Source organism: Paraburkholderia piptadeniae (assembly GCF_900007165.1).
GTDB lineage: Bacteria > Pseudomonadota > Gammaproteobacteria > Burkholderiales > Burkholderiaceae > Paraburkholderia > Paraburkholderia piptadeniae.
In genome coordinates this window covers 7,097-59,461 of the sequence record NZ_CYGY02000101.1, presented here as the reverse complement: position 1 = coordinate 59,461, position 52,365 = coordinate 7,097, and the positions used below count along the sequence as shown (strand labels likewise).

Sequence of the window (52,365 nt, the reverse complement as noted above, 5' to 3'; positions counted from 1 at the left end):
TGTGGCTCAAACCGGAGATTACCGTGCGTAAAGACGTTACAAACAACGTTGCGAAAATAAGTTCTGAAATTGCCGACGAAGCAAAAACGCAGATTGCATATGTGCCCTACTGGAGGCTGTGCCCGTCGCCGCTGAATGTGCGCAAAAGGCGGCCGACGGGCATCGAGTCTCTTGCCGAAACAATTGACGCCAAGGGCGTCATGCAGAACCTGGTCGCACATGAGCTAAAAGGCCGGACGAAGGTGCCGAAGCTCGGGGTATGTGCGGGTCAGCGCCGTCTGGCGGCGCTTGATCTGCTGTGTGAGCAGGGGCGCATCACAAGGGATTACCTGGTGCCGGTGCTGACCGTGAGCGAAGGCGAAGCGCTGGCCGCGTCGCTGATCGAGAATCGCGAACGCGAGGCGATGCATATCGCGGACGAATGCGTGGCGTTCCGGCTGTTGACGGAGGAGGGAAAGAGCGTGGCGCACATCGCGGCACTGTTCAAGGTGCCGGACATTGCGGTGCGTCGCGCGTTGAAAATCGCGAACCTGTCGCCGGTACTGCTTGACCTGCTGCGTGACGACAGGCTCGACTATGAACAGGCGAAGGTGCTTGTCCTGGCCGACGATCACGCCACACAGGAGCGTGTATGGAACGACGCGCACAACGCATGGCAACAACGCCCTTCGGAGTTGCGTGCGGCGATCACGACCGCCGAAATCGACGCGCGCGCCAATGCGCTAGCGAAATTTGTCGGCCTGGAGGCCTATGAGGCGGCAGGCGGGTACATCCGACGCGATCTGTTCAGTGACGACCAGAACGCCGGATACATCGAAGATGCGGACCTGCTGCACCGGCTCGCGACGGATCGCCTGATCGAACTGTCCCAAGCCGTCTGCGCCGAAGGCTGGGCCTGGGTCGAGACGAGGACGCGATACGAAGCCCTGGAGATCATGCGCCATGATCGCATCCCCTCCACGACACGGCAGCCGACGCGGGCAGAAGCGGATGAGCTTGCGGCGTTGGTAGCAAAACGGGATGCCGCGTATATGGAACTCAACGCGTACTACGACGAGGACGGCGAGCCCGATGAAGCCAGGCAGGACCGGCTCGATGCTGCTGTTACCGCTGCGACGTATGCCGTTGACCAGTATGCGGAAAGGTTCGAATCGTTCGATGCTGACGACATGAAAGGGGCGGGGGTCTTCGTCTATCTCGATGATGACGGACAGGTGTGCATCGAGCGGGGACTGGTCCGGCGCGACAGCGCATCGGGTCAACCGGCGAGTGCGCATGCCGTCCATCAGACGGCGACGCGAGAGCGGACACCGAAGGAGCGACCCCTGCACGGCGAAAAACTTTGCAAGCGGCTGACTGCACACCGGACTGCAGCCGTACAGATCGAGCTTGCACGGCAGCCTGGTGTTGCGCTGGCCGCGCTGATTTTCCGCATGATTCCCGTTGTGTTCGATGAGGTGTATGGCCATGCCTATATCGATCAGGCGGTAAGAATCGATGTGCATACGACGCGCGATGCACTGGTGTCCAATGCCGACGACATGGCCGAGAGCGTTGCGTGGAATGCGCTTGAAGGCGAGCGTTCGAAGTGGGCGCGGATGCTGCCAAAGCGGACCGAAGAACTGCTGACGTGGCTGCTGCGACAGGACTCGGACGTGATGTCGAACCTTTTTGCGTTCTGTGTGGCGGCGACGGTGGACGGCATCAGCCCTGCGGATCGCGCGCACCCGGTCAACGAACTGGCGAACACGCTTGAAGTGGATCTCACGCGCTACTGGAAGGCGACACGCGCGGGATACTTCGAGCACGTACCGAAGGACCGCATCGTGACCGTTGTTGGCGAGACCGTTTCGGCTCAGGCTGCGGGTGAACTGCGCGGCATGAAGAAGGGTGATGCAGCCGCGGCTTCCGAGCGTCGCATGACGGACTCGGGCTGGTTGCCGGAAGTGCTGCGTAACCGCGATGTACCTGAGCGGATCGCATACGGACGCTGGGACGATGACGGCGAAACCAGCGACGAAGCTGAAACAGAAACAGCGTCGGTCGAGACGGGCGATTCGCCGTCAGACGGGGAGGCCGAGGAAACCGAAGCCGCCTGACCCGACATCCGGTAAGCGTTGATTGTCACATAGCCGTCCAGGCGAAAGCCTGGGCGGCTTTTCCTTTCGCCGAAAAAAAGAGCCGGGACCGCTCCCGCAGTCCGGCTCGTCAACACACGCCGGACTAATCGGGTGACCAGCCGGGTAACCCGGTTTACGGCGCGGCAGGTGATTTGCTGAAGCCGCCCTTTTTCTGAAAGCAGTCTTCTACGGTTGTGGACCGTTGAGCAAATGCGCGCGCCGCGCGCCAGTTCCGGGGCCATGGAGTACCGCGCTGGAAGCATAGGGGGAGCGGACTGACCCGGTGCAGTGCGCCGGGGCGATGCGCTCAGGCCTTCGGCCTGGGCGGGTATTTCCGTTTCAGTTCTTCAATGTCTGCGCTCGTGAACGCGGGCTGATCGTACTGTTGCGCGTACAGCTTTGTTAGCTGGAACTGGGGCATCGTGGGGTGTTCGGCGCGTAGTTGTTCAATCGTCTTGATACGGTCCGTTGTACCTGTCATCGAAATGGCGGACGGTGCTTCGCCAGTGGATCGGGCGTATGCATCTCCCGCGTTCGTTGCAGGACGCGGGGCGTGCGGGGTTGGCGGGCGGGCGGTTTTGCGGAGACGGTAGAGCGTGCCATGAAACGTGCGGGGCGTGAACGCCAGGCCGTTTTCTGCCAGCGTCGTGATGATTTCGGCTGACGGGACGCCAGCGGAGAGAGCCGCTTCGACATCGGGCAATACTGCGCGAAGGCGGGCGGCCTTGCTGCGGTTGGGGCTGTTGAGGGCGAGACTGCGCAGACTCGCAGCGGTTTTTTCCCGGTCCATGGTCAGATGTGACATGAATGTAGGATGGAAGTAGTGTACCAGTCGATCGATCGTGATAAAACGTTTGGTATGCGATTTATCCTGGTGGCATAAAGTAGTGTGGATGACGTACGGAAGTGGGTTATCTGCACTATGCTTGTGATGTCGGTCGCGCAGCGAGGCACGTCGGATATGTTTACGCATCGCTACGCGCTTCGTAAAATGTCGCGTGCCAAAGGGGCGAGGCCCCTTTGCAACCCCAACGCGGGCCACTGCACCGCGTCCATCGCGCCGACAGGTCCGTCGGCGGCACTAAGCACTGCCTGGTATGCAATACGGATAGGAGGCGCTTGCGATGATTCCGCACAGCGAATGGGTGATCCAGCTCGTGATGTGGCCGCGCGCGAATGAGCGCAACAGCCGGCCGCGCTATCTGCCGTGGGCGGGCTATACGCATCCGATGACGGGCGATCAGGCGATGTGGGTTCTCAGTGAATGCGAAGCGCATTGGCCGGCCTATGAATTCCGCGCGCATACGATCAATGGCGATGAAACGCGCTTCGCTTTGCCAGGTCTGTCAGCAGACTGGACGCATCCAGCGGAGCTATAGACGATGCCCCGCAGGAAGAGCAACGATGGGGCAGGACTCGCCAAACCGATCGCATTCCGTCTGTCAGATGCGGACCGTGCGGCCTATCTTGAAAAGGTGGCCCGAAGCGGGCTCACACAATCGGAATTTTTCCGGCAGGCGGTGCTGACGAACCGGACGCAGGTGATCGCTCGGCCGGTCGCCAGCGCGGACCGCAAGCGGTTGCTGTATATCTTCAACAAGACCAGCAACAACCTGAACCAGATCGCCCGTCGGGCGAATTCGGAACATGTAAGCGGTCAGCTGTCGGAGGCGACCTATGAGGAACTGCTCACGCAGCTGCAACTGATCTCGCGGTATCTGAGATGTTCACTGGAAAAGGTGGACTGACTGGAGACCGTATCAATGGGCATCGATGACAAACACCCTGTCATTCTCAAGGTCCTCGCCCTCGAGAAAAAGCTGCAGGCGGCGAAAGACAAGGGAGGGGAGGCCGCGCGAGCGCTGCGCGCGACTGACTGCGCGGAAGCGAGGCAGGCCGTGGAGGCGGCCCGGCACACGTTGCCCACCATCGTGTACTCAACGTTGCTTCGTCGCGTCGAGCAGTGCGAGCAGTTGCTCGCACAGCGGGGACGGTGAGCCATGCTGATCCGGGTGCGCGGTTATCACGATGGCATCAAGGCCTATCTGGAGGACGGCCAGAAACAGGACCGTGAGTTCGAGCGCGACGAGATGGACGAGCGGGTGATTCTGGCGGGCGATCTGGCGTTGACCAACGACATCATCCAGTCGATGGACACAGAGGCAGAACGCTATATCAACGTCACGCTGTCGTTCAAGGAGGACGAGGTCTCGCGCGAAACACTCGTGGACATCGTGCGGGAGTTCGAGGCATTCGCGTTTGTGGCCTACCGGCCCGACGAGTACAACTTCTATGCAGAAGCACATGTGCCACGCCTGAAGAGCTATGCCGACCGGCGCAGTGGCGAACTCATCGAGCGCAAGGTTCATCTACACGTCGTCATACCGGAAGTGAACCTGCTCACGGGACGACGGCTGGAACCGTTCGGCAAGGTTGACCGGCATCACCGGTTCCTCGAAGCATTCCAGGAGCATATCAACGCGAAATACGGACTGGCGAGTCCGAAGGACAACCGGCGGGTGCACTTCACCGACGCGTCGGAGATGATCAGCCGGTACAAGGGCGACGTATTCGAGCCGATGAACCGCGAACTGAAGGCCGCGATTCTCGAGGCGCTGATTGCGCGCGATGTCACGCGTTACGAGGACTTCAAGGCGCTGCTCACGGAATTCGGCGTGACACGCACACGTAACGCAGGCCGCGATGGCGAATACGAAAACGTCAAACCGCCCGGCGCCGCGAAGGGTGTGAACCTGAAGGAATTCGTGTTCTCGCGCGAATTCATCGAGCTCGATGCCGACGGCAAGCGCGAAGCGCTCGATCACAATGCCCATGCGGAGTACATCGAACCGGGTGTGCCGCGCGCGACGCCCCAATACTTTCGCGATGCCCTTTTCGAATGGAACGATATGCGGGCCCGCGAGATCAAGTATCTGAACAGTGGAAGCAGCTTCTACAAGGCGTATCAGGCCGCGTCGCCGGCAGAACAGCGGCGCATTCTCGAACATCGCGAACAGCGGTTCTATGACGCAGCAGGAGGGCTCGATGAGCGAACACGACGCAGCAGTGGTGGACCAGGAGACTGGCGAGATTGGCGAGAGTGGCAACGACAGCAGCCAGGGCACGAGCCGTGGCTCGCGCAACACGAACGCCGGGGCCGGTGGCGGCGAGGCGCGGATCACGACCTTGACGCTCGCTTCGATCGACCCCGCCCGCCGACCGGATCCGCACACGGTGTGCGAGGTGTGCCCGGCCGCAGTGTGGATGGCGACACCGCGCGACGTCAAATGCTTCTGCCGGCTGATGCACTACTGGAGCTGGGAGACCACCAAGCCGACCGAATTGACTCACTGCGATGGACTGGCGATCGCGAGCGAACGGGAAGAGAACAGCTAGATCCACGAAGCAGCGGCAGCAATCCGCTGCTTGACGAGATCGCGGCGCGCATGTACGGCGCGTGGGACAAGGCGGACGCTGCAGCGCGGGTGCGCCTTGCGGCGACAGCGGCCGACAAGTTCATGCATCACGACGGACCGCCTGGCGATCAGCAGTACGCGGGCCGTTTGTTCGGTCCGAAGCCACGACTTGGCGGTGGCCGGTTGCCGGCAGCGTTGGGCCCGCGTAACGAGATTCGCAGCCTTGCAGATGTCCAGTCGCTCGATGCAGTCGAGTCGCTTCCCTTTGCGTCGTCCGCTGCTGACAGCGAGACGCCGGCAGCACCTTTCAATGCGCGCGCGGGAGCGGCAACCGGCCGGGAAGCGGATACGGTTCGGGACCAGTTGGCGCGCGACCTTATGGAGTCACGCAGTGTCCGTCGCTCGCGCGAGCGGGCGGAGTTTGCCGAGATCCGCGCGACACTCGATGCCGGCCGGCTGCTGGCTGCACTCGCCCACTCGCACGGGCTGATTATCGACAAGTACGAAATTGGCAAGGGCGCGGACGGCGGCGACCGGATTCGGGCTGGCTCACGCAATCTGAACGTGTCGGACTTTCTGACGAAGGAAATGAACCTGTCGTGGGACGAGGCTGCGCAACTGCTCCGCGACACGTATCGGGCGCAGACCGGACCCAGCCTCGGTCATGCGCCGCGCCACACTCCCGAGCGTGATCTGTGGGGCGAATTCCAGCAGTGGCGTGCGGCGTATCGCGACGAACTGCGTCGTGCGTGGGATGCACAGGCGCAGCACGATAAAGCGCGACGTATCGATATCAAGGCGGCCTTCTACCGCGCCCGTAACGACCTCGCGGACCGCAACGATCTGCCAGTCACCGAGCGGCGCGAGAAGCTGTCGGCGGCACGTGTCGTTCGCCTCAAGACTGAGGCCGCGCTGCGCGAACGGATCGCGAAGGAGCGTCATGCACTCAAGGCTGCCGCTCGCCGGCCGATCGTGGACCAGTACCGGGACTTCCTGCGGGAGCGCGCGCAGGCCGGTGACGTACGCGCGCTGCGCGAACTGCGACGCATGCAGCAAATCCGCCTGCAGGCGAGGAGTGCCGATGACGAGTGCGATGTCATTTTCAGTGGTCCGTCACATGGCGTGTCGCGTTCGTCCGCGTCCGATCGCAACGAGATCATCTATCACGGGCCGACGATTACCTACGAGGTACGGGCGAGCGGCGAGGTCGACTATCGCAAGGACGGTGCGGCGTTCCTCGTTGACGAGGGCAGCTCGCTGCGGCTATTGGATAGCGAGCGCGACGCGATCGAGATTGCGCTGCGCTTCGCGCAGCAGAAGTTCGGCGCCATGCTGTCACTGTCCGGTCCTGAAGCATTCCAGGCCGCAGCCGCGCGCATTGCGGCCGACACACGCATGCGGATCGAGTTCGAGCAGCCAGAGCTCGAGAGCATCCGGCGGCAACGGCTCGCCGGGCTCGATGACGAGGCGCAGGATCGTCGAATGGCACAGCGCGAGCGCGACGCATGGGAACGCGACGAACTGCGCGACGCCGTGCGCAATACGCAACTACCCGTCCGCGACCAGACCTCCCGAACGCGGGACGCCGAATCGCCCGCTGATCCCGACGGGCCCGGCAGCGGTCCGGATATTGAACGATGAGCCACCAGCCTGAGACGCGTTGAATGCGCCGGCCTGCAACCACCATCAAACGTGACGGCGCTGTGGCAGTCGCCCCGTTATCTTCTTCGGCACGCCGTCCCTGGTCGAATCGGGTTTCCCTGACTACGTTCCGTGTATGGGAATACGGGTCAGCCGGCGCGCATCGTGCCACCGGCGCCCGGGCTTCGCAGTAGCGGACTCAGCCTTGCTGCGCGAAGATCTTCCAGGTTTTTTTCTGCGTCGCTGCATCGGCCGTTTCATGCACTGGGCAATCCAGGCGCAAGTCCGTATCCGCCATCGATAGATTGAGCAGCGCGCAATGGTGCGCCGTCTTCTTCGGATTTCTGCCCGGTTCAAAGTGTACGCATGTCACGCACATCCTGTGCGGCGGCATGTGACCCTGCACTTCGAGCTGACGGACTGTCTTCAGCAGCGTGCGATAGAACAGCGACTGCTCTTCGTCGCGCAGCGTGCCGACTGCCTTCGCGAGGAAGTCCGGCCATTGCGCGGCGCGCCTGGCCGCCGTGCGGCCGCGAGCCGTCAGGCGCAACGCGAGCGCACGGCCGTCGTCGAGCGCGCGCCGCTTTTCGACGAGCCCCTTGCTCTCGAGTGTGCTGACGGCATCGCTCGTCGTGGCCGCCGTTAGCGCGGTTTCGCGTGCGATCTCACCCAGACGCATCGGACCCTTGCGCTGCATCAGCAGCACGAGGATTTCGCCCTGCGTAGGCGTCAAACTCGCGCCTTCCGCCCATTCCCATGCCTGGCTTCGCATCGCGGTGCTGAGTCGCAGCAGGCTGTGGGTCACCCGCCCGGTTGCCTGCTCTCCGTATACGCTTTCGCTCATGGTCTTCCGTTGGTTGTTGACTGCAATGCCGTTGCCGTCGACATCCGATGTTCGACGCCGGCGCGCCGACAGTCTGTTGAGGCGGCGTAGTCGGGACATCCGGCACGCCGATTCTTACCATCTCAAAAATATTTCGTGGTTCAGGCCCGTTCCGCCGGACTCTCAACTCTCCGGGTTCTGCTGCGAGCGTTTGCGCGCAGTGGCTTGCAGCAGCCGCCGCAGCGAAAAACGACATTCTATGCGAGAACGGAGAATCGTATAACTAATTATCGTGCAATCCGTCGAGATCCGTGGGATACGACCGCTCTAACGCGTGGGCGCCGCATCTCGCGAGCAGACACGCAGGCGTCAATGTCGGCGAGATCGACAGGAAAGGACAATCATTGTTAAATACTACTACGTTTATATACATAGGAAGGATCTTTCACGGCCGACCTCGGCGGATGTGGACGCTCCGCTCGCATCGTCGTCGCATGGAACGACCGTTTGCAGCTAACGCACGAGGTCCGGTTATGGGGGCACAGACGAGCGATTGTGACCTACACTGGAAAGACGCCTTTGGCGTGCCCGGAGGCCGCTTTGACGCAATCCGGAAACGATGCGGCCGGTTGAAACGGGCGAATGGGATACCAGGGACAACCTGCCGCCATCTGCTGCCTGAATTCATCTGGGACTGGTGTTCCAGAAGGGGGCATCATGTTGCAAACCAGTGATTTCAAAGATCGTTTTACTCACCTGTGGGACTTTTTGTTGCATGCCAGTGAAACCAAAAAGCGCTTTACTCACCTGCAGCAAACTGTCAGCGATATATCGCGGACCTGTCACGCCGACAAGACGATTCCAGCAGACCTGATGAACTCGATGGACGAACTGGACAGGGAATGCAAGTCGGCAAAGAAGGTCATGTCGTCCAGGGACCAGGATCGTATCCGGCTGTGGGTCGACGATCTCGAACAGATCGGTGATCGCGCAGAGCGAGCTTGCCAACAGGCCGGCGGTCTGGATGACAGGATCAGGGATGCAGTCAGCTCGATGCATTCGGAGCTCTCCGACCTGAAGCGACAGCTGCACTGACCTGTCCGGCGGCCCTGGTCTAACCGACCGGGGCTGTTTGCACTTCGGCGCTCCATGGCGCGACGGCTCCGCTCGTGCTGCATGTGCTCCTCTGCTCTATTGCCAGCAGTCAAAAGACCCGGCATCTACCTGCACGTCGAGGAGGAACGGTGTCACGCCCATACCGTCGGATCGCAAACCGGGCCGCAACCCAGGCAGTCTCTGATAATCATATAGCCGGCCCGGCTCCGTTCCGATAGAACGGCTGGCGTAGAGTCAGGGTGCAAGCCCACCGACTTGCACAGGAGGCCGGCATGAACAAGTTTAGTGGAATCGACCTGCACTCGAACAACAGTGTGGTTGTGGTTAGCGACGAAGCTGACCGGATCGTATACCAGCGACGGTTGCCGAACGATCCACTACAGAGCCGTGCAGCACTCGCGCCGCATCGCGAGGACCTGGTGGGGGTGGTCATTGAAGCAACGTACAACTGGTACTGGCTTGTCGATGAGCTCATGAACGATGGTTACCGTGTGCATCTCGCGAATCCCGCGGCGATCAGGCAGTACGAGGGCCTGAAATACAGCGGTGATTTCACCGATGCCGCCTACCTCGCGCAATTACTGCGTCTGGGACTCTTGGCCGAGGGATATATCTATCCGGCCGACGAGCGGCCGGTGCGGGACCTCTCGCGCAAGCGGATGCAACTGGTGCAGTGCCGGACGGCCCAGATTCTCGCAATCGAGAACCTGTTCTCACGCCACACAGGTGAACAGATGTCGAGCGAACGCGTCAAGCGTCTGGATGAGGCGCAGGTAAACGGATTCGGCTTTGTGCCCGATCTGACGCTTGCGATACAAGCCAATCTGGCGGTCATGCAGACGTTGCAGGAAGAGATCGGGATTCTCGAGACGCGGCTCATGCAGCGGGTCAAACCGAACCCGGACTATGCCTTACTGAACTCGGTGCCCGGTATCGGTCCAGTGCTTGCAACCACGATCATGCAGGAAACCGGGACCATTTCGCGTTTTACCAAGGTCGGCAATTTCAGTTCGTACTGCCGCTGCGTGGACAGCCGGCGGGAAAGCAACAGCAGGAAGAAAGGCGAAGGTAACGCAAAGAACGGCAACAAGTATCTGGCGTGGGCGTTTGTCGAGGCAGCCAACTTCGCCATCCGCTCCTGCCCGGAAGCCCGGCGCTTTTACGAGCGCAAGAAACACGCGCGGAACAGGATTGTCGCCATCAAGGCGCTGGCGCACAAGCTGGCGCGCGCTTCTTATCACATACTTCGGGAGCACAAGCCATTTGAGGTAACCCGCTGCTTTCGCTAAACGTGGCGCAAGGGGACCGAGCCCGGTATTGTGACTGGTGAAAGCCATGCTTCTGATTGGGCCATTCCCTTGCCCCACCCGCTGTTTGTAGATGACCGGGTCGCCCAGGCAATGAGCCATCCTTGACTGGCGTTGCGCCGGCAACAGCCACGGTTCTGCGAAATCCATTGGACCTTGTCTGGCACCAACGTTTCTCTGGGGCGGCACCGCCGCCAGGGCGATCGACAATTCATCGCAGATCGCTTGATCCCGATGGGTGTCTGGTGCGATCCGGTTCGCAACCAGCCGTGAGAAAACGGATGCGATACTACCTCCTGCAGGCAGCCGCGACACAGGATAACGCAACGAATTTCGCCGGATTGCCATGACGNNCGTCATGGCAATCCGGCGATGGGGAAGAATTCGCACCTTGACTTCGGCCGACTAATGGGTGTCACAATAGCGGCATCCGTTCTGTCGGCTTCGACAGGGTCAATGCGAGTTGATGTGTTGTGTAGCACAGGGCTGCCAACGTGTGAAGAACAGCTCCGAAGACGGCAACCTGATTCCATCCTCCCTGCGATCGCAGGAAGAACCGCTACAGCAAGCACGACATGGCACACGAGCGTTGCGAACAATGTGGAAACCTGACGCCGCCCTGGGACACGATACACAGAGGCTCCGATGATGGCCGCTACGAGTTGGTCTGCAGTTTTTGCTTCAACGTCAGGATTGCCGAGTCAACCGGCTTCACCGGGTTCGAGAATGTCCGGCTTGATCCCATCCGGATGATCGATTGCAGCGGGGAGTCCCACCAGTTCCATTTCCAGATCCGCCTTCTGGGCGACCTGATGGCTCTGGATGCCTTTGAGCTTCGCGGAGATCTTCCCGCCGGCTACCGGTTCCAGCTGATCGGCGAGCCCGACGATGACGTGCTTGTACTGCTCGGCCGCCTCGTCGAAAAAATTCGTCGCGCACTGTCAGTCAGGCACATTGATTTTCGTGAGCGCCAGATCATCGACAGCACGGTGCGCGGGCGTATCGAATGGGACGAGTCGCAGGAGGGACACTTGCCACTCGTGGTGGTCGACGGCAAGGAGGTCTCGTGGATCGATCTTGGGCGAATGCTGATGAGCATGGAAGGATGGCAGTTCAGGCTTGATATCGCTGATCCAGGCGAAGAGCTTTGAGTCGCGGGGGCGACGCCGCAGAACTATTGTCACGCGACTGCTACCGGAGGCGTGCGTCGTTACCATACGCGGCAACCTTAACGGTTGGGGGCGGCCGCACATCAATTTCGAATATGTCCGATACGACAGGTCTCTGCTAGCGGGCATGTGCGGACCGATTGGTCAGCCGCTGCATGTGTACTTCAATCCTGATTCCTTTAAACATTATCGCCCTAATGTCTATTTATTGTTGTTCCAATTCTATAGCGGTGTAAATTGCGCACTTCGGGATTCAATGAGTGAAGCCAAGTAGTAAGCATTGCGGACTAAATGGAATGCGCAGCCTGATTTTTGCTAACGGAACACGAAGGCCTGGTGCGCCGGGCTCTGGTGTTCCAGATTCTCGCTTCCGCGCGACCGGGCGCCCTGTCATGACAAGAGACTTATATTTTAGCGAGTATAGGTGACGAGCTGCGAATAAGACCTACGTAAGTGGCTGGCGAGAAGCCATGTAGTGTGGGCGCCGGATGGTGCGACGGCTCTCTTGTTTGCGCAGCAAGCCAGGCCGGACCTTCTCATCACCGACTTCAACATGCCCAACATGGACGGTCTGTCGCTATGTCTCGCGTTTCGGGCTGACCCCGCACTCGCTAGCGTGCCGATCATCCTTACGTCCGGCAATCCGCTGCCAGGTGACGCGAGTGCGACCTCGCATGACCTCTTTCTACAAAAGCCGGTAAGTCCGATGGCACTTGTCGCGGCGATCGCCGCACTGGCCGTCCGGAAGACTGGTTAGCGGTTTTCTGCAACCAGTCATTTATCAAGCTGACGCCGCTGTGAAAGCGGTTACGGTCGTCGGTCGCCTTCAGTTGTCGAATGTGTGCTTCCTAGTCCCCGTTGTTCCATAGTCGTGCCATTGCACGCTGCAGCGCCTCGTTCGGCTTTGGCGATTTGCAGCAGTGCGAAAAAGCGCTTCCCATTCATCGATCGCGAGACGGATGGAGCGAACGATCTCTTCATGCTGATGACCTGTCCTCAGCCCGAAGTGGCGATTGCAAAAATGAATGGGTCACGGCTGCCCTCAGCTTTGAGGCCTATGACCCTGCCAGGGCGACAGACATGTAGTAGCCCCTGCTTTGGCTACCGGGGGCGACGGCCAGTTTTGCGTAATGCGAGCCTCTCGCAAGCCAGTACTCATGTTGTCCTCCGTCCCTGCATGTACGGAATGGATGCAGCGAGCATCTCCCGTGCGAACCGGCTGGGACGAGGGCGCAGCAGGACATCAGTACGTTCAGCCGGTCGCACCGACACCAAAACAGTCATCGTCCTCTTCCGCGTCTGGATCGCCGCCCAACGAGCGTATGCAGTCGTCGAGGAACTCCATGGTGACCGCTTCATATTCGATGGTTCCCGGCTCGCAATCTTCCGGATTCAGTTTGCCGCAGGCTTTGCGGATGGCGCGAACACAGCCTTTGATGGCCTGTGCAGCCTCCCACATCGGGTCGCTCTGGGCAAGCTTGTCAGATTCATTTGCTTTCATGAATCAGTTATCGGCGATTGAGATTAAACCTTGAGATAAAGATGGCCGAAGTATGACATCTGCGTAAGCGAACAGAACGTCCACTGTGGAAAGAGAACGGTTCGGAGCGCTCAGCCGGCGCGCGCATACATTGATTGAACGCGAGGGCCACGCGCCGGTGCATCGCGTTGCGATAGGCGAGTTCTGCGCAACACTCCCTCCTTTGGCCGTTCGTTGGCGACCGAAACCTGACTTTGCCAGCACCTCGTCTCGTCCGCGCGCGAGAGTGATGCCGAATCGGTATATGAAGCGGCCGGTCCGCAGCGAAGCGAACCAGGCCGTTGTTCGGCGCGCACCGGCGTGAGGGCTCACTCGAGTCGAGCGCCGCGCCGGCAGGATCGCCGCTGCTTACATTGAAGAGCCTTGGGCCGAGGTCGAACTCTTCACGCCGACCGAGGCGCCGCTCTGCACCGCAGCCGTGCCGTCGAGCGCTTCGCCGGCCTTCGTCTTGGCACCGCCGCCGACATCGTCCGCCGCCGACATCGCGCCTTCCGCGTGGTCCTTCGCAGCGCCTGCGACGTGCTTCACGTGCTGCTTCGCCGAATGGACTGACGACTTTGCGGTGCCCTTCGCCGCTTCGGCCGCCGAACCCACCGCGTGCGTCGAACCGCCAACGAGGCTGCCCGCACCTGCACCCCCGGCGTTCGCGCCTGCGCCTGCCTGCGCACCGGCACCGGCACCGGCACCGGCACCGGCACCGGCACCGGCGCCGAGCACCGGCGTGTGCACGTTCACGCCGAGGCCGGTCGAACCCTGTGCGCCCGTCTGGGCGGTCTGTGCAAAAGCGGCCGAGGTGGCGAACGCGGTCAGCGCGGCACCGAGCAGCATCGTACGAATCGTGTTCATCGTTTTCTCCCTAAAGACATTGTTGGTACCGGACGCATCGGCGCGGCCCGTTACTTCCTTGCCGCACCATGCGGCAGGCGCAGCCACTGTAACCGGGCCTTGCACGCGAAGTCCTCGATTCTTGAGGACTGTTACTCTCGTTGCAATTGCTGACGAATAACTGAACATCTTTAACAGTTGGCGCGGTTCGCCTAGCGAAGAGCTAAGCCGGTCGCAGACTGAATCTGACACTCTTGCGGAAAATGGCGCTGCCAGCTCGCCCCACGAGGGCACCCACCGGTCTGCCTTGTCACAGATCAAAGTAGGATTTGCAGCTTGCCGAGCCTCGGAGCGGCAGCGTCTCATGCTGATAGATAGCCGCCACCGTGCTCGTCACTTTCGCCAGTGTCCGATGCGATGCTGGTTCAGCGTAAGCGCGAGCTTTAGCACACCGAATGGAGAATCATTTGCAAGTGACGGCCGAGCGTACCTGAACTGATGGTCGAATGTACGTTCGATCGCGCGGGCGGTCATGATGCAGCCACCGCGCTACTGAACCTCGCCGACCCGCCGACTGCGGTGCTCGTGGACAACAACCTCGCAGGCGCGGGCACATTTCGGGCGATTATCGACAGTGGTCGCAAGCCCGGCCGCGATGTTTCACTGATCGTCTATGACGGCGTGCCTTCCGACGTCTCGCATCCGTACGCAGTGACGGCCGTTACGCAGCCCACAGGCCACGCGTCGGGCAAAGCGATCGCCGAACTGATGCTGAACGCGATCGCGGATCGGGACCGTTGTGCGCATCGGCTTGCCTTGCCTCGCATCGAGCCGGGCGATACGGACGGCCCGATGCATTGACGCTCGTCCGGAATCGGTGGCATTACGTAAAAGCATCACCCATCGGCAGCGCACGCTTGACCTCGTCGTTGTGGAGGATCGAGGTTGTCGATACGGATACGTGGCGACGATTGTCGCGAACGGAGGTCAGTTCCGCGCCGCGGCCCAGCGCGTGGGGCACCCGTGTGTGCCGCGCGTGTCTCATGGACGAGGGAGGCACACGGCCGCCATGCATCGGCTTCAGGCGGGCGTTGACCTCACGGTCATCGCGCTGTGGCTGGGTCACGCGAACCCAGTGATCACTCACATGTACATAGAGGCAGACCTGATCGCGAAGGACCAGAGCCCTCTGTACATCCCGATCCCCCGACGACAAACCACGCATAATTCCGGCGTCCGTAATGCCGACATTTCCTTGCCATGCCGTGCCGGGGCGGAGAAGTGGGGTTCGGCGTGCGTACCCGCCTGGCATAACGCTCGTCAGGCCCTTGACAACAACGTGATATCGGACGCTTTATGCCTGGAAACGCAGCAGGGTGACTTCTTCCGGTCGACCTACCCAGACGGCAACTGCCGAACAATTGTCCGCCGGTGCATCGGCGCCGTGCTGTTGCGATCCCGCGTGCCGTAGCAGGTTCAACCAGTCGTCTACCTTATCGACAACACGCAGATGTCCCGCGATCAGTGCATCCGGCATCGCGTGCCACAGTCCATCCGTGCATAGCAGGAAGACATCGCCGTCCTCTAGCGGCTGTCGAGGAGCGATACATGGCGCGACATCCCCTCGAATGCCGAGCGCTGAATCAAGAAGACTCGCGCTGATGCCATTGACGGGTAGACCTGCATCCGTCATCCGTTGCAACAGGCTATGGTCCCGGGTTCGCTGCATCAGCGAGCCGTGACGAAAGTGATAAACGCGGCTGTCGCCGAGATGCGCCCACTGCGCGGCGCGAGCATCCCGATCGATGAATAGCGCCGCCACCGTCGCACCCATCCTCCTGTTGCCGGGATTGCGTGCCTGCTCTGCGAGAATCGCATCATTTGCGTCTTCGATGCAGGCGAGTATGTGGGAGGTCGCCATTGCACGCGCGCCACCATGTGCAAGGATGTGCTTCACTGCATACTGCGCGGCCACGTCGCCACCCGGCTCACTGGCAATGCCGTCGCTCACGACAAAACAGGCGTGGCCCTCGGCCACCACGCAGCCGACGGCGTCCTGATTATGCGAGCGGCCTCCCAGGTCCGAAAAGTATGCGTATGAAATGTCCATGTACTCGCCGCTTCAGCCGCGGCAGTGCTTGCGGTATTGCGCGACCTCTGTATCGTATGCCGCGAGAAATGCGCTGCCGAACACTGCGCTGAAATCGTCCTCGACGGCAAGCAGCGTATCGCGATGCAGCTTTGCAAACGCATTCCACAGTTTGGCCTTGCGCCATGCTGGCACATAACGGTCCAGCAAACGTTCGACAGGCGTGCGCTGTTCGATCCGTTCCGGTGCGAAGCGCCTTAGCAGTTCCGTGAGCGCTGCACGCATTCCGGCAACCATTGCGATCTGATGCGCGTGCAGATCGTCGAACGCATCGCTGACGGCCCCCTCTGGCGACATGAATCCGGGAAACGGAAGGCCGAACATTTGCCTGAGCACGGCGCCGCCGTCGGGCAGCAGCTTGAGCGGATTGTTTTCGCGGTCGAGAAGAACCGTCATGTCGGCCTTCACTTCCCGCTTCAGGATGCTTCGCGATGACAGCAGTTTCACCGTGCCGTTGGCGAACAGCGCAAGCAATTGTCCTGCCGTATGCAACTGTTCGGCCGTCCACTGATCGCTCGCCGTGTCGAGGCCAGCGCCGCGCAGAAACGCGGTCAACAGCGGTTCTGCGGTTGCATTGCCGCGCTTCGCGGCTGCGGCCTCGTTGAGGTCGTGTTTCGGCTGCAGGGCTTGCGCGGATATCGCGGCAGCCGTAGCGAGGGGCTGCGCGCGCATCGTCTGTGCCCAGTCGGCCGCGTGATCCGGGGCAGCGTAGGGTGCATCGAAAGGGCGATCGCGCTTGCCGACTGCGGCGGGCGGCAGTGGTGAGACGGAGTCGGGCAGGCTGCTCTGCGAACCGCGGAGCATCCCGTCCTGCGGCCCGTCGATTGAAGACGAAAACAGGGCAAGTGGATCGGACGGCACATGACGCAAGTCGTCGTAGGCGGTGCTCGCATGTCGTTCGGATGGCGCCTGCCGCTCACGCGAACCGGGTTGCCTGCCGCCAGGGTTGCTGTTGCCGAAGCGCGATTCGAGCGACTGCCAGAAGTCGTCCTGCACAGGATGATCGGTAGTGGCCTGAGAATCTTGCGGCGCGTCGCTGCTGCTCGCGCGATCGTCGACAGCCCGCAGCATGTAAGAACCGATACGGATCGCATCGCCTGGCTCGATCTGGCGTTCTTCCGCACAAGCCAGCGGCGTGCTGTTGACCTCGATTACGGACACGCTGCTGAGATTCTTCAGTACGCAGCGTGCCCCGTCGATCTGCAGCAGCGCCTGCAACCGCGAGATTTGCCGTGTCTCGTCGGGCAGCACGAGATGATTGTCGACGTTGCGCCCGATCGTTCCGCCGGGTGGATGAAATATGGCCGTTGCGCCGCGTTGTACGGGGCGGCCTGCATGTTCGATGACGGTCAATTGCATGATGGGTGCCTGACGCGATGATGCGGATGCCCTGGCGCGGGGTGCTATGACGAAGACGCCGCGGCGCGTTGGCGACGCGCTGCCTCGAATGCAGGGCCCCAGATCGGATGTCCGCGCTCCGCGGCGGATAGTTCGAAGTTCGGATCGATATTGAGGATCTTCCGGAATTCGGCGCGGCACGCCGATACGCGATTCGTGACGCAGTAGCTGAACGCCATCAGCTTGTGTGCTTCGATCTGCGTCGAACGGTTCGCCCGATCGATCTCGCTTGCGTGACTGAGCAACTGGATCGTGCGCGAGTACTCGCCGGCAGCGTAGGCGCTGCGCGCGTTCTGCACGGTTTCGTCGGCCGCGCGCTGTTGCGGTGAAAACATCGAACATCCGGCGAGTGTCGCGACAAGCAGTACAACGAGCACAGATTCAATGATCGGCATCGGGCGTTTTTTCAGCATTCCAATTGAATATCAGCAGAATTTTCATGTGAGAAAGGACAGGTTTAAAGCCTGCCGTCAATTATTTTATTCAGGGCGCATATGTCGTGCGGCTCAATGAACTATAGAACGCAATTCGTCGTTTGGTTTTTAATCGATTAGTGGCTTTAATCCACTATAAACAGCGCCGGATCTGATTTTTTGCAAATCCCATAAAGCATGAAAAAACAAAAAAATAGTTAGAAGAACGATTCGATTAATAACGTTTTAATCATGGTAAACCACACATTGAAATTTAATGGAATTGTGAACTACGCTGAATCCCGTTTTGATCGTCAGATGCTCGTTGGCCATTCAAACGCACTGCATGGCGATCGTCATGCCGGTTAAGACCGGTTCTTCTTCGACTGACCGACCCGGTTAGCCACTCTCGTTGCGCCGATGCTAAAGGCGCAACAGCACATGCCGTTCTGACGAACGCGAAAAGAGATGATGCAAGTTTCGATGAAAGACGCGCATTGGCGCGTCGTGGGAATCGTGTTGACAGGCGTTGCGCTGGGCGGTTGCGCCGCAACCGAAAAGCAGCTGCCCGTTCCCTATGTCATTACCTTCGATGTCGCGCCGGACGTGAATCCTGATAGCGCTGCAAGGCCATCTCCCATCGTCTTGCAGATTTTCCGGCTGAAGTCGGCGGCAAGTTTCGACGGCGCCGACTATTTTTCGCTTCAGAGCAAGACGCAAGGCAGGCTGGCGGGCGAATTGATCGGCGTGGACCGGATAATCCTGCGTCCAGGCGAATCGCGCACCATGCGTTACGCGGGCGATCTCGATGCGCGCAGCGTCGGCGTGGTCGCGGGCTATCGTGCGCTCGAGCGCAATCGCTGGAAACTGATCGTGCCGCTGCCCGCTGCGAAAGAGACGAACCTGCTGAAATTCTGGCAAATGTCGCCGGGCGAAATCAGGCTTTCCATTGCCGTGCGCAACGGCGGCATGCAAATCGTCGACGAGAGCGGGGCAAAGCGATGAGCGAACGTGTTTCACCTGTCAGGGCAGGTGCGGCGCTGCGTCGCCGCGTCGTCTGGTCCGAAGGCATGTTCCTTCGCCCACAGCATTTTCAGCAGCTCGAACGCCACTTCGAACGCTACGTGCAATTGCGCTGCCTGCCCGTGCAGGGTCTGTTCTGGGGCTTCAGCAAGCTCGAAATCGATACGGAGGCCCTGGCGCAGGGCAAGATCGTTCTGTTGTGCGCGTCGGGCGTGATGCCGGATGGCACGCCATTCGATTTCTCCGGCGGCAGCGATGCGCCGCAACCACTCGACATCGGCGGCGACGTCGCGAATGCGGTGATCGTTCTCGCTGTGCCGACGTGGCGCGGCGACAATGTCCAGGTGTCTTTCGAAGAAAGCGGCGCGTCGGCGCTGTCACGGTATGTCGCGACCGAGACCGAGGTCGAGGACGTCAACGCGATCGGACTCGGCCCGGTGCTGATCCAGGTCGGCAAGCTGCACTTGCGCCTGATGCCGGAATCGAAGCTGTCGCCGGACTGGCAGGCTATGGGTGTGATGCGTGTCGTCGAACGCCGCGCGGACCGCAGCGTGATCGCAGACGACAGCTACATTCCGCCGCTGCTCGCCGCACACGCGAGTCCTGTGCTTGCGAGCTACATGAGCGAACTGCACAGGCTGCTCATGCAGCGCGGCGAAACGCTCGCAAGCCGCCTCGCGCAGCCCGGCCGCGCCGGAGTCGGCGAAGTGGCGGACTTTCTGCTGCTCGAACTGATCAACCGCTACATCGCGGTGACCTGGCACGCGCAGCAACCTTCGGCGATCCATCCAGAGATGCTGTATCGCGACTGGCTGAAGCTCGCCTGCGACCTGAGCACGTTCACATCCGGCACGCACAGTCCGCAGGTTCTCCCGCCATACCAGCACGACGATCTGAGTACGACGTTTGGCATCCTGATGAAGGAACTGCGCCGCTCGCTGGCGACGATGCTGGAGCAGAACGCGATCGAGATCGAGCTCAAGGATGCGGGCAATGGCGTGCGTGTCGCCATCATGTCCGACACCGAACTGATGCGCGATGCGGGCTTCGTGCTAGCCGTGTACGCGGACATTCCCGCCGATGTGCTGCACGCGCGCTTTCCTGCGCAAGTGAAGCTCGGCCCCGTCGAGCGGATACGCGATCTCGTGCAACTCCAGTTGCCCGGGATCGGCGTACGCGCGCTGCCTGTCGCACCAAGGCAGATTCCTTATCACGCGGGTCATGTGTATTTCGAACTCGACAAGAGCGGCGAACTGTGGCGGCAACTCGACAGCTCGGGCGGATTGGCATTGCATCTGGCGGGCGACTTCCCGGGGCTGTCGCTGGCTTTCTGGGCGATTCGCGGCTGAGAGGTGTGGCTGAGATGCATGACAGGAACGACTCATGAACCACTGGCATGAAGCAGTCGCAGGCGCACACGGGGGCTTCGTTCGTCCGAACCCCGGTGGCGCGCCGCCGACACCCGACGCGCAAGAGGCGAACTCCGCCCCTCAGGAGCCGATGCCCGATTACGCCGTGCCTGTTGGCAGCAATCCGCTCGTCGCGGTTGCGAACCCTTTGCTCAATCTCGTTCCGCAGATACGCTGGACGGTGCATCACCCGAATCCGCGCTGGTTGCGCGAGCATCTTGCATCGGAGATACGCGAGTTCGAAATGCGCGCGCAGCAGGCGGGCGTGGCGCTCGAGGCAATCGTCGGCGCGCGCTATTGCCTGTGCACGGCGCTCGACGAGGCGGCGTCGCTGACACCATGGGGCGGCAGCGGCGCATGGTCCGCCGATAGCCTGCTCGTCGCTTTCCACAACGAGACATGGGGTGGCGAGAAGTTCTTCCAGGTGCTGGCGCGCCTGTCGCAGCATCCGCAACAGCACCTTGATCTCATCGAACTGCTGTACTACTGCCTTGCGCTCGGATTTGAAGGACGTTACCGCGTGCTCGACAACGGGCGCGCGCAACTGGACGCGCTGATGCAGCGTGTCGTGCAACTGATCCGGCAGGCGCGCGGCGAGTTCGACGCGCCGCTTTCCCCGCACTGGCGCGACGAGATTCCTGCCGAACGCGCGCGCCGCTTGATCGTGCCCGTCTGGGCGTGCGCTGCGCTGGCGGGGCTGATCGGCTTCGGTGCGTACCTTGCATTCGAGCTCACGCTCGCACGGCAGTCGGACCAGGTGTTCGCTTCCATCGACCGGGTGCATGTGCCGCATCTTCAGTCACAGCAACCCGTTGTCGAGCCCGCTCGCCCCGCGAGCGCGCCGCGGCTTGCGGGCTTTCTCGACCCCGAGGTTCGCGCGGGCCTCGTCTCCGTGCGCGATGACGCGGATCGCAGCGTCGTGACGCTGCATGGCGACGGACTGTTCGAATCGGGATCGGCCGCCGTCATCGGTCGCTATGCTCCCGTCCTTGCGCGCGTGGCGGATGCACTGGAGCGCGCGCCCGGCCGCATCGTCGTGGCGGGCTATTCGGACAATGTGCCCGTGCGCAGCGCGCGTTTCGCATCCAACTGGGATCTGTCGCAAGCGCGCGCCGAAGCTGTCGCGCGGCTCCTTGCATCGCGCGTCACGCAGACGGACCGCATTCACGCGGAAGGCCGCGGGGAAATGGACCCCGTCGCGCCGAACGACACGCCGGCGAACCGCGCACGAAACCGGCGCGTGGAAATCACGCTGCTGGCGGCGCCATCGTCTGACGGGGCCGCGTCTTCCACGAAGGTGACGCCATGAGCCACGCATTCGCTCCACCTTTGCCAGCGCGTCCGTTCGTGCTGCGTACGTGCGGCGCGTTTGCCGGGCTCGCCGCGCTGGCCGTATTGATCTGGATCGCGGGGCCGCTCGTGGCGCTGGGTGACTGGCGCCCGCTTGAATCCGGCGTCACGCGGGCACTGCTGATCGGCGTGCTGTTCGCCGGATGGGGCGCGCGTGCCGGCTGGCGCCGCTGGCGTGCCGCGCGTTTGAACGCGCAATTGCTGAACCAGTTGCAGGCTAGCGCCCCATTGCCCGGCAATGCCGAAGCGGAGCCCGCGCATCTCGCGGAATTGCGGCACCGCTTCGGCGAGGCGGCGGCGCAGTTGAAAACCATGCGTCTCGCGCCGGGCGACGACAGGCGTTCAGGCTTCTCGGGCTGGATCGCGGGCCTGTCGCGCCGTTACCTGTATCAACTGCCGTGGTACGTGTTCATCGGCGCGCCGGGTTCGGGCAAGACGACGGCGCTCGTGAACTCGGGGCTGAGCTTTCCGCTCGCCGAACAGTTCGGCAAGGCGGCGATTCGCGGCGTGGGAGGCACGCGACATTGCGACTGGTGGTTCACGAACGAGGCGGTGCTGATCGACACAGCGGGGCGCTACACGACGCACGAAAGCAATCGGGCGCTGGATGAAGATGAGTGGCGAGGCTTTGTCGGCCTGCTGAGAAAGTACAGGCCGCAACAGCCGCTCAATGGCGCCTTGCTGACGATCAGCGTGGCGGACCTGCTCGGGGCATCGGATGCGCAGCGCACCGGGCACGCGATGGCCTTGCGCAAGCGCCTCCAGGAACTGAGGAGCCAGTTGGGCATTCAGTTTCCCGTCTACGTGCTGGTGACCAAAGCCGATTTGCTGGCCGGCTTCTCCGAGTATTTCGGCGCATTGGGGCGCGCCGAGCGGGCGCAGGTGTGGGGCTTCACGTTCGGGCTCGACGAGAGCCGCGCGCCGGGCTTCGATCTGCGCGGTGCATTCAATCGCGAATACGACCTGCTGCACCGGCGCCTCAATGACGCGTTGCCCGAACTGCTTGGCGCGGAATCCGACGTGCGCAGGCACGAACTGATCTATTCGCTGCCGCAGCAGTTCGCGCTGCTGCGCGACGTGCTCGCGCAACTTGTCGAGGAAGTGTTCTCGCAGTCCCGATTCGGCTCGCTGCCGATGCTGCGCGGCGTCTATCTGACGAGCGGGACGCAGGAAGGTACGGTGTTCGATCGCGTGATGGGCGGCATCAAGCGGTTCCTGCAGATCGACGGTACGCCGCCCGCGATGCAGACGGGCACGAACGGGCGGAGCTTCTTCCTCAAGGACCTGTTGCAGGGGCTCATCGTCAGCGAGACGACGCTGGCAGGCACGAACCTGGCCTGGCATCGGCGCCGACATGTGCTGATGCTTGCGGGCTATGCGACGGCAGCCGTGTTGCTGTGCATGGCGCTCGCGCTGTGGATGCGAAGCTATGTGAACAACAGCGGCTATCTCGACGACGTGAGCGCGCGCGTCGCAACGCTGGATCAGCAGTTGAGGCGCGCGCCGCTGACGGACGCTACCGGCATCGGCCAGGTGCTGCCCGTGCTCGACGACCTGCGCCACCTCGCGCGGACGGGTCGCGTCGATCCGCAGTCACCGCCGCTTGCGTACCGGTGGGGACTCTTTCAGGGCGACAAGACGCGCGCGGCAGCGAACGGCGTCTATCAGCGCGCGCTCGACGAATTGCTGCTGCCGCTGGCTGCCCGGCGTCTCGAAGCGACGCTGCAGAGTGCGCGCAGCGACGATCCCACGTTCGCCTATGCGGCTCTCAAGGCGTACCTGATGCTGTACGACAGCGCGCACTACGATCCTCCGTTCGTGCAGGCCGTGCTCGCTCTGGAGTTCGAGCGGACGTTGCCGCATCCGCTGACAGCCGCGCAGCGTTCGGCGCTGGCCACGCACCTCGCGGCGCTGTTCGCTGATCGCATGGTGCTGTCGCCCTTCGCGATGAACGAACAACTGGTTGCGCAAACGCGCGCGCGGCTGCAACAGCTCACGTTCGCGCAGCGGCTCTACGCGCAGCTGACGCACACGTTGCGCGGCGCCACGCAGTCATATGACTTCGACGTTGCGCATGCCGCCGGCCCGTCCGCTGCACTCGTGTTCCGCCGGCAAAGCGGCAAGAGCCTGAATGACGCGTTGCCGGGGCTGTACACGTACCGTGGCTACTGGGACGTATTCGACAAACGGCTAGACGAGTCGATCGGTACGTTCGCCGGCGAAGAGAAGTGGGTGCTCAACCTGAAGGAGAGCGACGTGCCGAATCGCGCGGCGGCCGAATCGTGGGCGCGCGACATCCGCACGTTGTACCTCGACGACTATATGCGCGTGTGGGATGCGTATCTGAACGACATTCGCCTGCAAACAGGTGATTCGGGTGACTCGCTCGCGCAGAGCATTCAGGCCGCGCGCGTGTTGTCGTCGCCGGATTCACCGTTGACCCGATTGATCGACGCCGCCGCCGCGCAGACCGCGTTGATCCGCAGCGACGCGAGCACAGGCGGCGCGGGATTCGCAGACCGCGCGCAGGACAAGGTGGAAAGCGCGCGGCACGCGCTGGCGGTCATTTTCTCGGCAGGGCAGGCGAACGGCGCAGCCGCGCAGAGCGACAGGCCGGAGGCCGTGGTCGACAACCACTTTGCCGGTTTGCGCCAGTACGCGCATGTCGAAGGCCGGTCGGGCAATGCGCCGATCGACGGCATGTTGAAACTCATCGACGAGCTTTATACCTATCTGAGCGCAACCGACGCGGCGCTGCGCAGCGGCGGCATGCCGCCGCCATCCGATGTGCCCGACAAGGTGCGCGCGCAGGCGGGCCGGATGCCTGCGCCGTTCAGGCAGATGCTCGGCGATCTCGCCGATGGCGCGAACGGCAGCGTGGCAACGCTCGCGCAACGCAATCTCGCGCGCGGCGCGTCGGCCGACGTCGGCGACTTCTGCCGTCAGGCGATTGCAGGCCGCTATCCGTTCGCTCACGGCTCGTCGCGCGACGTCGCGCTGGGTGACTTCGCGCAGCTCTTCGCGCCTTCGGGACTGATGGACGACTTCTTCCGCAAGAACCTGCAGGCGCAGGTCGATACGGCCACGCGGCCATGGCGGTTCAATGCCGCTTCCGCGAGCACCAACGCGACAGCGACAGCAGACGGGATCGCGGCCGGGAATGCGGCGCCGTTTCTCGCATCGTTCGAAAAGGCCGCCGTGATCCGCGACGTGTTCTTCGCCGGCGGCAGCCGCGACCCAGCGGTGAAGGTGCAGATCAAGCCGCTCGACATGGACCCGTCGATCTCCGAATGGGCGCTCGATGCAGGCGGCCAGTCCGTGCACTACGCGCACGGACCCCAGGCGCCCGTCACGTTGCAGTGGCCCGCGCCCGGCGGCGGCAATCAGGCGCGGCTCCAGGTCATCGAGCAATCGGGCGCGACGGACGGATGGGTCGCCGACGGACCGTGGGCACTGTACCGCCTGTTCGATCATGCGCGGATCGAGCGGGGCCGCTCGCCGGAAGAGCTCATTGCGAGCTTTGCGGTGGACGGCAAGCAGTTCAAGGTGCAGATCACGGCGGACTCGGTGCATAACCCGTTTCGTCTCGCGCAAATGGAGTCGTTCACATGCCCGGGGAAATCATGAGTACGGCGTCGAACGGACATCTGTTGCAGTTCGGCTGGTTCGGCAAGGTTCCCGGCGCGGGCGACTTCGTCAATCGTGGCATGTCCGCGAGGCTCGCCGCGTGGTGGGACGGCTGGGTTCAGCAGGGCATGGTCTCGCTTGGGCAGGGCTTGCCTGACGGGCTCGCCCGCCACTTCGCGATTGCGCCCGTATGGCATTTCGCGATTCCCGCCGGGACGGGCGCCGGTTGCGTTCAGTTGGGCTGCCTGGCACCGAGTTGCGATCGCGTCGGGCGGTATTACCCCGTCATCGCAGCGCTCGCGCTCGATGCGGACGTCTATACGCCCGATACCACGGCCGCCGCGGCCAGGTTCGTCGGCAACGTGGGTGCTGCGCTGCTGGACGCCGTGCGCGAAGCGCATGGCCCCGAGCAGTTGGACCGCGTATTGAGCCGCGTACGGCTGCCGCGCGAAGCAGGGGCCAACGGTTTTTCTGATGACGACACGCGGCGGGGACGCGAAGCGCAAGTCCCGGGATGGCCGAACCTTGCCGAATTCTTCGATCCGCACGGCGCGACGAGCTTCTGGTGGACGCTCCAGGCGAATGACGCGCCGCCGAAGACGCACGCGCATACGGGCAAGTTCGACGCGCGGCTCTTCCGGACGCTTTTCGGTGCGCCGCCGCGCGATGCGTACTGGCGCGGCGAGTAGGCTTCGCAGGCTTGTCCAGTGCGAAGCGATAGTGATTTTGATGAAGAGGTCGTAAATGATGGACCCGTTGTTCAAGGAACGCCTGACGACAGCAACCGATGCCACGAGTGCAACAAGCGGCGCGAGCGATGGCGGCGCGAGGCCGCTGCCCGCCGGGCACCGGTTGGGGGACTTCGAACTGGACGCTGTGCTTGGCATCGGGGGGTTCGGCATCGTCTATCGCGCGTTCGACCGCACGCTGCAACGCGCGGTCGCCGTCAAGGAGTACATGCCTTCGCTGCTGGCGCGGCGCGGTGGTGACTTCACGGTCTGCCTGCGTGCGGAACGCTTTGCCGCCGCGTTTGATTCGGGACGCGCGGCGTTTCTGAACGAGGCAAGATTGCTGGCGCAGTTCGATCATCCCGGTCTGGTCAAGGTATTGCAGTTCTGGCAAAGCCACGGCACCGCGTACATGGTGATGCCGTTCTACGAAGGACCGACGCTCAAGCAGCGTGCCGCGAAACACGGGCCGATGAGCGAAGGTGCGCTGCTGAACCTGGTGGCGGCGCTGCTCGGCGCGCTGGACACGCTGCATCGCGCGCAGTGCTTTCACCGCGACATCTCGCTCGACAACGTGCTGATCCCATCCGACGGCAAGCCTGTGCTGCTCGATTTCGGCGCAGCCCGCAAGTCGATCGGCGATGCCGTTGACGAAACGTCGGTGATGCTCAAGCCGGGCTATTCGCCGATCGAGCAATACACCGATGATCCCGCATTCGTGCAAGGTCCGTGGACCGATATCTATTCGCTTGGCGCGGTGATGCACGCGATGATTGTCGGCGAGCCGCCGCCGGCGGCCGTCGTGCGCAGCATCCAGGATACGTGGCAGCCCCTGGCGTCGCGCGGGTTCGCCGGACGCGAACGTTACACTCTCCCGTTTCTCGAAGCGGTCGATCTCGCGCTGGCATTGCGGACGGAAGACCGTCCCGATTCTGTCGCGGCGTTTGCACGGCTGCTGGGGCTGCGTGAAGCGGGTGCCTGTGTGTATGTGGCCGGGGACCGCGCGCGCGATGCAGGTGCGCGGCTGCTGCCCGAGACACGAGATGACGCGGGCTACAAGGTGCCTAAGGGGCCTCATCAACCCACGCCCCCTCAACGCGTGCCGTCACGGGCGAGCGAAGTGCCGCGGGCGTCGGACCTTCGAGACGAGCGGGATGGGCAAACGGACGGCGCCATGATTCAAGGCGCGACCGGCTTGCTCGACGGCGCATCGAATGAGCATGCCGATTCCGACGCTACCGCCGCGCCCCCCGTCGGCGATCACCGCGCCAGTCACGCGTCCGCGGAGCAGCAACGGGAGATCGGCGGTCACATCGAAAACGGGAGCGCCAGTAGTGCGCCACCGGACAACCACCGCATGTGTGCTGCGGATGCGCGGCAACGCGCGCATTCCACCCTCGCGCGTATGACGAGGTTGTGGGGTGTCGTTGCTTTCGCGATGAAGCGCAGCGCAGAACGTGTCGATCGCAGGCGTTCCGTTGCGATCGCCGGCACGCTGGTTCTGATCGCGATTGCATGCGCCGCCACCTACCGACTGTTCGAATACGCGATACGGGCGCCTGAATCGATGACGGTTGCCCGGACGGCTCCTGCCACCGCCCATGCGCCAGTCGTGACTGCGCAGCACTCACCGCCGACTTCGCCCGCAGGCGGGTCCGCTCCACGTCGATCCGAACCGCTCGAACCGACGGCACCCGCCACGACCGCGCCCGCGTCGCAGGCGTTCGGCACAGAAACGCAAGCACGCACGACGCCCGCAGCCGGTGATGAGCAGATCGCGTCCGCAGCGACTGCCACCGACGTGCCAACGGCTCCGACATCGATCGCATCTGGAGTCGACGTCGCGCAAGGCGCTTCCGCCAGCGACGAACACAAGGCGCCGAAGCTCGTCGCTATCCGCTTGCAGGTCTATCCGTGGGGCGAAGTGTACGTCGACGGCGTCAGGCGCGGCGTCAGTCCCCCGCTGAAGACACTGGCGCTTGCACCCGGTCAGTACGGCATCGAGATCCGCAATGGCCAACTGCCACCGATGCGGCGAACGGTCAGGCTCGATCCGGGCAGCGGCCCCGTGAACATCAGCTACCGATTCGAATGAGCGCGTTTGCCACAAGGACATCACTGCCATGATCGAACGCTTTCTTGCTCCCGTCGATGCCGATTCCCGATGCGGGCCCGATCTCGAATACGACGCAGACTTCCTGCTGCTGCAGCAATGCGCGGCGGGACGGCCCGAACAGCAGTACGGCGCGGCGGTGATTGCGGAACAGACACCCGATTGGGCCGAAGTGGAACGCGCCGCGCAGTCACTGCTCAGGCGCACGCGGGACCTGCGCATCGCGGCACCGCTGGTGCGCGCGTGGATCGCGCGACGCGGACTCGACGGCTATGCGGATGGGCTCGCCCTCGTTCAGCGTTGGCTCGCAGACTACTGGGACGAACTGCATCCGGCGCCCGCCATTGACGGCGAGCTCGACCCGATACCCCGGATGAACGCGCTCGCCGGGATCGTTGGCGGCCATGCTTGCGCACGGGCGGCGCAGGAGCAGATGCTTGCGGACAACCTGACGGTGCGCGACGCGGAAGACCTGCTCGACGGGCATCCTTCGGACGCCAGCCGGTATCCCGGCGGCGCCGAGCGACTGAAGCATGAGATGCAGCGCTTGTGCGGCGAATGTGCTCACGAGTGGGCTGTCGTATGCGGCGTACTTGACAGTCTCGACGCAATTCGTGCGACGGTGACGGCTCGCATCGGCCCGCAGTGGATGCCCGAGCCAAGCCGCGTCGAACGGGTCTTGCGGCGCATTCGCGACGAAGTGCCTGCACGGCTTGCCAGGCCACCCGCCGACACCGATGACGCCGAAAGCGGGCAGGTTGCGACGTCCGCCAGCAACGCGGAAACAGAAGGCAATTCCGGCAGCAACAGGCGCTATTCCGCTGCGGCCGATGCACAGGCCAATGCATGGCGCGACGCGGAGTTCATGAATCGCGGCGACGTCGCGCTGGTGCTCGAAAAAATGTGCCGCTATTTCGACGATCACGAAATGGGCCATCCGGCGCCACTGCTGCTGCGCCGCGTGCAGCGTCTGCTGACACTCGATTTCTACGAGCTCGTCAGGGACATCGCGCCCGAAGGACTGCAACAGGTCGAGCTGCTGAGCGGTCACGGCCGCAGCGCGTAGAGGGGAGACGCGCGTCGTCTGCGGACGTCAGCGCGCCTTCATCGTTGAACGAGGATCGGCGCACGCGTCGTGCGCGAGGAGCAGGAGCGAATGTCACGTCAGCATACTTTATCGAGTGGACAAAAACTGATCGCGCGCAATCGGGCGCCTCGCGTTCAGATCGAATACGACGTCGAGCTGTACGGCGCGCAGCAGAAGGTGCAGTTGCCGTTCGTGATGGGCGTGCTCGCGGATCTGACGGGCCATCGCGCGACGCCGTTGCCGGATCTCGCGGAACGCAGATTCATGGAAATCGACATCGACACGTTCGACGAACGCATGAAAGCGCTCGCGCCGGCGTTGTCGCTCGAAGTGGATAACACGCTCTCCGGCGACGGCCAACTGAAGGTCGATGTCGCGTTCCAGAGCATCGACGACTTCGGGCCAACTGCGCTCGCGCGCAACGTGGAGCCGCTGCGTCGGCTGCTCGAAGCGCGCACGGAACTCGCGAACCTGCTGTCGTATATCGACGGCAAACGTGGCGCGGAAGAACTGATCGCGCGTGCGCTCGCCAATCCCGATCTGCTCGCGGCGCTGGCGGGCACGGATGCGGGCGACCTGCCGCGTCTCGAAGGAGACAGCCATGAATAGAGATGCACAGACGTCGACGCAGGTCGTCGAAGCGACGCTGACGGACGAGCGATTCGCGGTGCTGCTCGACAGAGAGATCCGGCCCACGACGGAACAGGCGCGCGGCGCCGTGCAGCGCGCGGTGCGCACGCTCGCGCATCAGGCGCTCGAGCATTCGGTGACGATGTCCACCGATGCATACGACGCGATCGCGCAACTGATCGGCGCAATCGACGAAAAGCTCAGCGAGCAGATCAACGCAATTCTTCACCATCCCGAGTATCAGCGACTCGAAGGCGCCTGGCGAGGGCTGCACTATCTCGTGAACCACACGGAGACCGACGAGTTGCTGAAGGTTCGCGTCATGTCCGCGAGCAAGTGCGAAGTCGCGCGAATGCTGAAGCGTCACAAGGGCGTCGCCTGGGACCAGAGCCCGCTATTCAAGCGTGTCTATGAGGACGAGTACGGTCAACTGGGTGGCGAACCGTTCGGCTGCCTCGTCGGCGACTATTACTTCGACCATTCGCCGCCCGACGTCGAAATGCTGGGCGAGCTCTCGAAGATTGCGGCGGCCGCGCATGCGCCGTTCATCAGCGGCGTGTCGCCTGGTTTGATGCAGATGGAGTCGTGGCAGCAACTGTCGGACCCACGCGATCTGACGAAGATCTTCCAGAACACCGAGTATGCGACCTGGCGCGGTCTGCGCGAATCGGACGACGCACGCTACGTCGGCCTCGCGATGCCTCGCTTTCTCGCGCGACTGCCGTATGGCGCGCGCACCGATCCCGTCGACGAATTCGACTTTGAGGAAGACACCGAGGGTGCGCAGCACGACCGCTATACATGGGCGAATGCGGCCTATGCAATGGCCGCGAATATCAACCGTTCGTTCAAGCTCTACGGATGGTGTTCGTCGATTCGCGGCGTCGAATCGGGCGGTACCGTCGAGAATCTGCCATGCCATACGTTTCCGACCGACGACGGTGGCATCGACATGAAATGCCCGACGGAAATCGCGATCAGCGACCGGCGTGAAGCGGAACTCGCGAAAAACGGACTGATGCCGCTCGTGCACCGGAAGAACACCGACGTTGCGGCATTCATCGGCGCGCAGTCGCTTTTCAGAAGCGCTGAATATCACGACCCGGATGCGACCGCGAACGCGCGGCTCTCAGGACGCCTGCCGTATCTGTTCGCATGCTGCCGCTTCGCGCATTACCTCAAATGCATCGTGCGCGACAAGATCGGTTCATTCCATGAGCGCGACGACATGGAGCGATGGATGAACGACTGGATCATGAATTACGTCGACGGCGATCCTGTCAATTCATCGCAAGAGAACAAGGCGCGCAAGCCGCTTGCCGCGGCGCAGGTCGTCGTCGACGAAATCGAGGACAACCCCGGTTACTACGCGGCGAAGTTCTTTCTGCGTCCGCACTATCAGCTCGAAGGGCTGACAGTGTCGTTGCGGCTCGTCGCGAAGCTGCCGTCCGTCAAGACGGCCGACCGCTGATGCAAAGGCGATCAATTCAAAACGGAGGAAGGCATGGCAGTGGCAATGTTCATGAAGGTCGACGGCACGACGGGCGAATCGGCGGACGACCAGCATCAGGGATGGAGCGATATCCAGTCGTTCTCGTGGGGGGCGAGCCAGCCTGCCGCGATGGCCGTAGGCGGTGGAGGCGGCACGGGCAAGGCGAGCTTCAGCGACCTCGTCGTGGTCGCCTACATGGACAAGGCGGCGCCCGCGATACTCAAGTGCTGCGCGAGCGGCAAGCATCTCGACAAGGTTGAGATCTCGTCATGCAAGACGGGCGGCACGCAGATCGAGTTTTCGCGCGTGACGCTCGAAGAGGTGCTCGTCACGTCAGCGCAGGTCGCAGGCACCGATCCCGGCGATACGGCCGACAGGCTGCTGATGAACTACGCGTTCCAGGCCGCGCGCGTGAAGAAGCAGTACTGGGAGCAGAACGCCAACGGTGGCAAGGGCGCGGAGGTGACGATGGGCTGGGACATCAAGAAGAACAAGGAAATGTAGGCGGAGAGCGCAATGATCAGCGAAACAGATGACGGACCACCCGTGTCCGCGTTCGAGCGGGGACGGCGGGGCGCGCGCGACAGGCTACAGCCCGCGTTGCTCGACAGGCTCACCGACGCCGCGCCGCACGAGCGCGCGGAAGCACCGCCTGCGCGATGGATCGACGAACGGAGGTTGCGCGCTGCCGTGCTGCGCGATCTCGGCTGGCTCTTCAACTGCGCGAATCTCCAGGATGCGATCGATGGCGCCGCGCATCCCGAGGCGGCGAACTCGGTGATCAACTACGGCATGCGGGCGCTGGCGGGCATGCACATGTCCGGCATCGATCTCGCCGGCCTCGAAGCGTGGGTTCGCGAGGCGATCGTGCGCTTCGAGCCGCGCTTCTTGCCCGGCAGCATCGACGTGCGATGCGTCACGGACCCGCGTGCGATGCATCACCAGAACCGGCTGACGCTCGAGATTCACGCGACGCTCTGGTCGGTACCGTATCCGCTCGAGATTCTTCTGCTGTCGGATCTCGATCTCGAATCGGGCGTCGTGTCGCTGCGCGAACGCGGGAGCGTGGCGCATGGATGAGCGGTTTCTCGACTACTACAACCGCGAGCTGAGCTACATGCGGCATCTCGGCGGCGAGTTCGCGCAGCAGTTCCCGAAGATTGCGGGACGGCTCGGAATGCATGGCATCGATGTGGCTGACCCATACGTCGAACGGCTGCTCGAAGGCTTCTGCTTCCTGACGGCGCGCGTGCAGATGAAGATGGACGCGGAGTTTCCGCGCTTTTCGCAGCGCCTGCTCGAAGTGGTCTATCCCAACGCGCTCGCGCCGATGCCGGCCATGGCAATCGTGCAGATCACACCCGAGCTGAACGAAGGCAGCCTCGCGCGCGGCTTTGCCATGCCGGCGGGCACGACGTTGCAGGCAAAGCTGGCGAGCGGCGAACTGACGCCCTGCGAGTTCCGCACCGCGCATGACCTCGTGCTGTGGCCGATCGCGATAGGCGCGGTCGAGAGGACGGGTGTGCCCGTCGATCTGCCCGTGGACAATTCGCTGCGTACGCGCGCGAGCGCAGCGTTGCGCATCCGGATCGACGTGACGGGCGGTGCGCTCGCGAACGAGTTGCCCCTCGATCGGTTGACCTTCCACCTGTCGGGGCCCGAGTCTCAGGCGGCGAAGCTGCTCGAACTGGTGACCCGTCACGTCGCGGGCGTGCTCGTCCATGCGCCGGGCGACCGCTCGCGCGCGGTCATGCTCGATGCGGATGCAGTCGCCCACGAGGGCTTCAGTCCGTCGCAAGCGATGCTGCCGAATGATGGACGGACGTTCGAAGGCTACCGGCTGTTGCAGGAATACTTTGCGTTTCCTGCACGGTGCCTGTTCTTCAGCGTGAGCGGGTTACACCGCGCGCTCGCGCAATGTGATCGCGACGCGTTCGAATTGACGCTGCTGTTCGATCGCGACGATGCGGCGCTCGCGGCAAGGGTCGATATGCGCGATTTCGCGCTCAATTGCACGCCCGCCATCAATCTCTTTCCGAAGCGCACCGACCGCATTCCGGTGACACCGCGCACGCACGAATATCATCTCGTGGCAGACCGCTCGCGACCCCTCGATCACGAAATCTATGCGGTGACGCGTGTCACCGGGCATCGGACGGGCGATGCAGGCGATTGCGAGTTCAGCCAGTTCTACGCATCGTTTGGCGGCTACGACGGCGACAGTGCCGCCTACTACTCGATGCGTCGCGAACCGCGCGTCGCATCGGCGCAGATGCGGGCCAACGGCGCGCGAACAAGCTATGCAGGAACCGAAGTGTTCGTCTCGCTCGTCGATCGCAAGCAGGCGCCATTCGACGAGCGCGTGAGGCATCTGTCGGCCGATACGCTGTGCACGAACCGCGACTTGCCGCTGCTGCTTCCGCTTGGAGGCACGAGTGATTTCACGCCGAAAATTTCAGCGCCCATCGCGCGCGCCAAGGTGCTGCGTGGGCCTTCGCGTCCGCAGCCGCCACTCGCGCATGATGCCGCCGTGTGGCGGCTGATCAGCCATCTTGGGTTGAACTACCAGCCACTCGCGCGTATCGACGACGAAGACGGCGCGCGCGGGTTGCGCGAGCTGCTGGCGCTCTACGCGCAGCACGGCGATGCAGCGATGCGCAGGCAGGCTCGCGCGCTGCGGCGGCTCGCGTGCGAGCCCGTCTACCGGCGCCTGCCGGAACGCGGTCCAGTCGTGTTCGGCCGCGGCGTGCGCGTGACGCTCACGGTGGACGATCATGCGTTCGCCGGGGAAAGCCCGTACATGCTGGGTGCCGTGCTCGAGCAGTTCTTTGCGCGACATGCGTCGATCAACGCTTTTACGGAGTTCGCGCTGCATTCGTCGCAACGGGGCGAACTGGCGCAATGGCCCGCGCGTGTCGGGCGAAGGCCATCGATATGACACGCCGCGAACCGCCGTTGAATCTGGCCGCCCCACGCGATGCGCGAACGCATGCACGACGTGATGTGCTTTGGAACCGGCTGCGTGCCGCGCCCGCGCATCACGATCTGTTCGATGCGTTGCGCTGGCTCGATGCGCTTTCCGGCGCGGTCGCGCTCGGACGTGCAGCGCATCCGGGCGACGAGCCCGTGCGGCTCGGAGAGGAACCATCGCTTGCATTTGCTGCATCGATGCTTGCCGACGTGCGTGATGAGGATGAGGTGCCACGCGTGACGATCCACGGCTTTGGGCTGTTCGGGCCGAACGGACCGCTGCCGCATCATCTGACGGAATATGCGCATGAACGCGCGCATGCCTATGGCGATCGCGCAATGAGGGCGTTCGCGGACTGGTTTCATCATCGGTTGATCCTGTTGTTCTATCGCGCATGGGCCGATGCGCAGCCCGTCGCCGGTCATGACCGGCCCGGCGCATCGCGCTTCGACGGCTACGTGGCGAGTCTGATGGGACGAGCGAGCGGCACGCCGGGAAGCCGCGGCCCGGCTCACGCGCAGTGTTTTCACGCGGGGCACTGGATGCGGCAGACACGCAACCCCGAAGGGCTCGTGCAGTTCCTGCGCCGCGAGTTCGGCGTGTCCGCACGTATCGTCGAGCACAAGGTGCATTGGATGCTGATCGATGCGCCGCTGCGCACCACGCTGCATGCCACGCACCCGACGCAGCGGCTCGGCGAGGGCGCCGTGCTGGGCCGCGCCGTGCGCGACGGCCAGTCGCGCTTTCAGATCGTACTGGGTCCGATGCCCCTCGATATCTATCGCACGTTCTTGCCCGAAGGCGCGAATGCACGGCAGGTCGCGCGCTGGGTGCGCGAATACATCGGCAGCGAGTTCGCGTGGGAGCTGCGGCTCGAACTGGCGGCGACCCAGGTGCCCGCCCTGACACTCGGCGCACGCGAGGGAATCGGCCGCAGCACGTGGCTTGGGACGCGACGCGACACGGCGCCTGCCGGCGACGTCGTGATCGACCACGCCATCATCGAATGCGACCGTCGCCGTGTGCCGTATCTGCCAGCCCATGCGCGGTCCTGATCGGGAGAGGCTTTCGTGTCACGCATATTCACATTGGACAGTCCGCTCGGCGACAACCTGAAGTTCCGTCGCCTGAGCGGCGAAGAGGAACTCGGCCGGATGTTCGAGTTCCGCATCGAGGCGCTCGCTGACAGCCACAGCCTGTCGCTGCATGCGTTGCTCGGGCAGTCGGTTACGGTGCGTATCGAGCAGCAGGCAGGCGCGACCCGCTACCTGAACGGCCTTGTGGCGCGCGCAGCGCTGGCCGGGCGCGATGCCGCGCGTCACTACTGTTATGAGCTCGTCGTGCGGCCTTGGCTGTGGCTCGCGACGCGCCGCGCCGATTGCCGCATCTTCCAGATGCGCAGCGTGCCCGAGATCGTGCAGGAAACGCTCGCGCCTTATGGGTTTCAGATCGAGAGCCGGTTGAGCGACCAATACGCGCCACGTGAATACTGCGTGCAGTACAACGAAACCGACGCGGACTTCGTGTCTCGGCTGATCGAGCAGGAAGGCATCTACTACTACTTCGAGCATGCCTCCGGCAAGCATACGCTGGTGCTGTGCGACGCGATGGCCTCGCATCGTGCGTTGCCGGGCTACGCGACGATCCCCTACATCGGACGGGACCGCACGACGATTGCCGACGAAGAGCATATCGACGGCTGGGTGCCTGCCAAGGAACTGAATCCGGGCCGGCATGAGGCCAGCGACTACGATTTCACGAAGCCGCGCGCCGATCTCTCCGTGCGGCGGGCCGATCCACGCGGGCACGATCACGACAGCCTCGCCGTCTACGAATGGCCTGGCGGCTATCGCGACGACGCGCATGGCGAGCGCTGCAACCGTGTGCGGCTTGAAGAACTGCAGGCGGAGCACGAGCGCGCAACGGGGCACACCGATATACGCGGTGCCGCGCCGGGCTATCTCTTCACGCTGAAGAACTGTCCGCGCGACGATCAGAACCGCGAGTATCTGATCGCGCGCTGCGAGTATCGCTTCGAAGAAAACGCCTATGCGAGCCATGACGGCGACGAGGTGCGGCACGACACGCAACTGTTCGCGCAGCCGTCGAGCCTGCCGTACCGGTCGCGGCGCACGACGCCGCGGCCGCACACGAGCGGCCCGCAGACGGCCGTCGTGACGGGGCCGCAAGGCGAGGAAATCTGGACTGACCAGTATGGGCGCGTGAAGCTCCAGTTCCATTGGGACCGCTATGGACGCGGGGACGAAAACACCTCGTGCTGGGTGCGTGTCTCGACGCCATGGGCGGGTGGGGGCTTCGGCGGGATTCAGGTGCCGCGCGTGGGCGATGAAGTGATCGTCGATTTTCTGAATGGCGATCCCGATCATCCGATCGTCACGGGCCGCGTCTACAACGCCGACCGGATGCCGCCATGGGGGCTGCCCGCGAGCGCGACGCAGAGCGGGTTGCTCTCGCGCTCGTCGCCCGGTGGGACGACCGAGCACGCGAATGCGCTGCGTTTCGAAGATCGCAAGGGCGCCGAGCAGCTGTGGATGCACGCGGAACGCAATTTCGACGCGGAGACGGAGCTCGATCATTCGCTGTCGGTCGGGCACAACCACACCCATGCGGTCGGCAACGACGAGACGATGCAGGTGAAGAACAACCGGCAACGCAGCGTCGGGCAGAACGAGACGGTGAACATCGGGCAGCATCGGATCGCGCAGATCGGGGGGAATGAGACGCATGGGGTGACTGGAAATCGCAGCGTGTCTGTCGACGGAGACAGCGCGCATACCGTTACGAAAGGCAATCACAGCCTCGCGGTGGTGAGCGGCAAGCATGATGTTTTCGTCGAGGGGAACAGCACGCACGTCGTCGGCACAGGGTCGTATGCGACGAAAGTCAATACAGGGAACTATTCCGTCGACGTTGCCAAGGTCGCATCGATGGGTGCGGGCAATTACATCGATATGGGTGCCGGACAGAGCGGCGTATCGATCAACAAGGAGAACGTCGGCGTTTCCATTGGCGGAAGCGCGGGCGATCTCGGGGTTGGCATCATGGGCCAGGTCGGCGGCGTCGGCATCGCCGGATACGGCAAAGGCGTGAGTATCGCCGGCTATGCACAAGGCGTCTCGATCTATGGCGAGAACGATCTCAATCTGTCGGGCAAGTCAACGGCCAATCTTCAGGCGCCGACGGTGAACATCGACAACGGCCAGGGCAGCTGCAACGTCAATGTCAACGCGACGAAGATCGTCTTGGCGACGGGTGGAGGCTCGATTACGCTCGACGGCTCGGGCGTGACGATCCAGGGGACGATCGCCCATATCAACTGATTTCGACGGGGCGGCCGGCTGGCTACGGCCGTGTGCCGGTTCCATGGGCTCACTCGAAGCACGGGAGACATTCGATGGAAAACGAATCGGATCAGATGACAATCGACGACGCGCTTGAAGCGGATACGGTCAAGGCTTTGCGGCGGCTGTTCACAAGCGACGCGTCGCCAATTCCTTCCCCGCCGGCCGAACGTGCCGAATCGGCAACGCTGGTCGGCGAGGTGACGGATACGCATCATCCCGATGCGATGGGGCGCATTCGCGTGAAATGGTCGATGCAGGACGGCAACACGTGCGAGCGCTGGCTCGAATGTGTGGATGGCGTGAAACCGCGCATTGGCGATCGCGTGTTGCTGCAGTCGCCGGCGAACTGGCCCGGGTATCTCGTCTCCGGCCTGCTGAAGCGGGCAGGCAGCGGCGAGCCGGTCGAGCCGGTCGTCGAGCCGGCCGTGGCGCTTGCGCTCGAACCTGACAAATGCGTGCAGGTGTCGGATGCGTCGGGCTACCCGCTGTTGCAGGTGCGAGCATCGCCGGACGGGCCGGTCATAACATTGTTGAATCGGAACGTGAATATCGAAGTCGCTGGCAAGCTGCGGCTGAGCGCGCAGACGCTCGAACTAGAAGGCGGCCGCGGCGGCGTCGACATTCGGACGAAAGCGGACACCGTCGTGCGAAGCCGGTATGTCCGGTTGAACTGAGAAGGAAGCGCATCATCATGCATCGCGAGTTCGCCGCCATCGAATCGTCAATCGAAGCATTCGTCGAGCAGCCCGACGATCCGACGCTGCTGCTCGAAATGACCGACAACGACGTCGTGCCCGTGCTGCAGATGCTGCAGTCGCTTGATCAGCGTGTCGGCGATGCGATCTTCCTGACCTTTCCGTTTCCATGCGATGCGGCCAACGCGTACCTCCAGACGTGCATGGAAGTGCTAGGTCATCAGATCGACGAAGAGAACCGGGCGCGCGTCGAACGCGGCGAAATGCGGTGGCCGCCATTACCGCTGGCATGCGCCGACCCGAGGCGCGCGCCCGCGGAACGGTTGCGTGACGCCGTCATGCACGTCCGGACGCTGGTACCGGAAGGCGCGAAAGTCATTTGGGCATGGTTGCCGTCGTCGATCGGCGACGCCGGTGGCTTCGCGAAGATGGTGCTGCAATTGCTCGCGCTGAACGGCTTCGAAGACTGGATGGAGGGGCATCGCTTCTGCATCCGTGACGACCGAAATCGTCCTGGCCTGGTTCCGATCGCTCGAGAGAGGACGGCGGAGCATGTACTGATACTTCCCGTCGATTTCTCGTCTGGGAAAGCGACCCGCAACCTGGTTGACGTTGCAAACGATGAGGCGCAACCGATGGTGCAGCGGATGGGGGCGTTGATGCAGATAGCGGCGATCGACCTCGCGCACGGCAGGCTGCCCGACGCCCAGCGCAAATACCGCGCGCTCCACGCGTTTCATGCCGGACAGGATGCGACGGGCTGCGCAATGGCGCTGCACGGCCTGGGCGACGTGGCGTTGCGCCAGGGATCGCAGCGCGAGGCACAGGAGTGGTATGTGCGGGCGTTGCCGGCGGCGCTCGATAGCCGCAATTTGCTCGTCGTCCTCAATTCGCTGATGGCGGTCGGCAACTGTTGCAACGCACTCGGCGAACATGCGAGGGCGGCGGCCTATTTCGATCTGGCGAGCGGCGCCGCCGGGAGATTGATGCTCGTGCACACGAAGATCGAGGCGATGGAGAAGGCCGGCGTCGCGCTGCTCGCGTGCGGCAAGGCGGCCGAAGCCGCAAAGAGCTGGCTGGATGCGAAGGGGTTGTGCGAGCAGTTCGGTTGCGAACGGCAACGCTGCAACATTCTCGATCGGCTCGTGTCGCTTTATGCGAAGGCCGGCTTGAAAACCGAGGCAAAAGCGTACGAGCTGGAAAAGAATCCGGTTTTCGTTGCTCGAAAGCGTGGAGTCGCGGCGTCCGCTACACGCGATAATGGCTCTGAACGGGCACAGCGATGAGTGAATCGGTAAACCGGTTGATTCGCGCATCCGATTCGTCACCGCGTGGCGAGACGCGATCAGAATCCAGGGTCGACACGTCATGCGACTCGCTTCTCGACACGGTCAAGTCGATTTACGACCCGTTCAAGGAAACATTCTCATCAAAGGGGGGCGCGCTTCACCACGTCAGCGAGGCCGTGAATGCGCTTGCTTCTTTGCAGGGTACGCCTTCGCAGTTGCTCAATACCGGCATCGCACAGATACCGCTGCTCGACAAGATACCGGGGATGCCGGCTGCGGTCATCAGCGCTGCACATCTCGGCACGCCGCACGCACACAGCCATCCGCCTAGCGACGGTTTTCCATTGCCGAGCATCGGCGGAACGATCGGCAGCGGCTGCCTGAGCGTGCTGATCGGCGGCATGCCGGCGGCCCGCGTGACGGACATCGGCATCGCGCCGACCTGCGGCGGACTGACGCCTTATTTCGACATTCAAACGGGTTCGAGCAATACGTTCATCGGCGGGATGCGCGCCGCGCGCATGGGCATCGACATGACGCGGCATTGCAATCCGATGGGGCATGCGGGGAAGTCCGGCGAAGAAGCGGAGGGTGCCGCGGCGAAAGGCGAAGAAGCCGCGAGCGAGGCCGCCGAGGTGTCGAGCCGGGCGCGCTGGTTGGGACGGGCGGGCAAGGCGTGGAAGGTCGGCAATGCGGCTGTCGGGCCTGCGTCCGGTGCGATGACCGCAGCCGATGACGCGTGGCAAGGCGAGGCGTTGGCGGCCGCGATGATGACCGCGCAGACCGCCGCGGACGCTGCGATGATGCTGCTCGGCAACTTGATGGGCAAGGATCCCGGGATTGAGCCGAGCATGGGCATGCTGATGGACGGCAACCCGACCGTGCTGATCGGCGGGTTTCCGATGCCCGATTCGCAGATGATGTGGCATGGCTTCAAGCATGTTTTGGGCAAGAAGGTCCGGCCGAAGCTGCCGAAATGGGCGCAGGAGCTGGCTTGTGAGTTCCGGGGTGAGCCGATCAGTGCTGTCACTGGTGAGGTCAAGAACGATTTCACGGACTATGAGACCGGTGAGGTCGTGCCGTTCAGATGGGGCCGCCACTACTGCAGTGGCTGGCACGAGCGGGACGGCGTGCTGGGATACGGATTCCGGCATGCCTGGCAGCATGAACTGCAACTGCTGCGTACACGTGCGATTTACACCGATCCGCGTGGAACCGAGTACACCTTCGACAGAAGGGCGGATGGAACATATGGCGGCTGCTGCCAGGGCTATGAAATCGAGAAGCTCGACGGCCAGCGCTTCATCGTCCGGCATGAGGTGCAGGGTGACCTTGAGTTTGAGCGTGCCTCGGCAGCGGACCGGTCCGCCCGCTGCGTTGGCCATGTCCACGATGAGGGGCATAGCGTCCTGTACTGGAGCCAGGACAGTCGTCTCGGGAGGATTACGCAAGCCGATGAGAGCGGTCATGTCCGGCGCGCAATCGCGTTCGGATACGACTGGTCCGGGCGGATCGTCGAAGTTGCGCTCACGGACGTCGATGGCCACATCAACCGCATTGCCCGGTATGCCTACGACGCAAACGGCTGCCTGACCACCCATCGCAACGCGCTTGAAGTGACGGCGAGCTACGCATACGACGGTCAGCGCCGTATGGCGCGCCTCACCGATGCGAACGGCTACTCCTTTTTCTACCGCTACGACGCCGGAGGACGCTGCGTAGAAAGCAGGGGGCAGGATGGCCTGTGGCATGTGCAGTTCCAGTACCACCCGGGGCGGACGTTCATCACCGAGGCGGATGGCGGCAAGTGGACGCTCATGTACAACGAAGTGGGGACGATTACCCGCGTCGTCGACCCTTACGGCGGTGCGACCGAGTACGTGCTCGGGTTGGATGGGCGCATTACCAAAGAGTTTGACTCAGGTGGCCGCGCGCTGCGATGGATATACGACGAACGCCAACGAAACACCGGCCGTATAGATCGTTGGGGGAACGTCTGGCCAATCAAGGACGACGCACCCAACTTGCCGAATCCGCTCGCGCGCACGTCGCCCCAGACGCCCCTGAACTTGCAGTGGGGCGACGTCGGGCGAACACGGGCTGCTGATACGGTATTGCTTCCCCCGGAAATCGCTTGGAGAGCCGCAACGATCTTCGTTAGAGAGGGTGCGAAACCGTCACCGACCGAGCGGCGCGATGCGGCGGGACGGGTCATTGCCCGCACTGACGAATATGGCCGGACTGAACGGCAGCGACATGACGCGGCCGGAAACGTGCTACAGCGTCGTGACAAGGACGGACGCGACTATTACTACAACGTGGCGTCATGGAATCTGCTTGAGCGCGAAACCGATCCACTGGGCAATACGGTCCGGTACCGGTATACGCCGAAGCGAAGAATTGCAGCGATCGTCGACGCAAACGGCAACGAAAGCGCCTACACCTATGACTTCAAGGATCGCGTGATCAGCGTGAGGCGCCATGGAGTGCTGCGGGAGACGTACGCTTACGATGCCGGTGATCGAGTGATCGAGAAGCGGGACGGCGCGGGAAATGTCCTGTTGCAGTTTGAAGTCGGCGACAACGGTCTGTACAGCAAGCGCATTTGCGCGAGCGGCGAGGTACACACCTACGCATATGACGCACGCGCAAACTTAATAAAGGCCTCGACGAACGAGTTCGATGTCTCCATGTCTCGCGACGCCCTCAATCGCCGTACGGTCGACAAGCGCGATGGCCGCGGCGTCGAGCACGCCTATGCAGGCAGTCAGCTCGCGAGGACGACGTACCTCGATCGTTTCGAGGTGCATTACGAGGCGGTGGGCGATGGAGAAGTGCGGATTCATCCTCCCGCAGGAGGCTCCCACAAGGTTCATCGTGCGTCCGATGGGCGGATTTTCCTATGCCTTGGCAATGGAACCAATGCGCTCTACGGGTTCGACGAGGCCGGACGTTGTAGCGGTCGCATTGTCTGGACAGGGGGCGGCGCAAGGGATATCGGCTGGGTGCAGTATCAGTACAGCGCTACGGGTGAACTGCGGCGGGTAATCGATAGCGCGAAAAGCATGACCGAGTATCAATACGATGCGGCGCATCGGCTGATTGACGAAACTCTGGACGGGTGGTGTGTGCGACGCTACAAATACGATCCCGGCGGTAATCTGTTGTCGACCCCGGCACGCGAGTGGATGCACTACGACGAGGGTAATCGTCTTGCGGCGGCGTCTTCCGGTACGTTTCATTACAACGACCGTAATCACCTCTGCGAAGAACTGGGCGGCAACGCTCGCACTGCCTGGCATTACAACAGTCTGGACCTGCTCGTAAAGGTGAGCTGGAGTGACCGAAACGAGGTATGGACTGCGAAGTACGATGGACTGTGCCGGCGAGTCAGCAAGACAATGGGCGCTGAACGCACTGAATACTACTGGGACGGTGACCGCGTTGCCGCTGAAATTGCGCAAAACGGCGAGTTGCGGGTCTATGTGTACGTGAACGAGATTGCGCTCCTGCCCTTCATGTTTATCGACTACACCGGTGTTCACGCATCACCGGAGGCAGGACGAGCGTACTTCGTTTTCTGCAATCAGGCCGGCCTGCCCGAGTGGATCGAAGACAGCGACCGCCAGGTGGTCTGGCGCGCGCAAGCTATCGACGCGTATGGGACCGTACAGGTCGAAGCGGGACACGCTCTGGAATACGACTTGCGCTGGCCGGGGCATTGGCTCGAGCGGGAGATCGGGCTGCACTACAACCGGTTCCGATCATACAGTCCGGAGCTTGGGCGGTATTTGCAGTCGGATCCCAAGGGGCAAGCGGGTGGCGTCAATCTCTATGCTTATGTCCCCAATCCGCTTGTTTCGGTCGACGTGCGCGGGCTGCACAGCAACGGACAGGCAGCCGCTTCGTCGGAGGATGGTGTACAGAATCCCGACCTGGGGTCTCCGAAAGAGCAAGCGAAGGAAGACCACAGCGATGTTCCGCGCAAGCGGCCCACGCTGACAGCGGCGCAGGGAAATGAGATCGTCGCAGACATTCATCGGGCCGGATGGGACTACTACCATAGCGGAGAGGGGACGAACCCGGATGGACGCAACGTGACCGCCCTCACCGAACTGAAGGACGGACGAATTGCGATCACATCAAACGGCAAACTGAGTCCTGCACAGGTGGCGGTCGCGTACGACCGGCTGGGAAATCTTGGATTCGACATGGACAAAGACGTGATTATTCCGGGAGATCGGAAAAAAAGTCCGTTGGGCTATGGTGGAGGTGATACATACGCGTTCACGCCGAAAAACAAGGGTGAGACGCAGACAAGGACAAGGCCGTACACCGGGCTTGGCTATGATTCTCCCAATCCACACTACAAGCCAGGCAGCGGTAATCTCAAACCTGAACACTTCGCGCCGGATCGTCCCAAGCACGAAGGGCACAACCATGACGACAAGGTCCCCGGTTCGGCTTGTAACCACGCCGAAGCAAGAGGCATTCAGCGCGGCATAGACGAGCACAGCAGAGCCGTAAGGCAATGGACATACAGCGACGCGAACCATCAGGGGTATGCATGCCATGATTGCCACCGGCTTCAGGTGCATCACAAGGTGAAGAATGAAGCGGGTGTGCAGTAATCAAATCACGAACTGATACAGGTCGAGCGTGTCGAGAAAAAGGCGGCGGGTAGCCGAGCAATAACCCCTTAGCAGGTTTCTTTTTTTGACGTTTTGAACGTTGGAGATCAGACGATAAACGGATGCCGATCGCGGAACCTTATTCTGTTTATACGGGATGACGGCGCGATTGGGCATGGAGTCGGGAGTGTGAGTTTGCTGACCACGGAAACTGCCGTCCGGTACCCTGACGGGAAATGGCTGACTATTGCGATCTCATCCACAGACGATCGGCAGGAGGTGATGGAGCTTGTGAGTATGAAGCGTTCGCCATTATCGGGCGGTTGAATCCGCACTAAAGCCGGCGACACACGTCTTGGTCTCGATCTCACGGACGATACACGGCTACTTACACGCTAGCCGGCTTGGATCTTTAGGCCTGACCCGGTCAACGAAGCGCTAATTGGTGGATGAGATCACTCACGTCGTGCCATGCCATGGTCAAGGCCGATCGAGCTGTACTGCCCGAAGGACAAGACCGGAAGGCCCGCCCTGTGTGCGATGACGCTGGCGTGTGGTTCGATGAGGCGTATTCAACCCAGATCTGCTGCTGTAAGAGGCGCACAGGCCCGAAGGACCTGGAAGGACTTGGAGTAACGGAATGGGCATGCTTCGGATGTGGTGCGTATCGTCATCGCGATTTCACCGCAACGGAAAACATTCTCGCGGCGAGACGTCGCCGTCTCGTAGAAGGAATCCCCCGTCCTTCCCCTGCCTTACGCGGCAGCCGCAGGCAGAAGGCGGGGAAATGGAATGAACACGTCCCCTCCCGGGAAGCATTGAGCGCCCCGCCGCGCAGGTTGGATTGCGCCCCGGAGCTATAGTCCCGCCATGCGGGTTGCCCCACCGTCGGGCGGTCGTCATGGTCGAGAGAGGCGACCCGCCGCCCGCCCGTGGGACAACCTGCGACGCAACCCTTAACGGAAATTCTCCCGACGACGTCGATATCTGAGTGGCCAGATTTCAAAATCCGTTGAACCGGGTCTTGGGGGTTGGTGCGGGGCTCCCGCTTGACCAACGGCATCGACGTGTCAAAGTGAAAGTTCAGCCAGTCACTTGAGGTAAGGAGAGCCCAAATGAATGCTACGACATACGGACTGGACATTGCAAAGTCCGTGTTCCAGCTTTACTGGGTGGACCCGGAATCGGGCGAGGTCTTCAACCGCCGCTTCAGCCGCGACCAGCTGATCCGCTTTCTGGGCAAGCGGGAGCCAGGCCGTGTGGCACTGGAGGCATGTAGCGGTGCTCACTGGTGGGCCCGCAAGATCGTCAGCCTCGGGCACCAGGCCATCCTGTTACACGCCAAATACGTGCGCCCCTTTGTCCAGACCAACAAGACCGATGCAGCAGATGCACGGGCGATCTGGACAGCCGCCCAGCAACCGGGTATGCGCACTGTGGCGATCAAGAGCGAAGCGCAGCAGGCCATCCTGAGTCTGCACCGGATCCGCTCCGGACTCGTCGACACCCGCACGCGCCAGGTCAACCAGATCCGCGGCTTGCTCGGCGAATACGGCCTGCACTTCCGCTACGGCCGCAAGGCACTGATGAACGAACTGCGCGCACGCATCGCCGAGATTGAGCAGACCGTACCGCCGCTCATCTGGCGCGCCCTGCAGCGCCAGATGGCGCACCTACGGCAACTGGAGACGGACATCACCGAGGCCGAGCGCGAAAACCTCAACTGGATGAAAGCCGATCCCGACGCACAGACCCTCGCAACCATCAACGGTATCGGCCCCTTGACAGCCACCGCGACGGTTGGCGTGATGGGCTCGCCCGACGCGTTCCGCTCTGGACGAATCTTTGCTGCCAGTCTGGGCCTGGTGCCTGCGCAAACTGGCAGCGGCGGCAAGATCCGCCTGGGCCACATCAGCAAACGTGGCGACCCCTATCTGCGCAAGCTGTTCATACACGGCGCGCGCATCGTCGTGACCCGTTCGAAACAGCGCCCCGAGTGGGTCGAGGAGCTCCTGAAGCGGCGCCCGGTGAACGTCGTTATCGTCGCACTGGCCAACAAGATGGCCCGCACCGCCTGGGCACTGCTCGCGCACGGCCAGACGTATGACCGGCAGCACGTCAGCGCGCGACCTCGCGCAAGCGGGCCACAGTCAGCCGAGAGCATTTGAGTCAAACCACAGTCTTGCGCAGGGTGAGGCAAAACGTGTGATGGCGAACGAGGTCGGACCGACGGGAACACAAACCCGATGACGTCCAGGCGGCTCTCAGCCCGTCGTGGGAGATGGGGACGTTCCCGGCAGATTCCATCGAGGCCCGCAGGTCCGCCCTGACCTGCAATCCCGAGGCCATGTATAGACTGCAACCGTTACCTCCGACGGATAGCCGCATCGCGCTGCTCAAAGTCGTATGAGGCATGCCCGCAGTCATTATGTCGCGAAAATCGCGCGCGCCATGCCAATGACAACGGCATCGAAGTGATGCTGCATCGATGGGCTCCAGAACGGCCTCATGAGATCGCGTATGTTACGCCGCACGTCTTAGACGTGCACTGGACGACGCGTCGGAAGCGCGACTCAAAAACGTAATTGGCGTATGGCGGTCGCGATGAAGAGAGTGCCCGTTCCGATATATTCTATGCGTTCGGTGCATTCGAGATATCCGATTGCAGTTCTCGTGCCTGTTTGGTGTATTCGTTGCATAGTAACAAACCTTGACTACGCGTCTTGATCGAAAAACAGACTGGCGCGAAGATCGGTTTGCAGGTACGCGCCTGGCAACGGTTCACCCTTCATATGCTCATGCCCGTTGATGCCTGAATGCAGTACTGGCGTTGCACGCTTCTGCTCGCAGGCGGGCACGTCGGGCGCAGTCATCCACGCGCAGACCAAAAGGAACCCGTGTAGTGACAGGGACGACGCCCCTTAAATCCCTTAAGCCGCTGCGCGATCCGGACACCCGCGACGCGCTTGCGGCGATCATCGCGGATGAAGGGCTGACGACAGCCACGGCGGACGAGCTGCGCGAGGCGCGCATCCAGCTCGTGCGGCAAATGCCCGATTTCGTGTTGAAAAAGCCCGCGATGCCACTGAAGGCTGCTCGCAGGCCTGGTGCCGTGCGGACGGTGTCAATGGATCTCACCGTCGTTGCTTTCCAGCCACGCCGGAATATCACGCTTGCCATGGAGCACGCGCCAGACTTCGACGTGAGCCTTGCGCTCAATGTAGAAGATCAGGTGCGGATAGCGATCAAGCGGCCACGACCGCAGGCCCGGTATGTCCAGCTCATACGCGTAACGGGGAGACCCGATGTTGGGGTGCCTGGAGAGACGCTCGTATGCCTGCTCGATCTCCGCGATGAATCCGAGCGCTGCCTGCTCCGAGCCTTCGCCTACAAGGTAATGCGTTACCTCGTTCTCTACGTCCTGCCTGGCCAGCCGCGTCGGGATGACGGGCTTGGCCGTCATTTGCGAGAAGTACGCACGCGAGCACGCAACGATTCGAAGTAGTCGGCGTCGGCAGGGGCTGCGAGGCCTGACGTCGCGCCTTGCAAGATCATCGCGCGCAGACGCTTGCGATCCTGGTCCTTTCGGATCAGTTCGCGGACGTACTCGCTGCTCGTGCCGTAGCCGCCCTCGCCGACCTGTTCGTCGACGTAGTCCTTCAGCGAATCCGGCAGGGAAATGTTCATCGTGGTCATGAAACAACTTTAGCACGATTTGGCAAATTTTGCCAAACTGCGCTATCAGTAGCGTATCGACTTAAAGTCGAGCATGTCTGAAGCAGCTTGTCGGCGCACTCGAGTACGAAACCGTCGACTTCCCTGCGTTGTAATACGTGTTCTTCGCTCGCCGCTATGCAAGGCCAATAACCGCAATTTCGACCAGCAACTCGGGCGCGGCGAGCCTCGCTTCAACCGTCGCACAAGTCGGCGCGCAGCCGGCCGGTATCCACGCATCCCACACGCTGTTCATCCCGGCAAAGTCGCGCTCGATGTTGGCAAGCCACACCTGGGCGGACACGAGGCGCGACTTGTCGACGCCTGCTTTCTCTAGGAAGCTCTCGATCTTATCGAGCACGCTCGCCGTTTGCACCTTCACGTCCGGCGTCTTGTCGTTCGACGTCTGGCCGCCGATGAACACGAGTCCCGCCGCCTTGACGACACGGCTCATGCGTTGATTCGTTTCGATTCTCACGATATCGGACATACGCTGGTTTGCTCCGTTGCATGGTCGAAGGGATTGGTTGCCGCAGTTTCGCGCGGCAGGAAGGCGCGCCCGGGCAGGGCGTGTGAATCAGTGTGTGATGGCACTTGCCTCCGGAACCGACGTGTCATGCACGGTGAAGCGCTCGATCGCGAACGCGTCGAGCGGCAACGAAGCCTCGCCGTCGAGCACGAGTTCGGACACGAGCCGTCCACATCCGGGCCCAAGCTGGAATCCGCTGCCGCAATAGCCGAACGAATAGACGAGATCCGACGCGCGGCGACTCGGGGAGATCACGGGCAGCGAGTCGTCGGTGAAGGCTTCAACGCCCGCCCACGCGCGATTGATGCCGAGATGCCGCAAATGCGGAAACAGGTCGACAACGGTATTTGCGCTGCGAACAAGGCGTGCGAAGTCGACTTCGCCATGCCGCCCAGCCAGGTCGGCAATGCCGATCAGCTTGCCGCCAATCACGACCGTCCCGTTGTCGAACTGCTTGAACGACAGCGGACGCCCCGTTGCGCCGAGCGTCGCGCGGCAGAACGGCGCGACGCGATGCGTGACCATCAGCATCAGGCCTTCGGGGTGAACAGGCACGCGCTCTCCGACCTGCTCGGCGAGCTGGCCCGCCCATGCACCCGCCGTGATCACGAGCTTCTCCGCGCTGAACAGGCCGCGCGGCGTATGCGCGAACCAACGCGTGCCGCGCTGCTCGATGCGGCGGGCGCTCGTGACTTCGAAGAACTGTGCGCCGTGTTGTTGCGCGGCGAGCCGGAAGGCCGTCGTCGTTTTATAGGGCAACGCGTAGCCGTCGCGCTCGACCCAGATGCCACCCGTCACGTGCGGCGCAAGCGCAGGCTCGAGTTCGCGCACGGTGGCGCGATCGATCAGCTTCTCGTGCGTGAAGCCGTGTGCTTCGAGCAGCGCGACGCGCGCGCGACATTCGTCGAGCTCGGCGTCCGTTTCCGCGATCTTCAGTTGCCCGGAAGGCACGAAGCCGCCGTCGTCGGCAATCGTGTCGCGCAACGTGTGCCAGATTTCACGCGACATCAGCGCAAGCGGAATTTCAGGCAGCGGCCGCCCGAGCGTGCGCACGCCGCCGGCGTTGACGCCCGACGAATGCCGCCCGACGTAGTCGGCTTCGAGCACGATCACTTTTGCGCCGCGCACTGCCATATGGAACGCGCTGCTCGACCCGTGCAGGCCGCCGCCGATCACGAGGACATCGGCTTCGCGCGGCGCGCCGGAGGTGGACATGGCGGTGTCATTCACCGGCGAGTTCTCCGAGTGTGAGCGGCTTGATCGGCGGACGGATGCGGTAGTAGCCCACTTCGTCCGGCGAAACCTTGCGGGCATTCGCGATGATTTCGGTGACAGTCAGGCCGCACATGCGCCCCTGGCACGGTCCCATGCCGCAGCGTCCAAACGATTTCGCCTGGTTCGGGCCAAGGCAGCCCAACTCGACAAAGCCGCGCACGTCACCCGCCGTCACTTCCTCGCAGCGGCAGACGATCACGTCGTCGTGCGGAATGCGGTTCGCGTCGCGCGGACGGTACAGGCTGTCCAGGAACGGACGGATGCGCAGCACCTGCGCGAGCGCACGGCGATGCGGCGCGGCTTCGCGATCGCGCGTGGCGGCATCGATTGCGCCCAGCTGGCACGCGGCCTGCAGCGCGCTCAACGCACCCTGTTCGGCCGCTGCCAGCGCGCCGCCGATCCCGCCGCCGTCGCCCGCGATGAAGATGCCGGGCACGTCGAGCTCGCCCCATGCATCGGCGGAAGGCGCGAAGCACAGCTGTGCTGTGTCCCAGTGGTGTTGCGCGCGCAACGAGAGCGTGAACTGCGTGTTCGGCACGACGCCCTGATGCAGCAGGATTACCTTGGCTTCGATACGGTGCGCGCGTCCCTGCGACGTGAAGCACAGCGCGGCGGCGCGCTCGACGCCATCGCTGTCCTTCGTCGACTCGATACGCAGATCGTCGGCGGCTTCGTGGATGGGCACGCCGGCATCGCGCAGCGTGCGGATCAGTTGCAAGCCCTTGCTCAGAAACGGCCACGCTCGCAGCGCGGACAGCAGGTGCTTTTTCGCTCGCCAGCGGTCCTCGTGACGCGTCGTATCGACAAGCGCGCGGATCGGCACGCCGGCGCGCACGTACTGCCAGCCGAGCAGATACAGCAGCGGCCCGCAGCCCGCCAGCACCGGCGCCTCAGTGGGCACTTCGCCCGCGCTTTTCAACAGGATTTGCGCGGCGCCCGCCGTCAGCACGCCTGTCAGCGTCCAGCCGGGAATCGGGAACGGACGCTCGAGCGCGCCTGTCGCGAGAATCACGCGCCGCGCGTCGAAGCTGCCGACCTTGCCGTCCTTGAGGTAATGCACGGAACGCTCGCCCGTGACCTGCCACACCGACGCATGCGCGACATGCCGCGCTCCGGAGCGTGCGAACGCGTCGGCGACGGCGGCGCCCGCGGCGTAGTCGGGGCCGAGAATCTCCTTGCGGCGCCCATCGGCGCGGCCGATCGCGTGATAGATCTGCCCGCCTACGGCATCCTGCTCATCGAGCAGCACGACGGACAGCCCCGCGCGCGCCGCGCGCGTCGCCGCGCTCATGCCGGCGGGACCGGCGCCGACCACCACGACATCGACGGCTTCGGCGGCAAAGCCGGACACGAGTCCTGCTTCGTATTCAGCGGCCATGAGCATCCTCCAGTGATGCAGGGATGGGCGGCAGGTCGCGCGCGCCTTCCTGCGAACGGATGCGCATTCCATCGCGCACGGTCACCATGCAGCTTTGCCGGCTCGGCACGCCATCGATCTCGACGAGACACTCGAAGCACGCACCCATCATGCAGTACGGCGCGCGCGGCGCGCCAGAGACGGGCGTCGCGCGAAAGCGCGCAATGCCGGCGGCAAGCAGCGCCGCGGCCACCGACCGGCTGCCCGGCACGCGCAGCGGCTGATCGTTAAACCAGATGTCGACGGACGCATCGGCGCATGGCAGGGCCTTGAATAGCGGTAGCGGTGTGGAAGTCATGGCGGGTTCAGTGAGCGGGAATGAGAGCAGCGGATTCCGTGAATCGGCTGCCCGAGAAAGCGGGAATTTCGTCAGGCATCGCGGCACCGGCGATCCACGGCGCGACGCGCAGCGCGTGCGCCGCGGCGAGCGTCACGCCGCTATGGCACGTGACGACGAATGCGCCCGGATGACGCGCGGACTCGTCGTAGATCGGAAAGCCGTCCGGGCTGTAGACCCGCAGTGCGGCCCAGGTGCGGACGAGCCGCACGTTCTTCAGCAACGGGAATGCGCGCACGCCGCGTCGTGCGATATCGGACAGGACGGGCGTCGTCGTGAAATCGTCGAAGCCGACCTCTTCCATCGAATCGCCGAACTGGATGGTGCCTTCGTCCGTTTGACGGACGTTGAGCGTCGGGTAGTGCAGGAACGGCGCGACGCGCTCGCTGATCAGCACCTGGCCGCGATTCGGCGCGACAGGCGCATGCAGCCCGACGTGCGGCGCAAGCGCGCGATTGCCGAGGCCCGCAGCCAGCACGACGCGCGCCGCGCGATACGTGCCGCGCTTGCCCTGCACGACGAAACCGCCGCTTTCGGGCGCGATGCGCAGCGCTTCCTCGCTGTTGACGAGCTTCACGCCGCGCCTCTGCATGCCCATATGCAACGCGCGCAGCAGCTTGAGCGGATTGACGTGCCCGTCCATCGGCGTGTAGCTCGCGCCGATCACATCCGGCCCGATCTCCGGCAGGCGTTCGCGCACCTCGCGCGCATCGAGCAGCTGATACGGGTAGTCGCCCAGCTCGCGTTGCAGCGTGCCGAGCCGCTT

General features: G+C 62.9%; 41 protein-coding genes and 3 pseudogenes. 29 read left to right on the top strand and 15 right to left on the bottom strand.

The features are described from left to right. Positions 1–23: 23 nt before the first annotated feature. Complete coding sequence (locus tag BN2476_RS39915) at positions 24–2,099, top strand: ParB/RepB/Spo0J family partition protein (RefSeq protein ID WP_235851173.1); 2,076 nt, start codon at positions 24–26, stop codon at positions 2,097–2,099. A 328-nt stretch (positions 2,100–2,427) separates the two neighbouring features. Here BN2476_RS39915 and BN2476_RS39910 read toward each other — a convergent pair whose 3' ends face one another. Next, positions 2,428–3,093 (bottom strand): hypothetical protein, encoded by a 666-nt coding sequence (locus tag BN2476_RS39910; protein ID WP_143811161.1) that lies wholly within the window; start codon positions 3,091–3,093, stop codon positions 2,428–2,430. Between the two features lie 151 nt (positions 3,094–3,244). Here BN2476_RS39910 and BN2476_RS39905 point away from each other — a divergent pair, with 151 nt between their 5' ends. The 4 genes from BN2476_RS39905 to BN2476_RS39890 are packed head-to-tail and all read left to right on the top strand — an operon-like array spanning position 3,245 to position 7,177. Then, a complete protein-coding gene (locus tag BN2476_RS39905) occupies positions 3,245–3,499 on the top strand; it encodes a hypothetical protein (protein WP_087739666.1) in 255 nt (84 codons plus the stop codon). A gap of 3 nt (positions 3,500–3,502) precedes the next feature. Beyond that, positions 3,503–3,868 carry a plasmid mobilization protein gene (locus tag BN2476_RS39900; RefSeq protein WP_087739665.1) on the top strand — a complete coding sequence of 122 codons (366 nt, stop codon included), beginning with the start codon at positions 3,503–3,505 and terminating at the stop codon, positions 3,866–3,868. A gap of 15 nt (positions 3,869–3,883) precedes the next feature. After that, positions 3,884–4,117: a hypothetical protein gene (locus BN2476_RS39895; RefSeq protein WP_235851172.1), complete on the top strand. Its 234-nt coding sequence runs from the start codon at positions 3,884–3,886 to the stop codon at positions 4,115–4,117. A gap of 3 nt (positions 4,118–4,120) precedes the next feature. After that, entirely contained in the window at positions 4,121–7,177 is a 3,057-nt protein-coding gene (locus tag BN2476_RS39890; protein ID WP_087739663.1) for an LPD7 domain-containing protein, read from the top strand. A 199-nt stretch (positions 7,178–7,376) separates the two neighbouring features. Here the strand turns inward: BN2476_RS39890 and BN2476_RS39885 are convergent, their stop codons facing one another. Then, positions 7,377–8,021 (bottom strand): MarR family winged helix-turn-helix transcriptional regulator, encoded by a 645-nt coding sequence (locus BN2476_RS39885; RefSeq protein ID WP_087739673.1) that lies wholly within the window; start codon positions 8,019–8,021, stop codon positions 7,377–7,379. A gap of 747 nt (positions 8,022–8,768) precedes the next feature. Here BN2476_RS39885 and BN2476_RS39880 point away from each other — a divergent pair. The 4 genes from BN2476_RS39880 (at position 8,769) to BN2476_RS39860 (ending at position 12,349) form a co-directional block, all read left to right on the top strand. Next, complete coding sequence (locus BN2476_RS39880) at positions 8,769–9,095, top strand: hypothetical protein (protein ID WP_087739672.1); 327 nt, start codon at positions 8,769–8,771, stop codon at positions 9,093–9,095. Positions 9,096–9,388: 293 nt separating this feature from the next. Further along, positions 9,389–10,405, top strand: coding sequence for an IS110 family RNA-guided transposase (locus BN2476_RS39875; protein WP_087739662.1), 1,017 nt, complete (start codon positions 9,389–9,391; stop codon positions 10,403–10,405). Positions 10,406–10,998: 593 nt separating this feature from the next. Next, on the top strand, positions 10,999–11,574 hold the full coding sequence (locus BN2476_RS39865; RefSeq protein ID WP_087739661.1) for a DUF7686 domain-containing protein: 576 nt from the start codon (positions 10,999–11,001) through the stop codon (positions 11,572–11,574). A gap of 493 nt (positions 11,575–12,067) precedes the next feature. Then, positions 12,068–12,349: a response regulator gene (locus BN2476_RS39860; RefSeq protein WP_235851171.1), complete on the top strand. Its 282-nt coding sequence runs from the start codon at positions 12,068–12,070 to the stop codon at positions 12,347–12,349. 495 nt (positions 12,350–12,844) lie between these two features. Here the strand turns inward: BN2476_RS39860 and BN2476_RS39855 are convergent, their stop codons facing one another. Both BN2476_RS39855 and BN2476_RS47085 read right to left on the bottom strand, forming a co-directional pair. Then, complete coding sequence (locus BN2476_RS39855; protein ID WP_087739659.1) at positions 12,845–13,093, bottom strand: nucleoside-diphosphate kinase; 249 nt, start codon at positions 13,091–13,093, stop codon at positions 12,845–12,847. Between the two features lie 387 nt (positions 13,094–13,480). Beyond that, entirely contained in the window at positions 13,481–13,978 is a 498-nt protein-coding gene (locus tag BN2476_RS47085) for a hypothetical protein (protein ID WP_087739671.1), read from the bottom strand. 474 nt (positions 13,979–14,452) lie between these two features. Between BN2476_RS47085 and BN2476_RS39845 the strand changes: the two are divergent. Then, positions 14,453–14,818 (top strand): annotated as a pseudogene (locus BN2476_RS39845) (substrate-binding domain-containing protein); the annotation flags it as partial. A gap of 22 nt (positions 14,819–14,840) precedes the next feature. On the opposite strand, the pseudogene BN2476_RS48835 reads toward BN2476_RS39845, so the two are convergent. From BN2476_RS48835 to BN2476_RS39820, 4 genes and pseudogenes are all read right to left on the bottom strand, one after another. Next, positions 14,841–14,990 (bottom strand): annotated as a pseudogene (locus BN2476_RS48835) (site-specific integrase); the annotation flags it as partial. A 321-nt stretch (positions 14,991–15,311) separates the two neighbouring features. Beyond that, positions 15,312–16,067, bottom strand: coding sequence for a PP2C family protein-serine/threonine phosphatase (locus BN2476_RS39830; RefSeq protein WP_087739658.1), 756 nt, complete (start codon positions 16,065–16,067; stop codon positions 15,312–15,314). A gap of 12 nt (positions 16,068–16,079) precedes the next feature. After that, positions 16,080–17,465, bottom strand: coding sequence for a type VI secretion system-associated FHA domain protein TagH (tagH, locus tag BN2476_RS39825; RefSeq protein ID WP_087739657.1), 1,386 nt, complete (start codon positions 17,463–17,465; stop codon positions 16,080–16,082). Positions 17,466–17,509: 44 nt separating this feature from the next. Continuing rightward, complete coding sequence (locus tag BN2476_RS39820) at positions 17,510–17,839, bottom strand: TssQ family T6SS-associated lipoprotein (protein WP_235851170.1); 330 nt, start codon at positions 17,837–17,839, stop codon at positions 17,510–17,512. A 561-nt stretch (positions 17,840–18,400) separates the two neighbouring features. Here BN2476_RS39820 and tssJ point away from each other — a divergent pair. The 19 genes and pseudogenes from tssJ to BN2476_RS50025 form a co-directional block, all read left to right on the top strand. Next, the gene (gene tssJ / locus BN2476_RS39815; RefSeq protein ID WP_087739669.1) at positions 18,401–18,922 is read left to right on the top strand and encodes a type VI secretion system lipoprotein TssJ; all 522 of its coding nucleotides are present in this window, start codon (positions 18,401–18,403) and stop codon (positions 18,920–18,922) included. Continuing rightward, positions 18,919–20,289 (top strand): type VI secretion system baseplate subunit TssK, encoded by a 1,371-nt coding sequence (tssK, locus tag BN2476_RS39810; protein ID WP_087739656.1) that lies wholly within the window; start codon positions 18,919–18,921, stop codon positions 20,287–20,289. Before tssJ ends, tssK begins: the two co-directional genes overlap by 4 nt. A gap of 34 nt (positions 20,290–20,323) precedes the next feature. Next, positions 20,324–21,658 carry a DotU family type VI secretion system protein gene (locus BN2476_RS39805; RefSeq protein ID WP_087739655.1) on the top strand — a complete coding sequence of 445 codons (1,335 nt, stop codon included), beginning with the start codon at positions 20,324–20,326 and terminating at the stop codon, positions 21,656–21,658. Next, positions 21,655–25,326: a type VI secretion system membrane subunit TssM gene (tssM, locus tag BN2476_RS39800; RefSeq protein WP_087739654.1), complete on the top strand. Its 3,672-nt coding sequence runs from the start codon at positions 21,655–21,657 to the stop codon at positions 25,324–25,326. Before BN2476_RS39805 ends, tssM begins: the two co-directional genes overlap by 4 nt. After that, the gene (gene tagF / locus BN2476_RS39795) at positions 25,308–26,015 is read left to right on the top strand and encodes a type VI secretion system-associated protein TagF (RefSeq protein ID WP_235851169.1); all 708 of its coding nucleotides are present in this window, start codon (positions 25,308–25,310) and stop codon (positions 26,013–26,015) included. Before tssM ends, tagF begins: the two co-directional genes overlap by 19 nt. A 55-nt stretch (positions 26,016–26,070) precedes the next feature. After that, positions 26,071–28,149, top strand: coding sequence for a serine/threonine-protein kinase (locus tag BN2476_RS39790; protein ID WP_235851168.1), 2,079 nt, complete (start codon positions 26,071–26,073; stop codon positions 28,147–28,149). A 28-nt stretch (positions 28,150–28,177) separates the two neighbouring features. Further along, on the top strand, positions 28,178–29,233 hold the full coding sequence (gene tssA, locus BN2476_RS39785) for a type VI secretion system protein TssA (RefSeq protein WP_087739651.1): 1,056 nt from the start codon (positions 28,178–28,180) through the stop codon (positions 29,231–29,233). A 90-nt stretch (positions 29,234–29,323) separates the two neighbouring features. Then, on the top strand, positions 29,324–29,863 hold the full coding sequence (gene tssB, locus BN2476_RS39780; protein WP_087739668.1) for a type VI secretion system contractile sheath small subunit: 540 nt from the start codon (positions 29,324–29,326) through the stop codon (positions 29,861–29,863). Further along, positions 29,856–31,355, top strand: a complete 1,500-nt coding sequence (tssC, locus tag BN2476_RS39775) for a type VI secretion system contractile sheath large subunit (protein ID WP_087739650.1) — start codon at positions 29,856–29,858, stop codon at positions 31,353–31,355. Before tssB ends, tssC begins: the two co-directional genes overlap by 8 nt. Positions 31,356–31,388: 33 nt before the next feature. Further along, complete coding sequence (locus BN2476_RS39770) at positions 31,389–31,880, top strand: Hcp family type VI secretion system effector (protein WP_087739649.1); 492 nt, start codon at positions 31,389–31,391, stop codon at positions 31,878–31,880. Between the two features lie 12 nt (positions 31,881–31,892). After that, complete coding sequence (gene tssE, locus BN2476_RS39765; RefSeq protein ID WP_087739648.1) at positions 31,893–32,456, top strand: type VI secretion system baseplate subunit TssE; 564 nt, start codon at positions 31,893–31,895, stop codon at positions 32,454–32,456. Further along, on the top strand, positions 32,449–34,314 hold the full coding sequence (gene tssF, locus BN2476_RS39760) for a type VI secretion system baseplate subunit TssF (protein ID WP_087739647.1): 1,866 nt from the start codon (positions 32,449–32,451) through the stop codon (positions 34,312–34,314). Before tssE ends, tssF begins: the two co-directional genes overlap by 8 nt. Continuing rightward, positions 34,278–35,402 carry a type VI secretion system baseplate subunit TssG gene (gene tssG / locus BN2476_RS39755; RefSeq protein WP_087739646.1) on the top strand — a complete coding sequence of 375 codons (1,125 nt, stop codon included), beginning with the start codon at positions 34,278–34,280 and terminating at the stop codon, positions 35,400–35,402. The genes tssF and tssG overlap by 37 nt, the downstream gene beginning before the upstream one ends. A gap of 15 nt (positions 35,403–35,417) precedes the next feature. After that, entirely contained in the window at positions 35,418–37,688 is a 2,271-nt protein-coding gene (locus BN2476_RS39750) for a type VI secretion system Vgr family protein (RefSeq protein ID WP_087739645.1), read from the top strand. A 74-nt stretch (positions 37,689–37,762) separates the two neighbouring features. After that, a complete protein-coding gene (locus BN2476_RS39745) occupies positions 37,763–38,386 on the top strand; it encodes a hypothetical protein (protein WP_087739644.1) in 624 nt (207 codons plus the stop codon). A 17-nt stretch (positions 38,387–38,403) separates the two neighbouring features. Continuing rightward, positions 38,404–39,693 carry a tetratricopeptide repeat protein gene (locus BN2476_RS39740; RefSeq protein ID WP_087739643.1) on the top strand — a complete coding sequence of 430 codons (1,290 nt, stop codon included), beginning with the start codon at positions 38,404–38,406 and terminating at the stop codon, positions 39,691–39,693. Beyond that, positions 39,690–44,327, top strand: a complete 4,638-nt coding sequence (locus BN2476_RS39735) for an RHS repeat-associated core domain-containing protein (protein ID WP_087739642.1) — start codon at positions 39,690–39,692, stop codon at positions 44,325–44,327. Before BN2476_RS39740 ends, BN2476_RS39735 begins: the two co-directional genes overlap by 4 nt. Before the next feature lie 1,115 nt (positions 44,328–45,442). Beyond that, positions 45,443–46,495 carry an IS110 family RNA-guided transposase gene (locus tag BN2476_RS39725; RefSeq protein WP_087739640.1) on the top strand — a complete coding sequence of 351 codons (1,053 nt, stop codon included), beginning with the start codon at positions 45,443–45,445 and terminating at the stop codon, positions 46,493–46,495. Positions 46,496–47,265: 770 nt separating this feature from the next. Continuing rightward, a pseudogene (locus tag BN2476_RS50025) lies at positions 47,266–47,412 on the top strand (response regulator); the annotation flags it as partial. A 39-nt stretch (positions 47,413–47,451) separates the two neighbouring features. Here the strand turns inward: BN2476_RS50025 and BN2476_RS39710 are convergent. From BN2476_RS39710 to BN2476_RS47635, 7 genes are all read right to left on the bottom strand, one after another. Further along, positions 47,452–47,790 carry a type II toxin-antitoxin system RelE/ParE family toxin gene (locus BN2476_RS39710; protein ID WP_087739638.1) on the bottom strand — a complete coding sequence of 113 codons (339 nt, stop codon included), beginning with the start codon at positions 47,788–47,790 and terminating at the stop codon, positions 47,452–47,454. Next, positions 47,787–48,023 carry a type II toxin-antitoxin system ParD family antitoxin gene (locus BN2476_RS39705; protein ID WP_087739637.1) on the bottom strand — a complete coding sequence of 79 codons (237 nt, stop codon included), beginning with the start codon at positions 48,021–48,023 and terminating at the stop codon, positions 47,787–47,789. The genes BN2476_RS39710 and BN2476_RS39705 overlap by 4 nt, the downstream gene beginning before the upstream one ends. Positions 48,024–48,177: 154 nt before the next feature. Next, entirely contained in the window at positions 48,178–48,531 is a 354-nt protein-coding gene (locus BN2476_RS39700) for a RidA family protein (RefSeq protein ID WP_087739636.1), read from the bottom strand. A gap of 87 nt (positions 48,532–48,618) precedes the next feature. Beyond that, the gene (locus tag BN2476_RS39695) at positions 48,619–49,785 is read right to left on the bottom strand and encodes an NAD(P)/FAD-dependent oxidoreductase (RefSeq protein WP_438942942.1); all 1,167 of its coding nucleotides are present in this window, start codon (positions 49,783–49,785) and stop codon (positions 48,619–48,621) included. A gap of 7 nt (positions 49,786–49,792) precedes the next feature. Continuing rightward, positions 49,793–51,223, bottom strand: a complete 1,431-nt coding sequence (locus BN2476_RS39690) for an FAD-dependent oxidoreductase (protein ID WP_087739634.1) — start codon at positions 51,221–51,223, stop codon at positions 49,793–49,795. Then, positions 51,213–51,560 (bottom strand): (2Fe-2S)-binding protein, encoded by a 348-nt coding sequence (locus tag BN2476_RS39685; RefSeq protein ID WP_087739633.1) that lies wholly within the window; start codon positions 51,558–51,560, stop codon positions 51,213–51,215. The genes BN2476_RS39690 and BN2476_RS39685 overlap by 11 nt, the downstream gene beginning before the upstream one ends. A 7-nt stretch (positions 51,561–51,567) precedes the next feature. Beyond that, the coding region (locus tag BN2476_RS47635) for an NAD(P)/FAD-dependent oxidoreductase (protein WP_235851166.1) at positions 51,568–52,365 on the bottom strand (798 nt) is incomplete at its 5' end.

Coding starts and splice junctions, on each gene's coding strand:
- BN2476_RS39910 (WP_143811161.1), bottom strand. CDS start 3,093: ATGCGTAAACATATCCGACGTGCCTCGCTGCGCGACCGACATCACAAG.
- BN2476_RS39905 (WP_087739666.1), top strand. CDS start 3,245: ATGATTCCGCACAGCGAATGGGTGATCCAGCTCGTGATGTGGCCGCGC.
- BN2476_RS39900 (WP_087739665.1), top strand. CDS start 3,503: ATGCCCCGCAGGAAGAGCAACGATGGGGCAGGACTCGCCAAACCGATC.
- BN2476_RS39895 (WP_235851172.1), top strand. CDS start 3,884: ATGGGCATCGATGACAAACACCCTGTCATTCTCAAGGTCCTCGCCCTC.
- BN2476_RS39890 (WP_087739663.1), top strand. CDS start 4,121: ATGCTGATCCGGGTGCGCGGTTATCACGATGGCATCAAGGCCTATCTG.
- BN2476_RS39885 (WP_087739673.1), bottom strand. CDS start 8,021: ATGAGCGAAAGCGTATACGGAGAGCAGGCAACCGGGCGGGTGACCCAC.
- BN2476_RS39875 (WP_087739662.1), top strand. CDS start 9,389: ATGAACAAGTTTAGTGGAATCGACCTGCACTCGAACAACAGTGTGGTT.
- BN2476_RS39865 (WP_087739661.1), top strand. CDS start 10,999: ATGGCACACGAGCGTTGCGAACAATGTGGAAACCTGACGCCGCCCTGG.
- BN2476_RS39855 (WP_087739659.1), bottom strand. CDS start 13,093: ATGAAAGCAAATGAATCTGACAAGCTTGCCCAGAGCGACCCGATGTGG.
- BN2476_RS47085 (WP_087739671.1), bottom strand. CDS start 13,978: ATGAACACGATTCGTACGATGCTGCTCGGTGCCGCGCTGACCGCGTTC.
- BN2476_RS39830 (WP_087739658.1), bottom strand. CDS start 16,067: ATGGACATTTCATACGCATACTTTTCGGACCTGGGAGGCCGCTCGCAT.
- tagH (WP_087739657.1), bottom strand. CDS start 17,465: ATGCAATTGACCGTCATCGAACATGCAGGCCGCCCCGTACAACGCGGC.
- BN2476_RS39820 (WP_235851170.1), bottom strand. CDS start 17,839: ATGTTTTCACCGCAACAGCGCGCGGCCGACGAAACCGTGCAGAACGCG.
- tssJ (WP_087739669.1), top strand. CDS start 18,401: ATGAAAGACGCGCATTGGCGCGTCGTGGGAATCGTGTTGACAGGCGTT.
- tssK (WP_087739656.1), top strand. CDS start 18,919: ATGAGCGAACGTGTTTCACCTGTCAGGGCAGGTGCGGCGCTGCGTCGC.
- BN2476_RS39805 (WP_087739655.1), top strand. CDS start 20,324: ATGAACCACTGGCATGAAGCAGTCGCAGGCGCACACGGGGGCTTCGTT.
- tssM (WP_087739654.1), top strand. CDS start 21,655: ATGAGCCACGCATTCGCTCCACCTTTGCCAGCGCGTCCGTTCGTGCTG.
- tagF (WP_235851169.1), top strand. CDS start 25,308: ATGCCCGGGGAAATCATGAGTACGGCGTCGAACGGACATCTGTTGCAG.
- BN2476_RS39790 (WP_235851168.1), top strand. CDS start 26,071: ATGATGGACCCGTTGTTCAAGGAACGCCTGACGACAGCAACCGATGCC.
- tssA (WP_087739651.1), top strand. CDS start 28,178: ATGATCGAACGCTTTCTTGCTCCCGTCGATGCCGATTCCCGATGCGGG.
- tssB (WP_087739668.1), top strand. CDS start 29,324: ATGTCACGTCAGCATACTTTATCGAGTGGACAAAAACTGATCGCGCGC.
- tssC (WP_087739650.1), top strand. CDS start 29,856: ATGAATAGAGATGCACAGACGTCGACGCAGGTCGTCGAAGCGACGCTG.
- BN2476_RS39770 (WP_087739649.1), top strand. CDS start 31,389: ATGGCAGTGGCAATGTTCATGAAGGTCGACGGCACGACGGGCGAATCG.
- tssE (WP_087739648.1), top strand. CDS start 31,893: ATGATCAGCGAAACAGATGACGGACCACCCGTGTCCGCGTTCGAGCGG.
- tssF (WP_087739647.1), top strand. CDS start 32,449: ATGGATGAGCGGTTTCTCGACTACTACAACCGCGAGCTGAGCTACATG.
- tssG (WP_087739646.1), top strand. CDS start 34,278: ATGGCCCGCGCGTGTCGGGCGAAGGCCATCGATATGACACGCCGCGAA.
- BN2476_RS39745 (WP_087739644.1), top strand. CDS start 37,763: ATGGAAAACGAATCGGATCAGATGACAATCGACGACGCGCTTGAAGCG.
- BN2476_RS39740 (WP_087739643.1), top strand. CDS start 38,404: ATGCATCGCGAGTTCGCCGCCATCGAATCGTCAATCGAAGCATTCGTC.
- BN2476_RS39735 (WP_087739642.1), top strand. CDS start 39,690: ATGAGTGAATCGGTAAACCGGTTGATTCGCGCATCCGATTCGTCACCG.
- BN2476_RS39725 (WP_087739640.1), top strand. CDS start 45,443: ATGAATGCTACGACATACGGACTGGACATTGCAAAGTCCGTGTTCCAG.
- BN2476_RS39710 (WP_087739638.1), bottom strand. CDS start 47,790: ATGACGGCCAAGCCCGTCATCCCGACGCGGCTGGCCAGGCAGGACGTA.
- BN2476_RS39705 (WP_087739637.1), bottom strand. CDS start 48,023: ATGACCACGATGAACATTTCCCTGCCGGATTCGCTGAAGGACTACGTC.
- BN2476_RS39700 (WP_087739636.1), bottom strand. CDS start 48,531: ATGTCCGATATCGTGAGAATCGAAACGAATCAACGCATGAGCCGTGTC.
- BN2476_RS39695 (WP_438942942.1), bottom strand. CDS start 49,785: ATGTCCACCTCCGGCGCGCCGCGCGAAGCCGATGTCCTCGTGATCGGC.
- BN2476_RS39690 (WP_087739634.1), bottom strand. CDS start 51,223: ATGGCCGCTGAATACGAAGCAGGACTCGTGTCCGGCTTTGCCGCCGAA.
- BN2476_RS39685 (WP_087739633.1), bottom strand. CDS start 51,560: ATGACTTCCACACCGCTACCGCTATTCAAGGCCCTGCCATGCGCCGAT.